We start from the raw sequence: 55480 nt of genomic DNA, 5'->3' as shown, positions 1-55480 counted from the left end.
TGCTTTGGCGCTTTTGAGGACAATCTAGCGCGGATCTCATCGTGGAGCTGGGCCTAATATATTGGGTAACCAACAAAGACTCCGAATACATTAGCGCAAACCAACTACGTTATCGATATTATTACTTGCAATATTGAGGCGGACCATACATTCCGCCCCCAAAGTGATATACGGCTAACAATTACTTCTTGGTTGTCTAAGGCAATTTATCCGACAAAAATACCAGTAAATATCAATGATTGCTTTATGGCTTATTATCTCTACAAGCCGACAGCGATACATTATTTAAATTGCTAACTTTCTTTGTCGATAACTTTTCTAATTTCCCATCTCTTATGTTCGCTATCCGCAAAGGTAGCTGACATCAATAATATTTTTCCAAGCTTTATTAGATTCTTCCATCTAATATTAAATAAGTTACCGTGTCACCTAGGTGACACTTTTTACTCGCCACTATTATAAAGTCCAATTATGATTTTTTTGATTGGACACTATTATGTCAGCACCTATTCTTAACCGCCGCGATATTGAGTTTTTCCTTTACGAGATGTTTGACGTGGAATCGTTAACTAATCGAGAGAAATACCAAGACCATGACCGAACTACATTTAACGGTGCAATCGACACTGCACAAGCGATAGCCGAAAAGTATTTTATGCCTATTCGTCAGAAAGTTGATGCTAATGAGCCTACTTTTGATGGTGAAAAAATTCATTTAATACCGGAGATTAAAGTCGGTTTAGATGCCGTATTAGAAGCAGGTCTAAGTGCCCCAACCTCACTTTACGAAGATGGTGGCATGCAGCTTCCTATGGTTGCTGCTAGTGGCGCGTTTGCTTACCTTTCTGCAGTAGCGAGCACAAGCTTGGGCTACTTATCATTAACACATGCCAACTGTAACTTAATAGAAGCCCACGGAACAAAAGACCAAATTGAACAATGGGTTAAGCCCATGCGTGAAGGCCGTTACGCTGGAACAATGGCAATGACTGAACCGGGTGCAGGCTCAGGTCTTGCTGATTTAACAACAACAGCAACTAAAGACGAACAAGGTAATTACCGATTAACGGGTAATAAAATCTTTATTTCTGGTGGCGATCACGACCTAAATGAAAATATTATTCATTTAGTACTTGCTCGTATTAAAGGCGCACCTAAAGGTATTAAAGGTATTTCACTGTTTATTGTGCCTAAGTTTTTAGTGAATGAGGACGGTAGTAAAGGTGATAACAATGAAGTTGCTTTGGCAGGTTTATTTCACAAAATGGGTGGGCGTGGTCATACCTCTACAGCGTTAAGCTTTGGTGAAAAAGATGGCTCAGTTGCTTATTTAGTCGGCGAAGAACATAAAGGGCTAATGTACATGTTTCATATGATGAATGAGGCACGTATTTTGGTTGGTACAGGCGCTGCACTTACCGCACTAACCGGTTACCAATACTCGCTTCATTACGCCAAAGAGCGTCCTCAAGGTCGTTTATTGTCATGTAAAGATCCTGAATCACCACCCGTTAATATCATTGAGCATCCAGATGTTAGAAGAATGCTATTAACGCAAAAAGCGTATTCAGAAGGTGCTTATGCATTATGCCTATATGGTCATGAATTGGCTGATGATGAAAAAACAGCGCTAACACCTGAAGAACGTGCGCATGCCACTACCGTTTTAGACTTTTTAACACCAATCATTAAAAGTTGGCCTTCAGAATGGGGTCATAAATCAAACGACTTAGCGATTCAAGTATTAGGGGGGCATGGTTATACCAGCGAACACCCTGTTGAAATGTTCTATCGTGACAACCGTTTAAACCCTATACACGAAGGCACTACCGGTATTCAATCGCTCGATTTACTGTGTCGAAAAGTTCCGATGAAAAATTTCTTAGGCTATAAAGCATTTCTTAATGTCATAGAAGAAACGATTCAAACGACTAAAGACAGTGAAACGTTAGGGGCTTTTTCTCAGTCACTAGCGGATGCGGTAGTCAATTTACGCGAAGTAACTAACCAAGTCATGGCTGCAGCGAAAAGCACTGAAAATAATAATCCTGATTTAGTGTTTTCTAACTCAGTGAGTTATTTAAATATGTTCGGTCACATAACCATTGCTTGGTTATGGTTACGTCAAGGAGACTTGGCTACTAAAGCTTTGGCGACTGAACCGCATATTGATGAACAGAAATTTTATAAGGGTAAGGTACAAGCGATGAAGTATTTCTTTAATAGCGAATTGCCACTGACTTATCACTGGGGATCGTTAGTTAAGAATATTGATAGCACCAGTTTTGATACCCAGCCTGATTGGTTATAAAACAATATCCTTTTATATCCCCATGCCAGTTAAAAAATATTTCACTGTAACCTGGGTATAAACCTTAAAAATTAATAGGTTAGTTCGTATTTCGTACTAACATTGAAAAATAGCGAGAGATACTATGTTCGAATACAAAGCCCCAATGCGAGATTATAAATTCGTAATGCAAGAATTATTAACCTGCGATAAGCATTACCAAACCTTAGGTTACGACGAAGCAAGCACTGATATGGTTGATGCTATTTTGTCCGAAGCGGCTAAGTTTACCGAACAAGTTATTGCACCCATTAACCAAATAGGCGATCAACAAGGTTGTCATTGGGAAAACGGTAAAGTAACGACTCCCGATGGATTTAAAGATGCGTATAAACAATATGTGGATGGTGGTTGGCCTACCCTATCTCAAGATGAAGACTTTGGTGGTCAGGGCTTACCCCATTCAATCAATATGGTCGTGAGTGAAATGTTGTCCGCAGCGAATCATAGTTTTTCTATGTATCCAGGACTAAGCCATGGTTGTATGTCTACTTTAGAATTCCATGGCACTGAGCAACAAAAATCTATGTTCATGCCCAAGCTTGTTGAAGGGACTTGGACAGGTACTATGTGCCTAACTGAATCACATGCAGGTACTGATTTAGGTTTGTTACGTACTAAAGCCGAACTTAACGAAGACGGTAGTTACAAAATTAATGGCAGTAAAATATTTATCTCTGCCGGTGAACATGACTTGTCAGATAATATTGTTCACTTAGTCATAGCGCGAGTAACTGACTCACCGGCTGGTACTAAAGGTATTTCTCTGTTTGTGGTACCCAAGTTTAATGTTAATGATGATGGCAGTATTGCAGACGAAAACGGCGTTAGCTGTGGTTCTATTGAACATAAAATGGGTATCAACGGTAACGCCACTTGTGTTATTAATTTTGATGATGCTAAAGGTTACCTTATTGGCGAGAAGAATAAAGGGTTGAAATGCATGTTCACCTTTATGAATGGTGCACGTTTAGGTGTTGCCAACGAAGGTGTTGCCGCAAGTGAAGCTGCCTTTCAGGGGTCATTAGCCTATGCGCAAGACCGCTTACAAATGCGTTCATTAACGGGCGTTAAAAACCCTAAAGGTGATGCTGACCCTATTATTGTCCATCCCGATGTAAGACGCATGCTACTAACGCAGAAGTCTATTGCCGAAGGTGGGCGAGCGCTTGTCTCACAACTAGCACAATTGGTTGATATTACGCATGCAGGTAATAGTGATGAAGATAAACTTGCTGCCAATAATCGTTTAGCGTTACTAACGCCTATCGCAAAAGCATTTTTAACTGAAACAGCAGTAGACTCGGCTAGTTATGGCATTCAAGTACTCGGTGGCCATGGTTTCATTAAAGAATGGGGCATGGAGCAATTATTACGTGATACTAAGATTTGTTGTCTATATGAAGGTACTACGGGTATTCAAGCTCTTGACTTAATTGGTCGTAAAGTACTTGGCACCAAAGGTGTTTTACTCAATGACTTTATCGATGAAATAAAGGTCTTTTGTAAGCGTAATGAAAACAACTCCGTGTCATTACTTGCTCATACTTTGGTTGACTATGTCGAACTCTGGTCAGAAGTGACCCATGAAATAGGCATAAAAGCGAGTGCTAACCCTGATGAGTTAGGCGCAGCGTCAGTAGATTACTTGATGCTGTCCGGTTATATCACGCTGGGTTATATGTGGGCACAAATGGCTAAAACAGCACAAGATACGATAAGTAAAAATCCAGATGAAAAAGACTTCTACTTAGCTAAAGTACAAACAGCAGAGTTTTATTTTGCCCGCGTCATGCCAAAAGCACACGGACACTTGGCTTGTTTAGCTAGCGGCGCTAAAACTATGATGAGCATGGAAAGCGAACATTTTAGTTTTTAAACGTTTATGACAGCTAATTAGCTAATGTAATATGATGGCAACGCGTTCTGATGGGGCGCGTACTATTAAAAATGTTATAAACCCAAATATATACCTAAATATAAGCCTTCTTAAAATTGCATCGATTGTTTGTGTCAGTAACACGTTTCAATCAGTAGACAAGCCTCCTATAGTGACGGGCATTATTAACACCCCCCCCCCTTAGATATACCTGCGATAAAATATCCCTCGAACCAAAATAAACAAATTACCGACGATGATTGACTTGATTCAGCTTGTTATCGCGCACTGCTGAAAATAGAACTTTCCTTGTTGCTGAGCGTCGCGAAAATAGTTTTGCTAAGGATATACCATCCCAGACTGCCACTAACAATATCTATAGTAAAATCTGGTCAAGTTAAGGACAAAAACTGGACCCAATCACACAAGATGCTTGTGCATTTCACAATGTTCATGTGGTCTTTGGAGAGTTTAACGGTGTGGTATTAGAGACAGTGAAGGCTTAGCAATTGCAGATGCACTTGCAGATAATAAAGCGGCAGTATTACAAAATCATGGTTTATTAACTGTCGGTACAACAGTTGAATCAGCTGTGTGGTGGTTTATTACTATGGAGCGGTGTTGCCAAACACAATTATTAGCACAAGCGGCAGGAACACCAAAATTGATTAACGATGCAACCGCAACGTCTATCTATCAACTCGTCGGTTCAGAAAATACTGGCTACTTTAGTTTTTTACCAATGTTTAATGTGCTGATAGAGAGCAACCATATCTGTTTGACTGATTTTTCAGAGTGAATAATTTATATATTGATGAGTAATAAATTAAAGTTCGCCAATTGAGTTCACTCAATGGCGATATTAATTTTTATATCAATCTTAGAAGCCCTACTTAGCACTTATTACCTAACTCCCTACTTATCCTAGTCAGCGGCTATTGTTTTTGGCGCTTTGCAAGAACACCTTTTTCAAAACCTAATACTTTTTCATACGTTGCAGGGAACCAACGCACTATACGGTCGAGTAACTTAGCATCATTACCAATTAATATTCTGCGTTTGTTGTTAATCAGCCCTTGTAAAATTACATCTGCGGCCTGCTCTGCTGTCGTTTTTGCTTGTTTATTAAAATCTGATAATATTTGGCTTTTAGGTACATGTTCTGTTGATATTTTAGCGTTGTTGGTAATGTTGGTTTTTATGCCTCCAGGGTGAACACAATGCACTGATACATTGGTCCCTGCCATTTCCATTTTTAAAGACTCGGTAAAGCCGCGAACCGCAAACTTTGATGAGTTATAAGCACTTTGTAATGGTAACGATAACAATCCGAACAAACTAGAAACATTCACTAAATGGGCGTTTGGTGATTTTTTTAAATAGGGTAAAAAGGCATGTGAGCCATAGACTACACCCCAAAAGTTAATATTCATTAACCAATGAAAATCCTCAAAGCTTTGATTTTCAACCGAATCAATTAAACTCACACCAGCATTATTAAATAACATATCAACGCGTGAAAATTGAGCGATTACCGTTTCAGAAAAATCAACAAATCCCTGTTTGTCAGAGACATCTAAGTCTTCGATTACGCAGGTTATGCTATAAGATTGTAACTCTGCTTGCACTGACATTAGCCCTTGAATATCTCTATCAACTAGCGCTAAATTACACCCTTGCTCAGCTAACTTTATCGCTAATGCTTTGCCAATACCTGAGGCTGCACCGGTGATTACGGCAACTTTTCCTTTAAAGTGCATGTTAAGCTTGTCTTGGTAATTACTCATATTATAACTCTACTGCTTGGGCATGTTCGACAATGTCATTAACAATGCTAGGAATTAATTCAACAGGGAAATCGTGCCCCATTCCTTTATAAACTTGTAATTTTGCATTTGAAATCGCGTTAGCTGTCGCGATCCCACCATCTAAGTGCACTAACCCATCACTGTCGCCATGGATGACCAATGTGGGTGTTAGAACACTTTTCAAACGTGCTGTTCTGTCTGGCGCAGTAAGAATCGCCAACATTTGACGAAGAGTACCTTTACCGCTAATGCCTCTATCTAAAAGCTGAACTACCCTCACGGTAAGTTCGGTATCATCTAACGGGTATTTGGGACTGCCAATAGCACGCCATTTATTCTTGTGATATTGACAGCGATCTCTATAACGTTGAGATAATGGTTTTTGAGATAAGACTTTTTTTACGCTGGCATCAATCGCGGGTAATTTGTTATAGCCAGTGGTAGACATTATCGAGGTTAAACTAAGTAATCTTTCTTGATGATTAATCGCCATTAATTGGGCGATCATGCCGCCCATTGAAGCGCCAACCAAATGAACTTTATCAATGGATAAGGCATCCAATAATGCGACAGTATCTGTCATCATATCTTCAAGTTGATAAGGAACTTTAACGCTAAAACCAAATTTTATTTTGAGCACAGTCCACAGTAAATTGGGTATAGGTAAATCATTTAGCTGCTCAGACTTACCCATATCTCGATTATCAATCAGTAAGACACGAAAGCCCTTTTCAACAAACGAATCTACCATTTCTACAGGCCAGCCAGTTAAAGGCGTGCTCAAACCATGTACTAATAGTAATACTGGGGCTTGTTTGTCACCATGCAGTTGATACGCTATATCAACGCCATTCACTTTTAATTCTTTATTGATAAAAATCAAAATACTTCCTATTTATCATATAATTTAATGGTTACGCGTTACTAACAATCTAATTGCTTCTATAAATTTACTTATACGAGAACAAGTCATCATCTAAATTTACCTTAGGCAGTACTTCTTTTTCAGACCAATAATCTTGGCTATGCTGCCAGTCGGCTTTACTACCGCGTTTTGGTAATAAATGCATTGAACGCATCATATAACCCGGGTTAAATTCTTTGGTATCAATCCAAGGAAGTAACTCCATATCTTTATCTTCTTCACGTAAAGCTATGGTGACTTGTTTTACTTTTTTATCATCCATATGCCTAAGTAAGCGACAAACAAAATCACCAATTAAATCGACACGTAAAGTCCAACTTGCACGGAAATATCCCATCACCCAAGTCATGTTCGGAATACCGGTAAACATCATTCCGCGATAGCCAACGGTCTGTGAAAAATCTACCACTTCATCATCAACAGAAAACTCAATACCACCTAATACACTTAAGTTAAATCCAGTCGCAGATACAATAATATCCGCTTCAAGTTGCTCACCTGATTTGAGTAAAATGCCTTGTTTATTAAAGCACTCAATTTCATCTGTTTTGATACTGGCTTTACCCGAGCGAATACCTGCAAAAATATCACCGTCAGGCACTACGGCAATACGTTGGCGCCATGGGTTATAACTAGGAGTAAAATGCTTAGCTACATCAAAGTCGCCACCCAAATGTTCTTGTACACCGTCAATTAACGCTTTTTTAACTTCATTAGGATAGGCTTGGGCTGTTTTTATAAAGCTTTCTTGATCTTGTAAAATTTGTTGACGAGAAATTTCATGTATCCATTTATCATCAATATTTAGCGCACGTAGTTGGTCGGTTAGTGGGTTTTCATTTTTACGTGGGAAAAAGTACGTCGGCGAACGCTGTAATATAGTTACGTGCTTGGTGTCTGCAGCAATTTTTGGTACTAGCGTTGCTGCTGTTGCCCCTGAGCCAATAACAACCACATTTTTATCTTTGTAATCTAAATCTTCAGGCCATGTTTGCGGATGAATTAATTCACCTTTAAAATCGTCCATACCGTCCCATTTCGGTGTATAACCTTTGTCATGCTTATAATAGCCCTGACACATCCATAAGAAGTTAGCGGTAAAAACGCGCGTTTCTTGTGTTCCTTTATTTAACGCCGTAATGGTCCATAACTGGGTTTTATTACACCAATTTGCCGTCAATACGTGATGGTTGTAACGAATGTGCGGTGCTAAATCATTTTCATCAATGACTTCTTCTAAATAGTTCATGATTTCTTGGCCAGTCGCAATAGGATTACCTGTCCATGCTTTAAAGCGATAACCAAAAGTAAATAAATCACTATCTGAACGTATGCCAGGGTATTTATGCATATGCCATGTACCACCAAAACTTTCCATACCATCAAGTACACAAAAAGTTTTATCTGGATTCTGGTCTTTTAAGTGATAGGCACTACCAAGACCAGAAATACCGGCGCCGATAATCATCACGTCAAAATGTTCGGAATTTGTGTTGTTAGTGATATGTTCGTTTTGTTTACTCATAATTTTTACCTATTGGGTATAGTGCGTTACTCAAAGCGACTAGGGTGACAACAAGCACCTAAGGTGTTACTTGTGCACAATATTGAAGCGCTTTTTTTAACCAGTAATGCAGGGTTATCTAAAGTTTGGTCTTATACCATTCATTAAATTGCAGGGTATTCAATGACAAACTATTCTTCATTGTTCATCTGTGTTTTCTCTTTTAATGCGGGTATGTTTTTAATAAAATATTGCTGTCCTTGAATTTCCAATATGCCCGCCCGTTCCCACTCTTTGAGCGTTTTGTTAATTCGTTGCCTCGAGCCCATGGTCAATTCAGCTAATTCTTGTTGACTCATTTTTTTATTAATTAAAATCCCCGCTTCATTTTCATCACCATAATGGTGCGCAAACCAGAGAATTCGTCCCGCTAAGCGCGCTGCTAGTGGATAAAACAACATGCCACCAAGCAATTCAGACATTTTCAACGTGCGGTTTGCCTGAAAAACAAAGAGATTTTTATAAATAATGGGATATTTATCAGCTACCGTCTGAACAACTCGCTTGGGTATTTCAATAATGCTAGAGTTTTCTAATACCTGCGCTTCAAACATTTGCGCGGGTTGATTGGTAAGTGAAAACTCACCAAACCATTCATTGGCTGAAAACTCTGTTATTGAAAATTCTTGTCCGGCAATACTGCTTATTTTTATGCGAACAAAACCAGATACTACCGCATAAACAAAATCACTTTCTTGCGCCAAGCGGTATAGATATTTTTTGTTCTCGTAATGCTTTAAACGGGCAGACTTTATGAGCATGTCACGTCCCTCTTCAGGAACCCCCTCAAACCAAGCACTCGAATTAATTAGAAAGTTTATGCTACTCATGTAAAATCCAAAGGGTTATGGTTTTAATACCAAACGGGTTGATTTCTCGCTAGCTGTGTAAAAAATCAATCCAATAAGTATTAAAATAAGCGGCAAAGCTCTCTATCAAGAGCTTTGCCTAAGGGTTAACTATTCAAAGTTATAACGAAGTTGTACCGCATAAGTAACGGGATCTGTGTACTCACCGCTTGCTCCGCGTGTATCAGGGAATGGTGCGCTTCTATGGATTAGATCACGTTCATCGCCTGCATTTTTAACAAAGGCAGAGATAACATACGTATCTTCTGGTGAAGACCAGCTTACGCGAGCATCAATGTTATCGTAGCTCTCAACTTTATCCCAATCATCTCGGTTAAATGAGCGAGTATATTGTTCGCCAATCCATGAATAACCAGCACTCAAGGTTAGAAGACCCATATCACTTAATTCAACATACTGAATTAAATTTAAGCTAAATTTACTTTCAGGAGCCATGTTCAACTGATTGCCGCTCAAGTCTTGCACTTGACATTCGGCATGTGTTTCATCAGCGTTACCAAGCACGGTACAAGCAGTAGAGTCAATTGCGGAGTAATCATCATATTCAGATTTATTGTAAGAATATGATGAATTCAGCATTAGATTATCAGTAAGTAAAACATCAAGACCTAATTCTAAACCGGTAATCGACGCAGCAGCAGCATTATCAAACGTGGTCACTGGCTTACCAGCAATAACTTCCGTTGATGTAACCTGTAAATCAGTATAATCGTAGTAATAAGCAGCGGCCGTTAAATTAATTCTGTTTTCCCACATTGAACGTTTGTAACCAATTTCATAGGCTAATAATTCTTCAGGGGCAACTACATCTGGTTCATTAGGCGTTGGTGAGCCTAAGTTAAAACCACCTGAACGATAACCAGTGGCAGCATACGCGTATAAAAAGCTATCACTATCGATAGTCCAATCCGCTTGTACACGCCAAGTAACCTTACTCCAGTCATCTTTAACAGCATGTGCTGTTTCAGCTAAGCCTAAATAAGCAAAAACGTTATCAGTACCTTCTTTTTCGTCTTCTGAATAACGCACACCTGTGGTAAGGGTTAACGCATCTGTTAGGTTATACTCAAGTTGACCATAAACAGCGGTTGAAGTAGTTTCTAGCGTATTTTGGGTTTTAAATAAATAACCACCACTTCCATCTGCCGTTGCCATGTAAGGTAGAGGAGCTCCACCAGTAAACGTTGGTACATAAGCAAACAGTTGATAAGCGCTCAACTCAGCACCTGGATAAGGCAATCCTACTGTCATGCCTGTATTTAATGGTGAACCTACCGCGCTATACGCTGCTGCTATTGCATCACCCTGCATTAAACCAAAACCACGTTCAACGTAGTCGTTGTATTGACTTTCTTTATTGTTAAAATAATACAAACCGGCAATAAAATTTAAATCTCCGCTGTAATTAGAGACTAACTGTAACTCGTGGGATGAAGATTTAGCTGACTGAACAGTACTGGTAGTCATATCAGAAGCTAACGTTATGGGATCTGTATAAGCTGGAGTGCCTGGCACGCCTGGATAAAAAGTAAAGCCATTCATTTGCGCTAATATCATCGAAAGATCAATTGCGCCATAAGCTTTATTAGTTACATCGCCATCTTGTAATAGATCATAATCATATTCAAATTGACCATAAGTATATTTAAGGTCTAAATCACCAAATGACATATCATTTACAAAGGTAAAGCGTTCCGAGTTCGACGTTATGTGGCCCTGAGTATCAACGTTAGTTTTGCTGATATCTGCAACTGCCGGGTTAGTAAGGCCATAGCCTGCTAAATGATTTACTGCCGTTGCGCCCGGAAACATACCCGGGTAATTGCCTGGAGAAGTTGCTGTTGGAGAACTACCATTAACAAAGGCAGTATCATAATCATCTTTTAAATAAGCGGTACTTGGTATTTCATCACGTTTGTGATTCATATAACCAACTGAACTTGACCAGTTATCTGTCCAATCACCTTTTAGGGTACCAGAGTAGTATGTGCGATCCGTAGTATCTAAGTCTTCAAGACCTACCGCTAAGTTTTCTTGCATGCCATCGCGTAGTTTTTTTGAAACAGTAGCGATACCTGAGAAGGTTTCACCTAATGGTCCAGTTACTTGGCCTTGTAGTACTTGATAACCATCATTACCAAACTCTGCATTAAGGTAACCACCTAAGTATTGTTCAGGGGCTTTACTGATAATGTTTATAGCACCACCAACAGAATTACGACCATAAAGTGTCCCTTGAGGGCCACGTAATACTTCAACGCGGTCTACATCACAAAAGTTACAGTAATCAAAAATACCGTTTTCAGTACTGTAAACACCGTCAGCATAGATACCAACACCCGGATCAGAACCTAGGGCATTACTAGCACGACCAACACCACGAATAGCGACTTTATTACCGGTAATAACTAATGAAGGAGAGTATTGAACTAAATCTTGCGCATTAGTGATATTTTTCTCTAACATATCATCGGCACTAAAAGCATTTACCGCTTGTCCAGTTTCCATTAGAGTTGTTATGCGCTTTGTTGATGTCACCTCAATGACCTCAATACCTGTCGCTTTTTCTTCGACAGCTTCTTCAGCATGTACGCTCGCTGAAAGGCCCATTGCGATAAAAGCATAAGTTAGTGGTGCTAACTTAAAAGATCGTGTTGAACTTTTAGTACTACTCATTGTAATTCCCCAGTTGTTTAGTAAATTATATTATTATTGTTTTTATTAGTGGTTGATTAGTGGTAACAAACCCATTACCTGTTAGTTTTAATTACTTCTTTGTAACGCTAGTTGCTCGCTAATTTCTTCATGTCTACTTTTGTTAAGGTCATATTTAGTTGCGAGAAATGCCGCTAAAAAATAGATCAACATTGGTAGAGGTCCGGCTATTAAACCCAAATTAAAAATGGTTTGTTCACTCACTTGTGATACATCAACTTGTTTTGGAAAGGCAATAAGCTGTAAACCGATACCGGCAAATAAAGTACCAAAACCAAAGGTTGCTTTTTGAGCAAATGAATTGGCCGCAAAAAATAAACCTTCTTGACGCTTTTTCGTGGTTGTTTCATGTAAATCGGCGATATCAGCCAACATAGAACCGATAATGATGCCTGCTGCGATAAAGAAGCTATAACCAACAACATAAGTAGAAAATAAAACAGGCATTAATGATTCAGCGCCATTTTCAGGTAATACACCCATTAAGCGCAAAAGTATTGGACTGAAACTAAAGACGGTTGCTAGTAATAAACAGGCAACGAGACTGGGCATTTTATCAATACGTTTTGAAAGCACCGGTGCAATAATTGACGCAGGAATAAGCCCAACAACAATCGTTAAGGTTAATAGCGCAATTTGACTGGGTGATAATTCAAAGAAGTAACTGCCGATATAAAGCATGAACGTAGCGCCAGCGCCACCAGCGACCATGGTTAGAATTTGAACAACAAATATCAAACGAAATTGACGTAATTTCAGGGCTTGTGAAAACGCTTTAAAACTTCGAGAGAAATCAACTTTTTTCTGGTTCTTCTCAGCTTTCGATAAATGAGGAATAGTATGCTTGGTACCTAATACACTAATAACCATGGCGACAAAAGCAATCACGGCTGCCAACATACCTAAAGAGCTATAACCCGCACTGTTTAACATACCATTAGGGAATTGCTCTGATGCGACAAAAAAAGAATTTAATGCAACAACAGATAAGGTGATACCGCCCACATAGCCTAAAAATGTACGATAACTCACAATTTTAGTACGTTCTTCATAGTCAGTACTTAATTCAGCGCCTAAAGCATTATGTGGCACATTAAACATGGTAAGCATCAATCGAACCACAACTGACCAACATACCAGCCAAAGGAACAGTCCTTGCTGCTCTAACCCTGTTGGTGGTGTAAACAACATATAGATAGATAATGGGAATGGAATAATTGCGGCAATCATAAAGGGATGTCTACGTCCCCACTTTGAATGCCAATTATCAGAAATATCACCCATTAACGGATCTGAAACTGCGTCAAACAACAAGGCAATTAATGCAGCAAAGCCAGCCATAATAGCAGGTAAACCCAATACCTGACTAAAATAGAAAACAAGGAAGGATTGAAAAGCAGTATCTTTAACCCCTTGGGACATCTGCCCTACACCGTAGCTAACTTTAGTTAGAAAACTTAATTTAATCATCTTAATATGCTCGTTAACCATCAATAATGAATAATGGTATTTGTTGATTTAGATCATAACCTGTAATTCGAACTTACAGTATGTAAAGATTGCACGCAAGAATTATTTGATAAAGAATAGCGATTATTTAGACAGTTTAATTGACTAAAAACGGCCAACACCAATAAACACTTGCCCTACATTTGACCCAGTGGTATTTTATTTAAACTTTTAGTCTTTACGCGTTTTAGGTTGTTGTTATGAAAAAAGTTGAAAATTATCACCTTAATTCACTATCCAATAAGAAAATTTCAGATGAAAAATTCAATAGTGAGCGTTTTATAGCGATTGATTACAGTAGATACGCTCAGAAGAACAGCAGGTGGTCAATACAAAGCCTAGCACCTGAGCTTGGGGCCAATTCAAAAATTGATAATAACTTCGGCTCCATAGCGCCTCAATTACCGAATAACAATGATTTGTTAATGTCACAGGCACTTATTGAGAATCAAAGTGAGGATTGTTTAAATCTCAACATATATAGCAACAAGTTATCTGAGGACTCACCATTTGAGGGTAACAAACCCTGCCCTGTGATGGTTTGGATTCATGGGGGTGGTTTTACCGTGGGTGCAGGTTCTTTACCTATTTATGAGGGCAGTAATTTAGCTACGGCGACAAACTGTATTGTAGTGACTTTAAATTATCGTTTAGGCGCTTTAGGTTTCCTTCGTTTAAAAGATATTACCAAGGGCGAAGTTAACTCAACCGGTAATGAAGGCCTTGAAGACCAACTACTTGCACTTCAATGGTTACATAAAAACATACATCACTACGGCGGGGACAAAAATAACATTACATTATTCGGCGAATCCGCTGGTGCTATGAGTATTGCTTGCTTATTGGCTATGCCTAAAGCAAAAGGTTTGTTTCATAAAGCGATAATGCAAAGTGGTGCGGGACATACCTTTAATACGGTTGAACAAGCAAATGAAGTTGCAGAAGAGTTTTTGGTCAGTGCAAATACCTTAGATTTGGTGGCATCACAGCTAGAGCCAGAACAACTCGCTCAACAACTAAAACAATTGACCACTACACAAGTATTAACTATTCAAGCGCACTTAGTTGCACGACCTGAGATCTACAGTAAATTTGGCATATTGCCATTCAAGCCTGTTGTCGGTGATCTTGATCTTCCTTTAGCGCCTTATGAAACAATAAAACAGGGTTGTGCCAAGCATATCCCTATTTTGTCAGGATCTAATACCGATGAATGGACGCTTTTTGCCGCGATGCTTAATCAAAACATTAGCAATGAAGCTGTTTTGAATCATTGGTTAACGTCATTGATGGGCAGTGAACATGTTGTAAGCACTAAGACGCTAATGAGTAAACAATGTCAACAACGTAATATTCCGCCATCGCTACAAAACGTATTGAGTGAGACATTGACTGAATTTTGGTTTGCTCAGCCAAGTTATCGTTTACTCCATGCTCAATTAACTGCTGGTGGTGAAGCTTTTAGTTATAAATTAGGTAGAAAAACAGTGCTACCAACCCTGCGCTGTACTCATATTACTGACTTGGGCTTAGTGTTTAATAATGTCTCAAGCACCTTCCATGGTGAAGAACCGCGTGTAGCAGAATTGGTTGAAGAAATTCAAACACACTGGGGACATTTCGCCCATTTTGGTACACCAAGTCGCAAGGCTAACGAATGGCCTATGTTGACTGACTACCTAACCGAGGTTATGTTTTTTGATCACCACGAAACTTATGTTAAAAGTATAGCTGAAGAAGAAATTGCATTTTGGTCTATTATTACTGACAAACAATTGGCTTCATTTTGAGTATTAATATCACTAACAATAGCCCTAACGAAGACATTAAGGAGCTAGGTAAAGGCTCAATAAAAGACAAGCAGCCTTTTACTCCACCTAGTATATGGAAATTAGCCTGGCCGACGACCATTGCTAACTTGTTGTTGGCCTCTGTTGGTTTTATTCAAATAATACTCGCGGTGCAATTTGGCACTGAGGCAACGGCCGCAGTTACCGTAAGCCAACGCATATTTTTCTTACTACAAGCATCACTCTTTGGTTTGTCTGCAGGTGTTTCAGCAATTATTGCCCGAAGTGTTGGTGCTAATGAACAACTACGCACTAGCCAAGCGTTTCAAAGTGCATTGTTATTAAGTCTTATCCTGTCAATCAGTCTCGCTTTTGTTTGCTACTTATTTGCTGAGCAATTGACCCATTTGTTTGGCATGAATGTCGAGACCCAAGCACTGTCTATTGCGTTGATAAAATGGGTCTGTATTTTTAGCCCTATTTATTCACTCAATATTATTATGGCAACCTCGTTAAGAGCGACGGGCGATGCTTTTCATCCTCTGATGCTGGCCATAGTGAGTAGTGTCGGCAATGCCATTGGTTGTTATTTGTTGAGTAATGGTAGCTTTGGTTTACCCAATTTAGGCGTTGAAGGTTTAATTATCGGTGGGGTGATCGGCTCAGCGTTCACTCTCGTTTTATACGGTATGTTATGGCGTAAAAACCATTTAGCCATTTATTACCCAGAGCAGAGCAACTACAGGACAAAAACCCGCTTACTACTAAAAATTGGCATACCTAGCGCATTAGAGCAACTTTTATTACAAATCGGTTTTGTTATTTTCACCATTGCCATCGCCACTTATGGCAGTGATGTATTAGCCGCTTATGGTCTAGGCCTTAATGTACTGACGTTAATATTAATCACCTCGCTCGCTTTTTCAATGTCTGGTGCCATTATCGTTGGACAACACCTTGGCCGTGGTGAGCCAGAAATAGCCTATCAGCAAGGCTGGCGAGCTTGGCGACTTTGCCTTAGCTTCATGTCGCTCTTTGGCATTATCTTTATTTTCTGCAATCAAGAGATTGCTATGTTATTAACCCAAGACGAAAACGTACAAAGTTATACCGCAATGTTCCTGCTAATTATTGGCTTTTCTATGCCCTTAATAGCAACTGATTTTACCATTGGTGGTGCTATTCGCGGGGCAGGTGAAACCACTTACCCATTGATTGTTTCTGTTATAACCTTATTGCTTGTTCGCGTTGCCCTACCCTTTGTCTTTATCCGCCAAGGCTACCCTATCGAAGCACTGTTTATTTTAACGGGAGTAGACTTCTTGATTAAGGCCATTTTTATGACCTATTATTTTCGTCGTAAAAAGTGGCAAGAGAAGTTTTTTTAAGCAAAATAAGCCTAAACCAAAGAGGAGCCATAATTGATTTTATGTAAACGATCAATGATTTTGACCTTGTGGTATGTTTATTTACTTAAAAATATCTTATAGTATGTTTTATCGACTTAATGAGTAAGACTTACTATGACTTTTCCAAATTTACTAACCCCTTTAGATCTTGGCTTTACCGTTATCAAGAACCGCAGCTTGATGGGTTCTATGCATACCAACCTTGAAGAAACTGAGAATGGCTTTGAACGAATGGCCATCTTCTATAAAGAGCGAGTAGAGGGAGGTGTTGGTCTTATAGTCACCGGAGGAATCGGCCCAAACCCGGAGGGTGCTGTTGCACAAGGTGCTGCATTAATGACAACAGACGCTGATGTCAAACAACATCGTATTATTACCGATGCAGTGCATGAGGCTGGTGGTAAAATTTGCATGCAAATACTTCATGCGGGTCGATATGCTTATAACCCAGCTTTAGTTGCTCCCAGTGCAGTACAAGCACCCATTAACCCTTTCGCTCCCAGAGCCTTAACTAGTGATGAAATTGATCACCAAATTAGTGATTTTGTTCGTTGTGCCACGCTCGCTCAACAAGCGGGCTATGACGGCGTTGAAATTATGGGATCTGAAGGTTATTTCATTAACCAGTTTATCGCTAAGCGTACCAATCACCGTGATGATAAATGGGGCGGAAGTTACCAAAACCGTATTCGCCTGGCTTTAGAGATCATTACCAAAGTTCGCGCTGCCGTGGGTGAAAAATTCATCCTTATTTATCGTTTATCTATGATCGACTTAGTAGAAGGCGGTAGTTCACAAGCTGAAGTTATTTTACTGGCTAAAGCGGTAGAAAAAGCAGGGGCAACGCTTATTAATTCAGGCGTTGGCTGGCATGAAGCGAGGGTTCCTACTATTTCTACCTCAGTACCTCGCTCTTTATTTTCACAACTGGCTAAAGAAGTAAAAGCACACGTTAATATTCCGGTTATCACCAGTAATCGCATAAATACCCCCGAAGTCGCCGAGCAACTACTCGTGGATAATTGTGCTGATATGGTATCAATGGCGCGTCCTTTCCTAGCCGACCCAGATTTTATGAATAAGGCCGCAGCGAATCAAAGTGAGCTTATCAATACGTGTATTGCCTGTAACCAAGCATGTCTTGACCATACCTTTGAACATAAAATTTCATCGTGCTTGGTTAACCCACGAGCTGCCAATGAAACCTTGTTAAATTTCCTTGCTGTTGAAAAACCTAAAAACATCGCCGTTGTTGGTGCAGGTCCTGCCGGTTTAGCTTTTGCTACTTACGCGGCAACCAAGGGGCACAAAGTTACCTTAATTGATAAGGCCGTTGAGATTGGTGGCCAATTTAACTTAGCCAAGCAAATACCGGGCAAAGAAGAGTTTTTTGAAACCCTTCGCTATTTTGCTAAACAACTCGCTCGCTTAAACGTAACCATTAAGCTTAACTGTTTAGCGACTGTGCAAACCTTAGCTGATTTTGATGAAGTAATTATTGCCACAGGGATAACACCTAGAACTCCTGAAATTATAGGCATAGATCACCCAAAAGTGATTAGTTATGTTGATGTTTTAAATAAGTCAAAAATTATAGGTAAGTCTGTCGCACTCATTGGGGCTGGTGGTATTGGTTTTGATGTCGCTGAATATTTAAGCCATCAAGGTGAATCGCCTGCCTTAAACAAAGCGCTATTTGCTGAAGGATGGGGCATTGATTTAACCAACAGCGCTAATGGTGGTTTATCCACAGCGAAAGTAACACCTAGCCCAAGAGATATTTATTTACTACAACGTAAAGCAACAAAAGTAGGTTCAATCTTAGGAAAAACAACTGGTTGGATACATCGTACCAGCTTAAAGCACAAAAAAGTAATAATGCTAGCTAACGTTGAATATAGCAAAATTGATGATGATGGATTACACATCAACGTTGATGGAAAACAGCAAGTGCTTAACGTTGATCACATAGTACTTTGTGCAGGTCAGCAGCCTAATAAAAGTTTATATCAGGAACTGGTCAATAGTGATTTTACTAAGCCCGTTCATATTATTGGTGGCGCTGATGTTGCCTCCGAGTTAGATGCCAAACGCGCTATTAATCAAGCGGCTTGGTTGGCCGCAGATATTTAAGCGACAATCAATATGGTCGACATAGTGATGATTGGCAGCAGCATTTTTGAATTTTGGCAACAACCGAATTGGGCGCCGCTTAACGTATGTAATCATGCTGTTCGCGGTACCCAAAGCCAATATTGGTGTGATAGAGACTTAAGTACTTTACCTAAAGCAAAAAGCTACCTGCTTTATTGTGGTAGTAATGATTTGATCTATGGCGTTGCCCCAAAGAAAACCGTCGAAAATATTAAAACCGTATTAACAACATTAATGCGTTTACAGCCAACGGCCAACATTGGATATTTTTCAATAATGGCATGCCCTCAAAAAGAAACTGCTGGGCAACTAGAGATTATTGATGATATTAACCAGCAGATTAAGACCTTTATTGACCGTGATAAACGTCTCATCCGCAAAACTGCAACAAGCAAAACTACCGATAATCAGAAACAAATCGTCAATCTACATTACTTTAACTTCAACCACTATATTGCCAATGATGAACAATGGTTTGTCGATGATGGACTGCATTTAACAGAAGAAGCGTATCAAATGCTGGATGAGCAACTTAATGCTGTTCTATCGCGCTGGGCAACGCTCTGCTAAATAACAAAAAAATAGTAATAGTTAACAGGCATAAAATACTAAAAACGAACTAATAAGGTAAAACATAATGAAAAATCTATTTTCACTCTCAGGAAAAGTTGCCCTTGTTACTGGCGGTTCTCGTGGTTTAGGGGCAATGATAGCCCGTGGGTTTGTCGAAAATGGCGTTAAAACTTACATTACAGCGCGTAACGAAGATGAACTAAACGCAACAGTAAAAGAACTGAACATGTTAGGTGAATGCATTGCTATTGCTGCTGATTTATCGACACTTAGTGGTATTGAAGCATTGGTTAACACCATTAGCTTACATGAAAGTAAACTTGATATTTTGGTCAACAATGCCGGCGCGGCATGGGGTGCACCCTTTGCAGAGTTTCCAGAAGAAGGTTGGGATAAGGTGATGAACTTAAATGCTAAATCTCCCTTTTTTGTCACACAAAAATTATTAACATTGTTATCATCCTCAGCGACAAGTGACAGTCCAGCGCGAGTTATTAACATCGCTTCAATCAATGGTATCAACAACCCAAAAGCAAACAACTATTCATACGCGGCGAGTAAAGCAGCGGTAATCCAAATGACTCGCCACCTTGCCGCTGATTTAGTTAAAGACAACATAAATATTAATGCGATAGCGCCTGGGTTCTTTTTAAGTAAACTAACAAAGTATATTGTTAACGAACAAGAAGAACGATTTGCTAAAAAAATGGTGCCTAAAGAGCGCTTAGGTAAAGCAGAAGATATTGCCGGCACTGCCATTTATTTGTCCTCACAAGCATCAAGTTGGATGACGGGACATACCTTAGTACTCGATGGTGGTGTTATCGCCAGTAGTGGTTATGGCGAGCTTTAACAAGTATTACCACCCTTAATGAGTAGTACGGCCATTGGTTGGCCGTACTACTCATTTCAGATCTAAATTACTTTACCGAATAGCGGCACTAATAACTGCAACGTTACTTTTGCAGATACATAGTAAACCATTCAATTGCTTCTGCTCTGCCCTTATTCAAGTTATCGCCTTTATACATGTCGTAGTGTTCACCGGGGAAAGTAAGGTAACGGCTTGCTAAGCGGTCTTTAATTGAATCGTAAACTAGTTTACCGTTTTCTTTATTCTCAAATAGTTTCTCATCTTTAACATCCATAATTAACGTGGCTGCTTTTAAGTCAGAGAGATGCAACATGGGATCAAAACGTTTCATTGCCACCCAGTCAGGAAAACCTCTTAACATTGGATTTACTTTACTTTTAGGACCTGGATATGGCGGGATAATGCCACGTGCAGCCATAGCTTCTACTTGACGCATTTGTTGATCAGGTATCATTCTTAAATTGTATTTGTAGTTCAATGGTGCCAATTGACTGACTAGTGCTTTAACGCGATCATCATTGGCAGCAGCAACAAGCGCAAGACCACCGCCCATACTGGTGCCCCAAATACCTAAATTATTCGACATTACTTGTGGTTCACTACCTAGAAAGTATAGCGCCGCACGAACATCCTCGACCATAGATAGTGGGTTAATAATTTGGCGGATATGAGTAACCTTTACATTAATTTCTTCGGCCTTGTCTCCGGTAGACAGTTTTTCTGCTAAGACTACTGGGCCATCGCTTTGTCCCCAGCTTTTAAAATCAAAGCTCAGTACAATAAACCCTTGTTTGGCAAAATGTGGCGCATAATTTTTCTCAATGTTTTTTTTGTTACCACCCCAACCAGGCACCATTAAAATACCCGGCAATTTATCACTGGCCTTAAGTCCTTTAGGCTTATAAATATCACCTTCGAGCCGGACACCTTGACTCCAAATGGTCACTACTTCGTGATCAACTTCTGAGACACTCGCAGAGAAATCGCCTAGAGCATCGGTAGCTGAAGCGTTTGCATTACCAGGCAATAAGCTTGATAAGTAGAGTGTCGACATAATAATGAATGTTGAATAAGATTTTATGATCACAGAGCGTTCCTTTTTAGTAGAGTAGCCTCACATTGACATAAGTTAACCGACACAAAGGTCACCTTGGCGACAGTAAATTGATAAGTTAAACACTAAGCAGACTTTAACCTTTAATCTATGGATGGCTTTTCGAGCAAGTTCTATATCAATAAGGCGGCCCAAAAAACAGCCATAAAAAAACGTAGCTAAATGAGCTACGTTTTTTGCCTTTCCCTTAAATAAGTCATTAAAATCTGAATTTTTTAATCACTTACTTTAAGTGGTTTACTTAACAAAAATCTCTTGAATCAATGGTTTTAAAGTACTTCAAACAATCCTGCTGCGCCCATACCGCCGCCAACACACATAGTGATAACCACATATTTAACGCCACGACGTTGACCTTCGATTAGTGCGTGACCAACCATACGAGCACCACTCATGCCATATGGGTGACCAATTGAAATTGCTCCGCCATTGACATTAAGTTTGTCCATTGGAATACCTAAAGTATCGGCACAATAAAGAACCTGAACTGCAAATGCTTCATTTAGCTCAAACAAGCCAATATCATCAACAGTAAGACCGTGTTGTGCTAGTAATTTTGGTACTGCAAATACTGGTCCTATGCCCATTTCATCAGGTTCGCAACCCGCAACTGAAATGCCCATGTAACGGCCCAGTGGTTTAAGACCTTTCGCTTGGGCTACTTTAGCTTCCATTAATACACAAGCAGATGCACCATCAGATAACTGACTAGCATTACCCGCAGTAATAACACCATCGTCCATTACAGTTCTAAGGTTAGTTAAACTATCTAACGTAGTCGCTCTAAGACCTTCGTCTGCTGAAACAGTCACTTCTTGATAAGAAACTTCTTTAGTTTCTCTATCGACTACCGCTTTAGTCGTTGTCATTGGTACGATTTCATCATCGTAACGACCAGCAGCAACAGCCTCGGCGGTACGATTTTGACTTAATAAACCGTATTCATCTTGACGTTCACGACTTATACCGTAACGCTCAGAGACGATTTCAGCCGTTTGCAGCATATTCATATAAATATCTTTATGCATTGCTGCTAGATTCTTATCAACAGCCATGTGCGTATTTACATGTTCATTTTGAACCAATGAAATAGACTCTAAACCAGCGCCAATAGTAACATCCATACCGTCGTGTATAATTTGCTTCGCTGCTGTAGCTATTGCCATTAAACCAGATGAACATTGACGGTCAAGTGACATACCACTAACCGTGGTAGGTAAACCACCCGCAAGTGCAGCTAAACGGCCAATATTTAAGCCGGTTGTGCCTTGTTGCATCGCACAACCCATAATAACGTCTTCAACTTCACTGCCATCTATACCGGCACGCTCTACTGCATGTTTAATTGCATGACCACCTAATGTAGGGGCTGTAGTCATATTAAATGCACCGCGATAACCTTTACCAATTGGCGTACGCGCCGTTGATACAATAACTGCTTCTCTCATGATATTTCCCTCTGTAATAAGCTATTTAGCTGCTAAGTCAATGCTAAGAAAAGCGGCTGCTTTTGCTACATATTTGTTGGTTTGCATCCAACCCGCTTTTAGTTCTTTGCTGCTAGATTCGTCTTCTAACTCATCCCATTTCGCTAGGATATTTTCAGGTGTTTGCTCTTCCGGGGATAAATAAATACCATCAGTTTCTTTGATAACCGCACGTGCATAACCACCAGCACCACAGCCTAAAATAGCTCTGTTTGGTGAGTTTTCAGCAACTAATGCTAATAAACCCGTCGTTACAGATTCAACAGTCATCATTTCTAATACGCGTTTGTCTTCAATTAAATCTTCAGTCATTGCCGTACGTGCTGTTGGTGATAAGCAATTAACTTTAATTCCGTATTTTTCGCCTTCAATACATAAGGTGTTCATCAAACCCGCTACGCCCATTTTGGCTGCGCCGTAGTTCGCTTGACCAAAGTTACCGTATAAGCCAGATGAAGAAGTTGTCATTACAATACGACCGTATTGTTGAGCTTTCATGATATTCCATACCGCTTTTGAACAGTTAGCTGCGCCCATCAAATGTACGTCAACGACTAGTTTGAAATCTTCAATGGGCATATTGCCAAAAGACTTATCTCGTAAAATACCGGCATTGTTAACTAAAATATCAACACGGCCCCATTTTTCCATGACTTGTTCAACCATGTTTTGTACTTGTGCCATATCAGCAACGTTTGCGCCATTAGCGATAGCTTCGCCACCAGCAGCTTCTATTTCAGCAACAACAGCTAATGATACGGCTGATAATGAACCGTCTTTACCACCAAGATCATTGACGACAACTTTAGCGCCACGTGCTGCTAATGCTAACGCATGAGAACGACCTAAACCGACACCTGCACCCGTAACGATTGCTACTTGATTGTTATATTTTACTGACATAAGAACCTCTTTAAGATTTTAATTATTTCGTTTTTAATATTTCTAGCACTAGGCTACGTTGTATTGAGTAATAATATTGTCACCTAGGTGACTATTTACTAATCATGGTCATCGTTAACCACTGTGCCGTTAAGGCTGGTTTAGTTTCACCTTCAATTTCAACTTCAACCAGCCAATTAAATAAAAATTGTCCAGGACGTTTTTCACTATATTCAGTCAAGGTCATCTTTCCTCTAACCTTGGTGTCTACTTTTACTGGCTGTAAAAAACGAATTTTCTCAAAACCGTAGTTCAAACCCATGGTCATGTTTTCAAGCTGTAAACCTGCTTCATAGGATATTGCCGATAATAACGACAAGGATAAAAATCCATGAGCAATGGTGCCGCCAAAAGGCGTTTCTTTTGCTTTTACCGGATCAACATGAATAAACTGATGATCATGCGTTGCATCGCCAAACGTATCTATTTGCGCTTGCGTGATAGTGAACCACGATGAGGTTCCTACTGTTTTCCCGACGTAATCAGGTAAGTTTTTTGCATTGATGGTGCTAGCCATGAGATTGCCTTTTATAATTTCTAATAGATGAAACAGTGTTAATCGCGAATAAGTTAACGTTAAGAATTAGCTAATATAGGTTTCTTTTAACGTGCGCTTATCAATTTTCCCTGAGCCTAAACGCGGTAAATTTTCGTTAATTATCCAGATTTTTCTTGGCACTTTAAATTTAGCTAAATGCTCAGCAACAAATTCTTGTAGTATCGCTTCGGTTATTTCTGCAGAAGTATTGCCGACATAAACAACCGCACCAACAACCTCCCCTAATCGTTCATCAGGTAATGCAAACACAGACACTTCTCCAACCAAGGCATGTTTATAAAGTGATGATTCCACTTCAAGGCATGAAATATTTTCACCACCACGGATAATGATGTCTTTAGCACGGTCGACAATATAAATGAAGCCGTCTTCATCTAAAAACCCTATATCACCTGTTCTAAAATACCCATTAATAAATGCGGCTTCTGTCGCTTGTGGGTTGCGCCAATAACCCAAGATATTAGCCATCGTTTTAATGACAATTTCACCCGGCTCTCCCACGGCAAGTACTTGGTCATTTTCATCGAGTATTTCTACTTGTACGATAGGCGGAGTCGGTAAACCGGCACTGTTTGGCTTTTGAACATAATCAACGGGCCCGTTAACAGCACCTAATGCGTTAGTTTCTGTTAAACCATAACCACAACTTGGGTTACCTGATTTAAAGGCGTCATAAATTTTACGCACATGTTCAGGGGGCCTAGCTGCCCCGCCGGCACATATGTCGTTTAACGAGCTTAAATCGTATTTTGATTTATTAGGGTGATTCATCAACTCCATCGACATGGTCGGCACACCATTGAAATAAGTGACATTTTCTTTTTCTATTAGGCGTAATGCTTCTTCAGCATCCCAATAAGGCATCATCACGGTTTTACGACCCATGATCATTGAAAGTAGAAATAGTGTATGACAACCGGTAACGTGAAAAAGCGGTACTGTCATTAATGCAGCAGGCGCATTCGATGAAGGTTCGATATTTTGTTTAGTGTTTGCTGCACCTGCAGAAACACCTAACATAACCCAAGTGTTTATCGCCGTTAAAATACTTTCATGGCTAGAGACAGCTCCTTTAGGCGCACCCGTTGAACCTGAAGTATAAAAAATGGTGGCAATGGCGTCACTGCTAACGGCCAAAGTAGGCATCGCTTGACCTTGATATTTTGCAACCAAACCATCAAATGTTTCAACATTTCTTTTTATCGTTTCTGTTTGCGCTAACGACGGACGAGCAATAATGACAGGTGTATCATTTTTTTCTAAACATGTTGCGAGTAAATCGTATCGTTTGTCATCTACAATGGCTAACTTAGCATCGCAATGCGCTATTACCTGAGTAAACTCTTCTTGTTGCCACCAAGCATTTAATGGCACCGCAATAGCGCCAATACTGGTAATAGCCATAAAAGCGATTATCCATTCAGGGTAATTACGCATTGAAATGGTAATTCTGTCCCCCTCAGATATTTGATACTGCTCAACCAAGGCACAGGCAAACTCACTGGCTTCTTGATAAAGGCTTCGAAAACTGTGACGCTCATCTTTAAAAATTATAAAGTCAGCGTCGCCATAAGTATATGTTGCAGTTTTGAACATTGCATTTAAATTTTCTGGCAAGGTCGCAAACGCTTGATAATTAATATCCTCTCTTACTTTATTGATAACTTCAAAGGGTTGGCCTTTTTCAGTGAGTACAAACAACTCTTTCAATACTGAAGTTGTAGACGCTGCGTCAATTTTTATGTCTTGATTTTGCAATACCATATTTTGCATTACTGATTCTCTTTTTAATTGGGAGCTGTTAGCACAAATCTAATATGTAGACTATATTAACTCTCTTATAGCCAATTCGAACTTACAGTATGTTTAGGGTGCTTTCAAGTACAAAGGAGACACTAGTTTTTATGTCCTTGCATTTATTTTAGTAATTACTCTCAAAAAAACATCATCAAATAATACTAATCAAACCAATAAATATAATATTAAGCACTGATATCAAGGGCTCATTGAACATTTAAATTATATGGCATACAATAAAATTGAACGCATGGTATAATTACTGTCCCGTTAAAAATTAATAAAATAATTTCTATAAAAATAAAGTAACCGTTGAGAACTCATGCCAAACGCTAACAAAAACAAAATAAGCTCCCCCTTTAGTAAAACGAATCAGCATGATCAAAAATACAAAACAATACTCTCTGCTGCTTCTGAATTATTTAACGTGCAAGGGACACGAGGTACTACTTTATCTCAAATAGCTGACAAGCTTAATTTGACCAAAACGAGTCTTTATTATTATGTAAAAACGAAAGAAGAGCTCACGCATCAGTGTTATTTAAATACCTGCATTGAGATGCAAGCTATCGTCGATAAATCACTTTCTTGTGACGGCTCAGCGATAGATAAACTTGACGCACTCTTTCGACTTAACTTTGAGTGTTGGAACGATATCATCAAAGGAAATAGAGGCCACTTAGCGGGTTTGACTGAAATAGCCTCATTATCCACACCACACCAAGAAGAAATATCGGCACATTACCGACACTTTGTTATTCAGGTAAAAGACTTAATCAACGCCGGTATAGAAGATGGCAGCATGCAAGCAATACACCCAGGTAAAGCAGCGAATGCTATTTGGGGTAATATTTTCTGGCTACCTGTTTGGCTTTTTTCAGTAGAAGAAAGTGAACGTGAAAGTGCCTATCAACAATGGTTAACGATAATTAAATTTGGCCTAAACAATACGCCTGAAAAATTTGAATTTAAAGCGATATCCTTTGACGATGAGCACATGGCGCCTACCGGTTTTGATAGAAGTGAACAAAACCGTAAAAAACAGGAAGCTTTTTTACGTGTCGGCTCTAGTTTCTTTAATCATAAAGGCTTTAAGGGCACATCGCTTGATGAACTCGCTAAATCGCTTGGCGTTACCAAGGGTGCTTTTTATTATCATATAAAAAATAAAGAAGACTTATTGATTAAGTGTATTGAACGTACCTTTAACGTTGAGCAATCGGTGTTGAGCGATACTATGTCGATGGATATTAATGCCATTGATAAGCTTGCTTTTGCTGCCCGTAAAATGTTTTCAATTCAATTAGGTGAGCAAGGTCCACTCATTCGATATGCAACAATGTGGTCGCTCCCCGCTGACAAAAGAAAAGAAATGGAAGTTATTGCCAGCCAAGTAAGAGATTTGTTTGGTGATATGATCCGTGCAGGCATCGCCGACAAAACGATTAAAGAAGTAAACTTATTAGTCGCAGAGAACATTATTGCTGGTGCGATAGAGTCAATTCCTGATATGGCCATAGCGCCAAACGAAATAGATTTAGTAAAAGGCTCTATCGATTTCTTTGATATTTTCTTTAATGGTATAGCTACAATACAACGTGGATAACACTTAACCTGTACATAGCTATTAGCCAAAAAATAAAATGAACAAGTATTATTTTTTTAATGCTTGTTCAAGTACTTCTCTTAGCATACCTTCAATTTTGACTGGTTTTTCAGTTTTTCTATCCACAAAAACATGGGTCATGGTTCCATAAGCTGAAACTGACTCCTGACCTTCTTTAAAAATTGCTACCCCATACTCTACCGATGAATTTCCTATACGGTTGACCCGAAATGCACCCACTATTTTATCCGGATAAGCAACACTGGAAAAATAACTACACTGTGAATTTACGATAAAAGCAATAACAGGGCTCGTTTGAAAATCGATCCCAACACGTTCTATCAAATAGGTATTCGCTATGGTGTCGAAGTAAGAGTAGTAAGTGACATTATTAACGTGACCGAAAATATCATTATCCATCCACCGTGTGGTGATTTCTTTAATAAAATGAAAATCGTCTTTGACTAATTTAACGTGAGACATTTTTACTCTCCGTATGCAGCTTGGTAAATGGCTAACACATCTTCATAACTAACATCTTTAGGGTTATTGACGAGTAAACGCGTTTGCAACATGGCATCTTTCGCTAACATGGGTAGTTTAGCTTGCTCAATATCCATTGCTTTTAATGAGTTAGGTAACCCTAAGCGATGGATCAATTGCTCGATGTACACTATTAAATCATCAGTGGTAGCCTGTTCATTTTGTTGGGTATTAATCGTGGTACTGATATAGGGTGCTAATTCACTGTACTGTGAAGCAGCATGGGTTTTGTTAAAGCGCATTACATGAGGTAAAACCAACGAGTTACTTAAACCATGTGGAATATGAAAATGACCGCCTAATGGGTAAGCTAGCGCGTGTACTGCAGCCACTGGCGCATTGGCAAACGCTTGCCCAGCTAAACACGCACCGAGTAACATATTCTGACGAGATTCAATGTTTTTTCCATCCGTGCAGACGTCTTCAATATTGCCTGACAGTAACCGTAGTGCTTCTTTCGCCAGCATATCTGAATAAGGGTTTTTTCTTATTTTTGAGGTATATGCCTCTATAGCATGTACCATAGAATCAATACCCGTTGCCGCGCTCACCTCCTTAGGTAAGCCGAGTGTTAACTCTGCATCAAGTAAAGCAATGTCGGGTAATAATTGTGATGAAACAATACCCGCTTTAGTCGTTTCGCCTGTGGTAATTATTGCAATTGGCGTTACTTCAGATCCCGTACCTGCGGTTGTAGGTATTAATATAAGCGGTAACCTCCCACCAATTATTTGGTCAACTCCGTAAATGTTCGCCAATGATTGTGGTGTCTTCATTAACACAGCAACCACTTTTGCTGTATCCATTGAGCTGCCACCACCAAAGCCGATAACACCATCTATGTCATTAACTTGGGCTAATCTTAATGCATCATTTATAATCTTTTCTTGTGGGTCAGCAACCACTTTATCGTAAATGGTTATCGGTAGTTTTCCATCAAAATAGCTAAGTAATAGTTTAAGTAAGCCGCACGAAACAATACCCTGATCGGTCACTATTAAAGGATTATGTATACCAAGCTTTTGACATAGGTCGACGATATTACGCAAGCTACCCGGCTCACTGATAATGCTTTTTGTGGTATTAAATTGAAAGTTACTAAACATTAAATTCCCCCCATGCACAGATATTTGATTTCCATATAATCATCAAGGCCATACTTAGAGCCTTCGCGACCACTACCCGACTGTTTTACACCACCAAAAGGTGCAGCCGCGTTGGAAATGATGCCATCGTTGATGCCTATCATGCCAAATTCAAGCGCCTCAGAAACCCGCCACACTCGGCCAATATCACGTGCATAGAAGTATGCCGCTAAGCCGTATTCTGTGTCGTTAGCAATATCTATCGCTTCTTGCTCTGTGCTAAAACTGATAATCGGGGCTACGGGGCCAAAAACTTCATTGGCAGCAATAGGCATATCATTCGTTACATTAGCTAACACCGTCGCTTGATAGAAATTACTACCTAGGTCAGAATCACCGCCTGTTAACAGTTTTGCTCCAGCGGCAACCGATGCATCAACAAGCTGTTTTACGTCAGTAACTGCATTGCTTGAAATCATAGGACCGACATTAACACTTGCATCTAAGCCGTTGCCTAACTGCAATGCGTTAACGGCTTTAACAAACTTATCAGTAAACGCAGTTAAAACACTCTCTTGAACCAATATACGGTTGGTACAAACGCATGTTTGCCCCGCATTACGGTATTTAGACACAATAGCCCCTGCTACCGCAGCATCAATATCGGCATCTTCAAAAATAATAAAAGGCGCATTTCCTCCAAGCTCCATTGATACTTTTTTTACTGTTGAAGCACACTGCTTGATTAAGGTTTTACCGACATCGGTAGAGCCAGTAAAAGTAAATTTGGCGACATCTTTATGGGTTGTTAATACCTCACCTATACCTCTAGAATTAGTACCAACAACGACATTAAACACGCCAGGCGGTATACCGGCTTGTTCTGATAGCTCTGCCATAGCTAATGCTGACAATGGTGTTAATGTAGCTGGCCTAACAACAAAGGTGCAACCGGCTGCTAGTGCTGCGGCTGCTTTGCGGGCAATCATGGCATTAGGGAAATTCCAAGGCGTTATCGCGGCAACTACGCCCACAGGTTGTTTAATCACAACAATACGTTTATCGCTGCTCGGTCCTTGTATTGTATCGCCATAAACACGTTTACCTTCCTCGGCAAACCATTCCATAAATGAGGCACCATAAGCAATTTCACCTTTCGCTTCCGCTAAAGGTTTACCCTGCTCTAACGTTAAAATTTCAGCAAGTTCGTCTTGGTTTAACATCATTAGTTCAAACCACTTGCGCAGTAATGCACAACGGCTATTCGCCGACATTGACGACCACTTTTTCAACGCTGTTTTGGCTGCCAATACTGCTTGTTCTGTTTCAGCAACATCCGCATTGGCTACTTTAGCCACTAATTGATTATGATACGGGTTAGTTACTTCAAAATGGACTTTAGATGAAGACCATTGACCATTAATATAGGACGCATTTTTTAATAATTTTGATTGATACATAATTTCTCTAATGAGTTGTGTGTAATTGGAGCTTTGTTTGTCGGAGTTTTATAATTAAAGCTTTTCACTATCGGCGTTTAAACTTAACGCGTTCGTTTCTGCGTTGCAGTCTCTCGATGACTTTAATCCTTTAGCTCTGACCGAGGCTATTTCTAATTTTGCTGCTGCCATGGCTGAGGTAAATTCGGTGTTGGCGTGTAATCTAGCAAAGGCTGCCGCCCCCATAGTACGACCTGCTTCGACATCACTTTGCCAATGCACATTACAAAATAAACGACTTTCACCAACAGCCCAACCGCGCGCCAGAGCCTTATCACTATACTCAGGCGTTATTTCTGAAAATATTTGCCCCCAAAGCCAACCAATTGCCGCATGGCCTGAAGGATAAGAGCCACTAGTGCGTAAATGTGCTTCTTTAGCCGGAACACAGGTCGGTGCCTCATTAATCATAAAAGGACGTTTCTTTTGATAATACTTCTTCGCTGCATAGGTTGAAAGCCCTGCATCTGTTGCTGACCGTCTTAATAAACGATAAAGTTGCGGTGTTTCTTCTTTACTAATTTTTGCATCAATGGCACAAGAAAACATGCTTGCCGCGACAGGAAATTCAAGATTGTCGTCTGAGGTAGCTAATTCCCATCTAAAACCTTCTTGGTTCGCGATAACCTCTGTATTTAAGCGTTTATCTTCCGCATTACCAGCGATTGGCGCTGTAGGTAATAAAGCGATTCCATCAGGAATAACGTCATGTGGTAAATAACCGATTAAAATACCGGGTATTAATTCAGCTACCGGTTCAAGAGGTTGAGATTGGTTAGAAGTACAGCCCCCAAAAAGTAAAAAACTAGATAACACGATGCATACTTTGTTTATTTTTATTTTCACGCGCAATTCCTAAACTTATCCAAAATCAGTATTCGAACTTACAGTATGTTTTAATTTCGTACAAGTATTATAAAATTAAACATGTTTTTACGGAGATGAATAAATCTAATCTCTCTAGTATTAATATGTGGTATCAAAATGTCTGCTGTAGAGTCAGAAATCTGACCATCGTTGCATCTTTTTTTTATGCCACCAACAACAAATTTAGCTCTAAATATAACTTAATTAACTTCAGCTTATCTATTTTAGTGAACATAATTACTGAGGCGCTATGTGCTCCTTTGCGAGTTAGACTAAGAAACGAGTCCTATGACTGCTTTGAGTTTGAAGCGGACGTTAGTGTTAGCGAGCTGCTACTTTCTGCTTAGCGCACTATCTAGGCATGATCACTGTTGCCACTTTGGAGACATTAGCTAACAAGCGCCAAACAAGGCTTCGGATTAGATTTTGTATTGATAATGCTTCAAAAAGAGGATTGTATTAGAGCAATTTGAAATACACAGCGAGCCTTTAGCCTCTAAAAGTGTACAATGATGCCGACAAAAGCACCTTTAAATTCAAGATCTGTATATAAGTTGTTTAAATCTTCAAATTCCATTTTAACGGCCCGATACCCTAAGTTCAGATTAAAATCCACACTAAAGCTATCAACTAGGTCGTAATTTAAGCCAACTTGATAGTCGTAAAGTGAGTGGTCATCTATCAATAAAAAATCACCTTGGGCAAATACACTTAGACCCGTTAATCGTAAGCTAATGTTAGTGGCAACATACAACATAGGCATAATGTCGTCGGTCTTTATTTTACCTGTAGTAGTAACAGAGCTTGTTGTTGATGTTAATGTGTTGCAAAACTCATCCCCGGGAGTGTATATTCCAGGCACAGCAGCGCATGGTTTATGAACATCCAGAGTGGTCTCAATAATTGTTGTCCCTGTAACAATAATATCAAAATCCCTAGCGGTTAATCCCAAATCAAATGAAAATAAACCGCTATCAAATAATTGATAATATAAGGTGTAATCGACATAACTGACGTTAAAACTAGCATCAAAATCGTCACCAGCTGAAAAGGTTTCACCACCGAAGCTAAATTCTTGCGTTAAAGTAGTGTTACCTGTGGTATCGAGAGAGGTACTTGAAATACGTGCATTAGGGAGCAAAGGAAAAGGATGTTCAACCGCAACAAAGTAGTTAATTTGCTGTTCTTTTTTTAAATTAAAGTCAATTAGCGCATTTTTTTCACCCAAAATACCATTTGCTTCACTTTGCCAAATTTGACCGCCCAGATATAAACCAACTGTATCTGCTTGTACGTTAGCAGTAAAAAGTACAGCAAAAGTTGCTGCAAAAGCCATTTTTTTCATCTAGTTACTATCCTTGTTTACGAATGGTCATGTTCCATGTTTAATATACTCGCCATCACCTTTATAACCACAAGAGATCATAAAAATTGATATTAATATACTAATCTATTTGTAACTTATATTTCGATTCAAGTTAAGAAAAACCAACAGTGCTATATAAATAATTCATTTTAATATCAATCTATTAGTAATAATACGTAAAAACCTTATACTTAGTAAAATTAGTAACAACTACAAGAAAAGCCTTAGATTCCCGCTTATCTCTTTTACCAGTGAGCTTGGTACTTCTTGCTCTGTGGCGTATTTATCCCAGTGTGATACGGCTTCGATTGTTTGATTTAGTACATCATCTATTTTTCGTTTGCTAAAGATTGGACTCAGTTTTTCAAAACTGTAGAAATCATCTCGGGTGAAATTATCTTGTTTCCCGTTGAGTGTCATCCAATGTTTACTTACCCAATGACTATCGGGTTTGTAGCTATAGGCTAAATCATAAGCGGGAGCTAATTGCCATTTATGCTCTTTATCTAACAAAAATCCAAAGTTTTTGGCGTGATCATCGTGATTTCGAGATATTACGTTAAATACCATGCGCTTAAATAGCTGCATTGCATCATCTGGACTCAGTTTTAATTTTCTTGCTGTGTTAAACAATTCAGCATAAGAGTATGAACCTATTTGTTTGTAACTTACATGCTCAAGTCCGTTGAGTGTTTGTACGTGTATTTTGTCATTGCCGTTTCGATCAAATCTTTCGGTGATAAAATGTCTGCGTTTGCCTTCATTAAGTAAATGGCAAGGCATCATATCGATACCACATTCTTTTGCTAATAGGTGGTAGGTATATTCCATCGCCCCATACCCCATAGGATCACCAAAAGTCTCTTGATTTTTATTATGTTCACTCACACCGTCAAATTTCATCAAATAATGAGTAAAACCTTCAGGCGCATCAGTTTGACCTGAACGAACTTGAGTTAAGTCATTATTGAAAGCAAGCACCGCTTTTGGCCTTGCACCACCCGCGCTCATGCCAACTGACATGAGCGACATCATTGCTTCTTTGTCTTCTTGACCATTATTTTCGAGATTCACATTAAATTGTTGCCGTTTATCTAATACGTCTTGTGCGATAGAAACGAGCGATTCAATGTGTATTGGCTGTGATGCATTAAGATTTTTTCTTTTTGTCGCAGGTGAATAAGTTAAAGCTCCCATACCGCGCATCCCTGTGTACTGTAAACGTTGTAACGGCGTGATATTACTGGTTGATTTACCTTGGCTAGCTATCCAAGCATTCATTACAGCATTACCAAAATCATCAGGCAGTGAGTCGGCGATAAGCCCTGGTAGTCCCTTAAAAGTATTCTGGTCTAGCTGGGGAAATGAATAAATCTTTTTAGCCAGTGGCATTTTTATTGGTGATAATTAGATACCTGTTTTGATAAAGCTGGGGAAGTATTCAAACGACCCCATTTGGGTATCGGTGTTGTAGCTAACGGCACCTACGTCAAACGCTTTGTACTTAACTTTTATAACTTCCATTACCATGAGAGAGCATCCTTACTTTGGTTGCTATTTTTGGTATCTATTTTACTGGCACTTTTACGTGCGCTAGTTGCTCTTTTGCGTTCTTTACCCTGAAGCTCCATTAATTGAACCGGAGATAATTCTTGTTTTGGGATAAACGAATGAAGTTGCTCTGTTAGATCAAGCGCGATGAGAATAGCTATCATTGATTCAAGCGTTGATTTACCTTTTTCGCCATTCGTTATAGCTTTGAGGGATAAACCTGCTTTATTGGCTAATGCTTTCTGGGTGAGGTTTGCATTGAGTCGGGCGGTTTTAATTCTATCGCCTAGTTCACTCGCAATGGCATGCGCTGTCAATTGATCAATATTCATAATACGCCCTTAAAGATGTTTTATACGGGATATACTCAAGTATAACCCCTAAAAGGAGTATTACACGACAACCACAAGTAATCAACAATAACGCAATATAACCCTTTATGGGATGATTAACTGCTAAAAATGGCAACAAAAACCCCTAAAGGGATTGTTATCTATCCTGAGTCAATACAGAAAAAGGCACTAATATGCCCTACTCACCCCCTGACTGTTCAGGCTGACATTCAATCGAAGGCAATTAACATCATTGAATAACGACTTTATCACCGTCGGCAAGCCTTTCTGCTCCCCTTATCGCAACATTATCACCGTCTTTAAGTAAGCCAGTTATCGCAACACGTTCTTTATTGCCTTTGCCAACAACAACGGCTAAACGAGATACGGTGTTGTCTCTATTCACTTTAATTACGTAACTGCCACTTTTACGTAAAATAAGTGCATCCCTTGGCACGGTTAGGCTTGCTGTTGCTTTTTGAGTCGGAACACTAATACCAACAAGCTGACCTGCAGCCCAGTGCTTATTAAGTGCTTTAGGTATATTAATCCTAACTTCAAATGTTTGTGATCTTGGATCAGCTCTTGGGATTTTAGCGGTAACTGCAGCTAACGTTTTTTGTTCGTTTGCTGACAGGGATAATTTGTCACCTTTATTGATAAAAGCGAGGTACTTAATAGGGATGTATAATCGCGCTTCTAAATGTTCGGTATCAAGTAATCTAAGTAAAATATCACCACGGTTTACTTCACTACCCACTCTTATCAAGCGCTCAGTGATAATGCCGGCAAATGGCGCGGTAATGATGGCACGTGACAATTGCTCATTTATTTGTGCTAGTTTTAGTTGGGCAATTTCTAAATCTGCCGCGGCTAAATCATGCTCAGAACGCATTTGATCTAACGTAAACTGTGAGACTGCTTGTGTTTTACTCAGCTCTTGTAAACGTGACAATTCATTTTTGATATACGCTACATTAATTTTTGCACGACTGATCTGTGCTTTTTGCTCTGCTTGACGCAGCTGAATAGGTATTAAGTCCATTCCCGCAAGTTTATATCCCTGAGCTACAGAATCCCCAGGTTCTACCAAGTAATCTACTCTTGCGTTTAAAGAAGCTGTTATTGGGATGTGTGATCTACTATATAAAGTCGCGTTTAGTTCCGTTTTTGCTGCCATCGGCATATTAATCACAGGTGCCACTTTCACTGGTTTTTCTACTACTTTTTCAACGGCATCGGCAGCAAAACTTACTTGCATAAAGTTCATAGCAATAAGGCTAGCTATTGCTACTTTTTTTATCATTTTGTGTGCAACTTTTGTTGGCACAGTGTTTATTTTCGCTAGGTTTACTTGATTTGCTTTTAACATGAAATCCTCTTAACGATTATCAATATCAATCTCACCTAATGAATGAAACTGGTATAACTCGTAATTATTTTTATGCTGCTGACATGGACACTATATTTGTTGCAGGTGAAGCATGTTTACCTTGTGTCATTCTAAGTAAGCTTGGGAACAACACTAAGGTGAATATAGCGCTCACCGCCATACCTCCTACGATTACAGCAGCTAACCCACGATATATTTCACTACCAACACCTGGCATTAACATCAAAGGCAACATGCCAAATAAACTGGTTAATGTGCTCATATATACAGGTCGAGCACGAATACGAATAGCTTGAGCAACCGCATCACAGCGAGACAAACCTTCTAATCCACCTTGATTGGTTTGATCGACAAGTAAAATAGCGTTATTGACTACCAAGCCAAGTAAGATAATAAACCCGATCATCGTTAATAAATCTAAAGATTGATAGGTGAAAATATTTAAGATACTTAGTCCGATAACGCCACCTGCGGTAGCTAATGGCATCACTAATAAAACCATTAAGCTGTCTTTTGCTGACTTGAAAAGTGCTGTCATCAGTAAAAATAATATAAGCAAGGCTAAGATAAAGTTATTGATCATATCGCTGATTGCAGAAGCCATCTGATTAGCATTACCACTGAGAGAAATAGCCGAATTTTCTGGCAGATCTAACTGCATTTTAGGTATAACTTTTTCATTAATAAGCGCCGTTGCTTCTTCGAGTGACATGGTCGCTGGTGGTGATACTTGAATGCTGACGGTTCGCTTACCATTGATTCTTTTTAACTCAGTAGGACCTGCTGATCTTGTAATTTTAGTTAACTCACCTAATGTTTGAATGCCAGCTAAAGGCGTATGCATCGGCATCATGGCAAGTTCGTCAGGCGTTTCCCATTGCTCACCACGCAATATAATATTAGATCTATGGTTACCATCGAAATACTCGCCAATAAATAAACCACTGGTGTAAGCGCTAATAGCCCTAGCGACGTCACTACGATTTAAACCCGCTTGGGTAATACGTTGATCATTGGGTAGTAAATTTAGTTCTGGCTCAGCTAAGTTAAGGCTTGGAATAGGAAATGCGGTGGTGTTTGGCATATCCGCTTTAATCGCAGCAATACCGGTCTTTGCTACCTCCATTAATCCTTCGATATCGGTACCATGAATATCTATATCAATTGTACGGCCATTACCATTGCCAGAGATATTAATCATAGAGCCACGAAACATAAATACGTCGGTATCTGGCAAACCTGAAAATACATCCGCTTTAACCACTTTCATTAGCTCTTCAACCCGGCTCGGGTCATCGGAATAGATAAAGCCCCCCGTTGCGTTAGAGCCAAACGAGTAAAAATTATAACTTTTTATTTTGGGTGTTTTATCTCCTGTTAAGTACGGAGCTAAACGCTTTTTAACAAGACTCGCCATTTCATGTTCAATAAAGTCAACATTGCCTCCTGGCGGCATATCTAGGCTGAAAAAGAAACCATCTGTTGGTGCTCTAGGCATGAAATCTGTTTTGGGTAATAAGGTAAAAGTAACGATCAATGAGCCAGCAAGTAAAAGGCTGATCCAAGTTACTCGTTTAAATTTACTGTTAGTTAACTTCATAACTAATACAGTAAGTCGCTCCCAATAAGGAGCGAAAGGGTCAATATCAGACTCGTCTTTTAACAAGTATTTGCTGGCAATAGGTAATACGGTAATCGCGGCAAGTAGTGAAGCAATAACAGCAATAGAAAGCGTTAGGGCTAAGTCTGAAAAAAGTTGCCCTTCAATGCCTTTCATAAATAATATCGGCAAAAATATGGCTACACTAGTTGCCGTTGAGGCAAATAAAGCGCCCGTAACTTCGGTTGTACCTTTGAGCACCGCTTTATGATTATCCATACCTTTACTTTTGAGTCGGACAATATTTTCTTGAACAATAATCGCGGCATCAAGCACCAAACCAACAGAAAAAGCTAAACCTGCAAGGGAAATAACATTAAGTGTTCGATCAAAAAGACTTAAGGCAACAAAAGCGACTAATAAAGAAACAGGAATAGTAATCGCAATGATCAAAATATTTCGCATGCCTCTAAGGAATAACCATAAGATAATAACTGATAATAATACGCCTAAACCTAGGTTATTTTGTACCAGAGATAACGCATTACGAATATGCACGGAAGAGTCAAAACTTAAATCTATTGTTAATCCTTCTGCTTTTAACGGTCCGTCATTCAGTTCTTTAATGGCGATATTAATTTTATCAAGTAAGGCAACTATATTTTCACCATTTTGACGCTTCAACGTAAGGTAATACGACGGTTGTCCGTTACGTAAGTTGAACCCTTGTCTGTCTGCTAAAGTATTCTCTACTGTAGCTATATCTTGTAAATAAATGGGTCTTTCACCACTATATCCAATGATCATTTCGGTGAGATTATCTAGGCTATACTGACCAGAAAAGCGAACCACGTATTGACGACGGCCCACATTAACAGTACCTGCAGACGTATCATTTGAGCTGGTAATTACTGAGCTTATTTCAGCAATAGATAAACCTAACGAGGCTGTTTTAACGGGGTCGAAGGTGACTCTGATTTCTCTTTGCCTGTGGCTAGCGAGGTTAACTTCACCTATGCCTTGAATTCGTGCAAACCTTGGCTCAACTACATCTTCAATGAGTTTTTGATATTGACCAAAATCTTCTACCGGATTGTCTGGCAAGGTTTTAATCATCATGGTTGCAGTATTACCGCCACCACTGGCTGAAACGACAGGTTCAATTGCGTCAATGGGTAAAGGCGGAACTTGGTTAAGGTTATTGATGACATCAAGCATGGCTTTTTGCATGTCAGCGCCAACATCAAACGTTAGAAAAATTCGCCCGAAACCTTTGTTTATAGAGGTATTAACCCGAATGACACCTTGCGTATTCTTCACCACATTTTCGATAGGCTCAATAATTACAGATTCTAACTCAGACGGAGCTGCACTTCGCCAACCTGTGAATATAGTTATTTGGGGTTGTTCTATATCAGGGGTTAATTGAATAGGTAATTTAGCAACACTTAATAGGCCAAAGACCATAATTAAAACGACAATAACAATAATTGCTGCGGGGTTTTTCAGAGCAGCTCGTGTGTAGTTCATCTAACCAATCCGTAATAGAAGCAGCGAACATTGTATTATAGTGTTTGTTAAAAATATCAGTATTTAGGTAAATTGATGTAAATAAATGTGTCTATAAGTAATTCCTTTAAGTGTTTATTAATCAATAAGAACCTCCCTACTCTTCATCACCTTAATTACTGAACGCTTTAGTTGTGATTGCACAAAAAAACCTTTTCATTATTGAGTGCCGTAACTTCTTGGGTTAGTGGGTCTAGCCAATTGTTTTTAGTCTCACTTGAACTGCTTGTATGGTTAAGTTACTTCGCTATACAATACGGATGTTTTTAATCATCCATTAAGTATATCTCTTGAAAATTGACTGGAATACCAGCGTGAAACCCAGCTTAAAAAGCAACCTTAAATTAAGTAATCGATTACAGAAAATTGAACAAATGGTGACAGCACAATACGATCATATTTGGGATTGCTGTTGTGATCATGGCTTGCTTGGTTGTGCTTTATTGTCGCGACCAGAAGCCACTACGGTTCATTTTATTGATATTGTTCCCCAGCTAATGACTGAACTAGAAAGCAAGCTTCACCGTTTTTATTCAGGTTCAACTTGGAAAACTCACTGCCTTGATGTAGCAAAACTGCCTTTAGCGCAATATAAGGGCAAACACCTCATTATTATTGCGGGCATTGGCGGTGATTTGATGATTGAGTTTATTGAGGCAATATATAAGAAACACAAAGATTTAAATATTGATTTTTTACTCTGTCCCGTTCATCACCAATATCCATTACGTCAGAAGTTAATAGCGCTAGATTTTAGTTTGAAACACGAAGTGTTAATTGAAGAGAATCGACGTTTCTATGAAATAGTCTTGGTTTCAACGACAAGTACAGAAAAGAAGAATATTAATCCAGTTGGCGATGAAATTTGGCAGTCACAATCAGGTCTACAATCTGACATTGCTGATAAATACTTGAAGAAAACCCTTAATCATTACCAACGTATTCAACAAGGTTTTCATCAAGGTAAGACAAACGACGTTCAACACATCATTGATGCTTATCACGCCGTAAAGCTATAATTTAGCGGGGAACTAATACTCTTCGTCAGCTGAATAACTCACCACTTTATTAGCGATTGAATAGGAAAATCCTTTTGATATTAAATGGCGTAACGCTTTTTGCTTTAATTTAATATCTTCAATGGGATCTTCCCCAAACTTTCTGATTTTTAGAGTGAGTGCTTTATCAAAGTAATCCTCGTCAGATGTTTCTATCGCACTAACGCAATCATTGATAATTTGGGATGAAAAGCCTTTGGCATAGAGCTTCTCTTTTATTTTGTTCGGACCTATGTTTTTCTCTGCAAAACTTATCGTTAAGCGCTCTGCATATCGACGATCATCAACAATTCCTCGCTCTATTAGATAATCGAGTGCCGGTTCATTGAATTGTTTATCGTCTTTAAAGAGTAAGTTTGCTTTTTGTAGCAATGTTTTCGCTGAGTAATCACCATATCTTTCGATCATCCACTGCATATATGATTTTACGCGGTCATAAGAAATGACTTGTGGCTTGGCATCTTGTTTTCTTTTATACATGGTAATGTGGAATCCTGTCGCTCAGTATCCGTTAATTCGCTGCTATGCTTCTGCGGGCTTTTGATAGCCAGAAGTTCGACTCAGAAATATTTCTACGCCAATAAAAGCAAAAGGAACAATTGAGGCAACAAATAAAGACAACCAAGTGAGTAATGACCATTGCTGCTTATTAGAAACGATTAGCGATAAAAATAGGTAAAGCATGAATAATACACCGTGTGTCATACCCAGTTGAAAAACAAAATCTCGACTGACCAAACCAAATGAAATACTTAAAATTGCTAAAAAAGATAAGCCTTCTAAAATGCTGATGACACGAAAATACTTGAGCATTAATATTACCTGTAAAACGAAAAGCGGTATTATCCTGTGCTAGCCCTATGGGGTCAAACTTATAATGATAGTTAAGCTAAAAATGAGCGACTTTTATTAAAAGCTGGCAATCGATAAAGATGAAATAAAGAATACTTACTTTGATTTCATCCTTATCTTTTTAAGCGGTTTAGCTAATACGAAGAGATTCACTATATAGCTGATTACACGGACATTACCCCTGCTTATGCACAATATAAAAGTAACGCGTAACAAACTATATTTACTGCAGGTCAATGTAATTAACGATTAGGTGATTCGAGTACATTTTAGTCGTACTCTATTTTTATTGGCTATAATCTGTATTTATTAACACAGCCACCTGAAAACTATAATTTTTGAGTGATACAAAACCATGATTTTCACTACCCTTAGTGCCTTAAATTAAAATACTGAGCATCAGTATGAGATATCGTTTCGCATCTTCATTGCAGACGTTACTTACTTTTCATAGCACGTTTAAAAACGAGTTCATCAACTGATTTTTTAACAAAATCGTATTGATGGTAATCGTCATCAACAATTTCGTTGTCTATTTTAACAATATCTAAATCAATAGTACGCGGACCATTTTTATTGCTGGTTCGTATTCGCCCCAATTGAACCTCTATGCTTTTCAAGTGTGCTTTTAAGTCGGTTGCATTAAGCGCAGAATTAAATGAAAAGGCCGTATTAGTAAAATCTGCCTGCTCAGTAAATCCCACAGGTTCAGTGCTCAGTAATTTGGCCATACTTGCCTGAGAGTCTATTTTTTTAATCAGCTCAAACGCTTGGTGTATATTTGTTTGTGCATCAATGTTTGAGCAAACAGCGACAATATAAAACGGCATTAAGCTGAACGTTCCGCAGTAATAGAAACATTTTTTGCGTAGCGTAAAGCGCCGGGCTTGGCAACTTGCAACTTAGCGTGCAATACACCATCAAACGAGATAATTAAGTCTAATAGGACGCCTAGTAACCGTTCAATGGTTTTATAACTGGAATTAAGCACTACCTCTAAAATTTCTTTATTGATGGTACGATAATTAACACAATCTTCGATGTCATCAGATAACATCGCTTTGGATATGTCTGCGTCAATCCAATAATCAATAATGAGTTTCTGCTTGTTCTTGCGTTCTTCTTCCGTGATGCCGAGAATGGCGTAGATCTCTAGTTTTTCAACATATATGCTGGACATTGTAAGTGACTCCCTCCGTCTATCTGTAGTGTTTGGCCTGTAATAGAATTGTTTTTTGATAAAAACTCAATCGCTGAATATAAATCAGCTAACGGTACTCTACGCTGTAAAAGATTAATATCCTTGCTATCTATTTGAGTAGCTACTTTAGCACTTCCTATGTTACTTTCCGGGGTACTAGTTGAATCCATCGCTTCTAAAACAAATCCCGGTGCTATCGCATTAACTCGCACATTGGGTGCGCATTCTATAGCTGCCAATTCAGTTAATGTTTCTTGAGCTTTTTTTGAAATGAAATACGCTGATTTATTGGTATAAAGGTGCGATAAATTGGCATCTGAAATATTAATAATTTGGCACGGCTTGTTTTGTTTTACTAACGCCTGTATTAACAACCAGGGGCTCGTAAGATGTATATTAAGATTGCTTTGAATTTGCGCTAAAGACGATTCAAGTAATGAACCTTGTCCAAACACTGAGGCACTGTTTATCAGTAATTCAATATGAGCAACTTCAGTGAGCAATTCTTCAAACCGTTGCTCAATTGTCGCTGGATCATCTAAATTTGCCTGCCATAAAACAACCTTGATATTGTGTGCTTCTAATTGCGTTTTTAATGCAATTGCAGCAATTTCAGAGTGATTGTAATGCAGCACAATATTCTTACCGCTTTTGGCAAATTCTTGATTGAGGAACGCGCCGATGCGCTTTGCTCCTCCTGTCACTAATACCCAAGCAGTACTGTTCATCAATCTCTAATCAACTGCAAAAACTCAGCGCGGGTGTCTTTGCATTTCATGAACGAACCGAGCATACATGAAGTTTTCATTTCAGAGTTTTGTTTTTCAACACCACGCATACGCATACATAAATGTGATGCAGACATGACAACACCAACCCCTTTTGCACCGGTAACATCCATAATTGCATTAGCAATTTCTTGCGTTAAATTCTCTTGAATTTGCAAACGACGTGCGAACATATCTACTATACGAGCTAGTTTAGATAATCCTAATACCTTGCCATTTGGGATATAACCAATGTGGCAACGACCAGTAAAAGGTAACATGTGGTGTTCGCACAATGAATAGAGTTCAATGTTGTTAACCACTACCATTGAATTGCAATCCGAGCTGAATAAGGCTCCGTTGATAACAGAATCTAAATCTTGCTCATAACCTTGAGTAAGAAACTTCATTGCTTTGGCTGCGCGTTTTGGTGTATCGACCAAACCTTCACGGCTTGAATCTTCACCTATTTGTTCAATAATCGATTTAAAATTTTGTTCCACTGGGTTACCTGCTTATTATATTAATTTGTTATGATTTGAGACGGTTTGAGATGATTACATGCTGATCTATTAAGATTACATTGCCGCCAGCACCTTTAATAGAGACTCTTGAAGGACCGCTTTCACCGCTAATAGATTTTTGTATTATATCGACACCTTGAGCCTCAAACGTAATTGACTAGGTATTATCGCTAAACTTATCGAAAATGCACCTAATTTCATCTTATACTCCTTAGATTCATCAAAATGTTAATAGCAGCGTTTGTTAAATTTTAATAAAATAAGGTATCGCCACTAAGATAATGCCAACAATAAGCAACATAGTTACACTGGACATAAAATATGGAAAAACAAAAAGCGATAAACCGATACAGAAAGGAACAATAGCTCTTTGCTTTTTACCGTACATGAAATAGCCAATACCTATACCACCAAAAAGAACACTCCAAACCATTATTGATGCACTATCCATTTAAAATCCTCTGATTAGGGCCTGTTGATCTTTCGAGATTGTTTTTGCAGCGATTTTTTAGGTATTTATACAAGGTAGAGCCTTTGTCATGTGGTTATTTCACATAAAAATGGCGATAACGCCGTAAAAATGATCAAAAAACGCTGTCCGAAGGATTCGGTTAGCTAAAATATAAAACGAAGTAGAACAAAACCAAGGGTTACGTGTTCAAGCCTTCGTTCTTGTTTTGTTTTTTATGCCACACTAGACATAATAGTAAATCAAGTAGCCCACTAAGATAGGTTGCGAGTAATGGGATTATTGTAAGCTGATATGCATGTTCATAATCTTCTGGGTAATATGAATCACCCGCTAAAAACCAAGCTGAAATAGCACCTACAATTAACCAAATGACTGATGCCATTCGCTTATGGCTAGGTGCTGTGACATAGCCAACGATAACCACACAAAAAGCAGCAACAGAGCCAATAGCCGGTTTTTTCCATATGCCAACTAAATCGGCGAGTAGTCCTGCAGCAACTGCGGAGAATACAAATGAAATAATGACTATCACAAATGATAACGTAAAACCTCTAACTTGATTCATACTCAGCCCCATTGAAAACACAATCGTCTATTATGTAGACGTACTAAAAAGCTTATCTATCGGAATATTAGATAACTTACACTAAATAATCGATTAAATGGTGTATTTTCATTAAATTGAGTTGAGAAAAGATTTAAAACCTATAAGTCGTTGAAGCAATAAAGCTTTCTTTTAAGGTATAAAGCAATACTGCTGCACCATTGCATTTAGGCAGACAAACTAACCCAGATGACCGTAATATTCCTTACAGTTAAGACTTAGCTTATATAAGAGACAAAAAAAATTATTCTTCCTATACTAAAAAATATATTTCTTATTTTTTGGAAAGACCATGGCTATAGCAAATATATTAAAGACCTACCTGCAACAACAAGAAATAGAATACCGGCTAATTATTCATCCTCACAGTAGCAGTAGCATGGAGACAGCAGAGATGGCTCATGTACCTGGAGATGCTCTGGCTAAAGGTGTTCTACTGAAGGATGAAGAGAGTTTTCTGCTAGTTGTGTTGCCATCCGACTATTATATAGAGTTGGATATACTGTGTGAGCTATTGAAACAAAAAGTCGAATTAGCTTCGGAGTCAGAGGTAGAGCTATTGTTTCCAGACTGTGAAGTGGGGGCGGTACCGCCTATTGGATTTGCCTACGCAGTCCAAACTATCTGGGACCACACTAGCAGTCTTGGTCGGCAGGATAAAATTTATTTTGAGTCTGGAGATCACCAACACTTGGTATGCATTACTGGAAAGCAGTTCCATGAACTTATGACTTCTGCGGAACGTAGAGAGTTTAGCTACCATATTTGAACTAATTCCTTTCTGTCGATAGATAAGAGCAACGGGAATACGTGTTACACAGCACTCTATCAATATTGTGAGCATAATCACTAGCACTGTATTTTAGGGATATCTCGCCATTGGCTGGTGTACTGAGGGCTTAAAAACTCTCGTCGCATTTTCCACTTTTCATGATGTCCTTCAGCGGCCAATTTTAATGTGCTATCTCCGTATCTGTAATTCACATTATCTAAACATTTCATTACGTTACTATTAGTGTGATCGGGCATAAATAAGTCTGGCTGTATAAACGTTTTGCTATTTAATTCGATTGCACCTACACCACAGCGGTAAAACTTTATCCCTACTTTGTATATAGAATCGATGACTTGGTTTATCGCGCGCGCCATTTCACAGGTATTCTCGGTCGCTATGATAAATGGAAAAACAATGGCTTGTTTGTAATATAATTCATCATGTGGCGAGTTAGAGGCAAATATCATTAATTTTTTAATGAGTGAGTTTTGTCTCCTCACTTTCCTTCCAACAATGGCTGCGTGTGTTACCAACGCTGAGCGTAATTCATTCTTTGTGGTTATGCGCTGTCCAAAACTTCGTGTTGAAAAAATCTCTTTTTTGGGTGATTTCACCTCGTCCCAAGACAAACAACTGATACCGTTAAGTTCATTCACGGTTCTTTCAGTCACTACGCTAAATTGTTTTCGTATGTTCTTAGCATTTTGTTTTGCTAATTGAGCGGCATTATTAATGCCCTCAAGCCTTAAGCGTTTCGCTATTTTACGCCCAATACCCCATACCTCATCTACCTCCATGCGGTTCAGTATTTCATCTCTGCTTATTGCGCTATTAATAACGGCTACACCATTAAAGCCAGAGAGTTTTTTAGCTGCATGGTTTGCCGCTTTTGACAGTGTTGCTGTTTCACCAAAACCAACACCGACTGGAAGTCTAGTTTCTTTCCAAATGGCTTTTCTTATTTGATGTCCGTATTCATGCCAATCCTTTATACAGCTTTCATAATGGTCAAAATATAAAAATGACTCATCAATGCTGTATATATACTGGTTATCACAAAAGCGGCTGATGACATTCATCATTCGTTCGCTCAAATCCGCATACAGCTCATAATTTGAAGAACGAACAACCACGCCATGCTTTTCAAGCAATGACTTAACTTGAAAGTAAGGTATAAATTTTGGAATACCAAGGCGTCTTGCAATCGGACAAACAGCGCAGATACAACCATCATTATTGGTTAAAACAACAACGGGTTTATTACGTATGCTTGGGTCAAAAACTTTTTCAGCACTTGCGTAAAATGATACCGCATCAACTAAAGCATACATGCCGCTAACTCTGGAGATTTATGATGTAAGCGAATAGAGCGAGTAACAACGCCCTCTAATGAAAATTCATCTTCAGGGGTAATTGAGACAGGCGCAAAATCAGCTGAGGCCGATAATAGCCTAGCTTGTACCTTGTCAATTAATTTGCAGACGAAACAACCATTATAATTAGCCACAATAACATCACCATTTCTAGCGGTTAATGACCTGTCGACAATGAGAATATCGCCATCAAATATCCCTACCCCTTTCATTGATTGACCAGAAGCCTGCCCGATGAAGGTGGCATTGGGATGTTTTATGATTAATTGATCAAGCGATAAACCTAATTCTTTATATTCTGCCGCTGGAGATTCAAAGCCTGAAATACCAGCTTCGGCATATATTGGGATAACTTTCATATAAAAACCGCACTATACTGTAATTATGTACAGTATATTGCGGTTTACTTAATTTATGAAGCACTGAAGTCATAATTTGATTTTCGATGGCTATTTGAAATGATTCGTCTGGGTGTTATCTGATCACTACCCAAGTGAGTAATAGGTTGTTCTTCTTATCCATACTGATGAACTTATATAATCATCGTACTTGAGAAGTTAGAGCAGCTTTTAAACAGCACTAACAAGAATGTTATCGAAGGCTTGGCTTTAATTTTTAGTGTTAGTTATGGCTTTTACTGATTATCTTTAGTTGAGTTAACTGAGGTAAAGAGCATCAAGTCATAACAGCACTCTAAGTATAGTTTCATCTAATGTTACATCTTGATTTTAAGTACAACAAAGGTAACGCGTAACCAATAGATAAAAATAAAAACCTTATATAACAGGTGCTTTTGTGATAACCATTGGTTTTTATACTATTTTAAGTAAATGACTTAAATTCATTTATTAGGCGTTTTTTGAACGAATATTATTGATGGTTTTAGGATAAACGTTGTGATTTTTAGTGATATGACGGCAGGATATTACTTACCTTAGCCACTTAAAATATCCCCAATTATCATAGATAATTCTGACTGGCAGCGGAACTTTTTCTTTCTATCAACCAAACAAGTGCATCATCACGTTCAGTGAATACTTCAATATTTAAACCGGAAGAACTTGGAATAGTCGCTGAAAAATCAGCACTCATCTTAGCTAATTTATTTGGTGCAAATACTGCTATTTTATCTATGGCGGGCAAAGTACCAAAATGGATTAACGCATCAAGCTGCGTAGAATAGGAATTGCTTTTATTAACAAGTAATGAAAATGATTCGCTAAATAGCGAGAGTAATAACTGATGGAGTTCTTTTACCATGCTGAGGGTAATGTCTGCACCGCTATCAACCGTAATTTCGGCAATGTCATGACTAAGTACACAAACTTTTGCAAATGATATTTGGTGTGTTTCCATATATTAACTTAATCCCTATTATTAATGTTGTTATTCCCTAACAAATATTAGTATAGCTAAACATATGGATTGTTGTCATGTGTTTTATAATATTGATAAATTTAACTTTTTACAGTGACATCTAACAGTCCTCAACACCCACTTATGCTAAATGTTTACCAATGAATTGGGTCAACTTTGTAATAATTAGTCAGTTGACGATAAAGTGCAGGATGCTCTATAGATAGTTGCTTAGACTTCTCAAAAAACACTTCACTCACTACAGCAAAAAACTCTGCGGGCTCAGTGGCACCATAGTAATCAAATATTGATGGCGTACCTGCAGCGGCTTGCCTTTGTAGTATTTTAAACTGCTGTGAAAAGATTGTAGACCAACATTGATAACTTTGGTCTTTACCTAAAATGGGGGCGCCATTAGCTTTACCATTTTCTTGATCTAGTTGATGAGCAAACTCATGGATTACCACGTTGTGGCCATCATTGGGTAATTCTGCACCCTGCAGACTGTCTTGCCAAGATAAGACTATTTTCCCAAAGTCCCATGACTCACCTGCTAAAGCGACTTTTTTTGTGTATTGAACACCATCAGCATTGCGCTGGTTTTGCTCTTTAAGAAAAGCGCTTGGATAGATTAAAATCGTTTTTAATTTAGGGTAATAATCCGTTTTTCTATTTAGTAGTAACAAACAAGCTTGAGCAGCAATAGTGATTTGTATTTCTTCAGTTATTTTAATGCCATTGCAACCGATGAAGTCTTTTTCTGCAATAAATACTTGAATATGTTGTTTAAGCTGTAGCTGTAAATCTGTTGGCATTTGCTTAAAATAAGGCATTCGTTGCTGGATTATTTTGCGCCATTGTTTTTTGAAAGGCAGGCTTCTTATTTTATCGCGCTTATGTTCACGCCAATACGGCTTTGCCATTAAGTAGCCAATAATCGCCATACCAATAAATAGGGGCAAAAGAATAATCAAAATAAAACCTTAATGATACCAATGTATTAAAATAGTGAACCTTACTCATATCTTGGTATGAATTAAGACTATTTCAAGCGCTTTCCGCTTTCTATCGTAATAATAATAAATAACGGTCAGTACCACTTAATTATAGTTAAGTGGTACTGACCGTGGATATAACGCTAGATGAAGTTTATTACTTGGTGATAACAACAACCGCACTTGGCTTGGTTTTAATCGTTTTACTTACATTAGATAAACCCAAGTAAGCTGATTGTCGGCTATCAAGGGAAAAAAACTGTGGTATTGGATTATCTGTAAAAGCGCTATGCCATTCAATGACAGCAAAGTCGTCAATATCTAACTGGGTTGTGGTGCCATCCACCAATTCGGCCTCGACCAATACACGATAACTTTTATAACCAACTCTTGGGGAATTATAATCAACTTCTACGTTTTGCCATGTATCTGAACCAGATAATTCAACAGTTTTAATTAAGTTTTTAGGGCTATTTTCAAAGGCATCAAATAATTTTTGTCTCTTTTTTCTTCCCTGCCAATAATAGTGTAATTTAACGGCTTTTTTACTCTGATAACTGGCTTTAATGGTAACTTGTCTACTGGCAGAATAAACACGCCAAAAACTTTTTACGCCAAAGGACGTTGGCTGTTGGTTATTAAGTGCTAAAGCAATACTTGTATTACCACTAACACCATAATTATTTAAACTCATTAAACTTCTATCAAAAAACAAACCACGTTCTGGGCTATTAAACGTTGAAAAACTTTCAAAGTTACTGCCGTTAACTAAATTTTTACCCAGACGATACTTTACCTTTTCGTCTTCTATCCATACCTCACTAAGTTGTTGATGCCATGGTAGGTGATACAAACTCGCTATCTTGCTGCCTTCTGAAAAAGTTAACTCATGTTTAACGGATGTGTTGATATCGGCTTTGACTTTAACCTGTGTATTGCTAACTGATTTAACGGTCACTGTTGGTCTTTTAGCGGTAATTACACCGTGACCACCTGATTGGGTAATAAGGGTATTTCTAACCTTAGAAAGTTCAGTTAAACGCTTCATCACAGTATAACGATTAGACCCTGTAGCAGGCGTTGGTTTATAACCTTTAACGTATAAAGGCACTATCTCCGCGCGATGAAATTCCCCTTCATCTAACCAAACATACAAAATAAAACTATGTTGTGTGGCGCTAAAATTTTGATCGAAGATAAAATTGCCCATTGAGTAAGCAATTAACTTGTTGTTATACAGCTCTAGACCTTGAGTTACATGTGGATGATGGGCAATAGCCAGTGCCGCGCCATTATCTAAGGCTGATTTTAATCGTTGTTCGGTAACACCCGTTGGGCTGTTAGCGTACTCTTGACTACCATGATATTGCACTATAGTGACTCTATCTTGATTCACTTCTTGTTGAACAGAGTTAATGATATTAGTCATTGAACCATAAGCAGCGCCGCCGTGTTTGTGGTTAGCTGTTTGCGTAGGCTCTGAACGCCCTTCCCAGCCGACATAACCTAGCATAGAGAATTCAGTATTGTTGATGGTATCGCGATGAGCTTTTAACGCTTGTTTTGCATTCATACCTGCACCGGAAAATCCCAGAGGACTTTGCTGTAAAAATGCTAAAGTCGACTCCATTCCTGGCTCTAAATAATCATAAGTATGATTATTACCCAAACTGACGTAATCCACACCCGCCCACACTAAAGCGTCGAGTATTTCAGGTCTAGAATAAAAGGTAACAGATTTAGGCGCGCGATCTCCAGGTGTTTTATCGGCAATTTGTGTTTCTAAATTAACCGCTGCGTAATCAGCGATACTCATATAAGGTTTTATGTTTTCGACAATCGCCTTACTATCACTGAGCCTAGTTTCTGGATGAATCAAAATAGAATCTCCAAAGTAAGGTTTATAATAACGGCGATCCATCATGACATCACCACCAAAGGCTAACATTACGCGTTTGGCTTTTTTGGTAACTAAAGTGAGATCTGCAATAGCAGTATTAGCTTTTTCTTTATTCTGAGAAAAAAGTTCATAATGACTAAACGTTTGAATACTTTTAAAGTAGCCTTTTTTAACAAAGCTGAGCTGATAAATATCTTTAGCGACACTAGGTATAACGAAGCGTCCCTGTTTATCGCTGGTAACTGATTTATTGTTTAAGGTGATATTTACCATACTAAGAGGGAGTTGAAATTCATCAAGCAAACGGCCTTTAATGTTGACCATTTGACTTGCATTAACATTAAGCTGAAAACCAAAAGCAGTTATTAAAATTATTATAGTTATAAACTGTCGCATATTTGTTCCAAGTTTGTTGCCTCTAAAGGGCTATTAATAATACCAAGTCCATTAAGTTTATTCCCACTCAGAGCTTACCAGCGGTTTGAGAACAAATAGAATTTTTTTGCATATAGTTACTCTATATGAAAGAAATTATGTGCAGTTATCGGATCGCTGGAAAGCTCCTAAAGGCGAGTTTAAAAGGCTTATATGCTGCGTTATTAATTTTGAGAAGGGAATAACCATTCTCTACAATCAATGCCTTGCCTCTAAGCCTTTTAACTCTCGCTGAGTGAAAAGAAAGTTATTGGAATTGGTATAAGTTATCAATCAAGTATATACAAACAAAAACAATAAATTCATTCCTATCTATAGATGATGTATAACCTAAGGGTATGGCTTGAGACTCTCTTAATAAGATAGCCTGAAAGCGTTGCTTTAGCTGCAGGATAATCAAGTCATAACCTCTCTTTATGGCTAAGCAAAACTTAAGTCTTTTCCTTTTTCAAAATATAATTACATGATGGTAATCCAAGGTGATTAATAACGGTTTTTAAAAGGTGATGATAATGGCTAATACTGACAATACCCAAGCGCAAATGACAACAGACAATATTAACTCGGCAGATAGTTGCGTAACTAGTTCAACGTCTAGTGCTGCAGATGAAAGTTACACCACTGAGAATAAAATGATGCAAACAGATGCGCCGCTAATAAGATACTTCGATTTAGCCGATGAAGCGAACTATAGCTATGTATTAGGTTATAACTAAGATAATAGCTTTTCGGATAAATAGTGCTTTGTGAAAACAATTACCTTAGTTGTTAATACCAGGTGTTTTTTATGTTAGTAATGCTTAAGACTCATTTAAATAAAGAGTTTTTGTTTGATAGCTCTTTCAATAAGAATTTGTCGTTATCGTCTTAACAATAACAAAGGTATATTTTTGTCACTTGCTGATTATGAGCTGCTCGACCTAAAACCAGCACGAAAAAAAACAACGCTTATTTGTGATTTGTTATGCCCAGCTATTTTAGTTGGCAGGAACAATAGGCGGTTACCATAACTCAATCTTGTTCCGAACTAACCGAGCAGATGGTTGAATCGGCCCATTCCTGAAATGGCTGCCTAGGTGACATTTGTATCAAAGATGAATCAGGGGTACATCTTTTGCCTTAAAAAATAGGCCTCCAATACCAGTCGTTTCATGTAAACCTCCTACCTGTGATGATGATTAACCTGCAATCTTGATATTAATTCTTTAGGCCATTAATTTTCTACTATAGGCCAATGATGGCTTCAATTTCTATTTTAAAATCTTTAGAAAAAAGAGCATCAACTTTAATTAAAGAACTCGCGGGAATGTCATGTCCATATAAATCAAATAGAGTTGATCTTAACAAATCCATATCACTAAAATCACTGACAAATATTGTTACTTTGATCAGATTTTTCATCGTAACATTGTGCGCCTGACAGATATGATTTAGCTGAGAAAAAATAGTCCGTGTTTGTACTTCTATTCCTGCCATTTGCGCTGAACTACCAAATGCCGTGAGTCCAGATGTGTACAAGGTATTGCTGTGAATAACACTTTGGGTATATGGGCCAAGTACTTCACCCAACTTATTGTAGTTTTTTCGTTGTATGCTCATGATTATTTTAATTTTAGCTCTGCTTTCGATTTAGCTCTATTACTCAAGACAGTCGCAAGTTTGTGGATTTCTGGTGCACTGAATAATGAAATCAATGCGGCTGCGGGCCAAGCTAAAATAAAGCTATGGAGCCATTGCTGATAAAATTCAGTAGACCAGCCTAGATTTATCCAAGTGACCCAAGCTGTCATTAGAAATGACAGCTGTAATGACATTATTAGTGAGAATAAAATACGATGAATCATGAAAACTTCTCTAGTTTTTCTATGTAACGAACTTCTGTCAATGCTTGGGCTAAATAAGCTTTCGTATGGGGTTGGTTGAAATGTTCTTTTAAGGCGTCTTCGTTGATCCATTCTTCCCAAAGGATAAATAAATCAGGGTCTTCGTTATGCTGTAATACCTCAAAGAAAATACAGCCTTTCTCTTTGACTGTTTGTTGTTGCAATGTTTGCAGTTCTTCTTTGGCTTTTTCTGCTGAGATATCGGCTGAAACCTTTAGACCAGCGCTGATCCATAGTTTCTTCTGAGGTAAGGCTTTAGGTGTTGTCATGGTTATCTCTGTTGTGTCTTTGTTATATATTTGAGGGAATCTAAAGATATACACTTACGAATATGAAATATATACTGTATTTATCAATCATTAATTCCAAATATGAAATCATGTTCGATGATATAGTTCTATTTGTACACATAGTACAGAAACAAGGATTAGCGTCAGCTGCTAAGAAGCTAGACTTACCTGCGGCTACGGTAACACGGCGTTTACAGCGTTTAGAAACGTCTATTGGCCACCAGTTGATTCACCGTTCTGCGCGCCAATTTGGACTAACTCAGGAGGGAGAGTCTTTCTATCAGTCTTATGCAGGTTTAGTCGAGCAGTTTGAACAAACTCGGCAACAGCTTAGTGGTGAATTAAATATATTAGCGGGTTCTTTAAAAGTATTAGCGCCGACTAATATCTCTACAGGTTTGCTGCAGCCGATGTGGTCAGGTTTTATTAAAACTTATCCTGATATTAAGCTTGAATTGATGCTAAGTAATAGTGTGGACAGCATGCTGTCATCTGGGGCTGATATCGCACTGCGGATTGGTCCGCAAGAATCCTCAATGCTTTATCAAAAACGTTTAGGCTCGTTGCAAACTGTCTTAGTTGCAACTTCAGAATATTTAGCCATTCAAGGAGAGCCAAAAAGCCTTGAGGAACTTGAACTGCATCGTTTAATAGGAACAAATACGTTACTAAGTTGGAGCATGTCGAATGTAATGGCTAGTAAAAAACAGGAACTTCGCCCTCGATTTTCGACCTTAGTAAACGATGTAAACATGGTAACTCAGCTGGTATGTGACGATCTGGGTATTTCACTTTTACCAATGAGCGAGGTCAGTCATTTAATAAAGTCGAGAGTATTAGTACGAGTATTACAAGCTTGGCAGGGGCCAAATCGAGATCTTTATACTGTATGGCCCAGTGGTAAACTGTTAAGTGCTAGAGCTAAATGCTTAAAAGTTTACATGCAGGAGTATTTTGAAAATACTATGATACTAGATTAAACATTTCACTTGAAGGAATGAGCGTAGAAGTTATGTCTATAGTTCAGTACTAATGAGTTGATAAAAACGAGATAGGTTGGTTGAAAACATCGCTATAGGCATTGTTAAGTATGACTATAGCGTTATTTTGGCTTACTTTGATATTTACTTAAGGTTATATATGGTTTTTCTATTTTCCATTGGCAATGCCGAATTACTGCCGCGTTACCAACAAGCTATCATTATATAAAAAATGACGGTCTATTTAAAATAAAAACCATCAATAAGAGAAGCATCAACTATTACT

At 38.7% G+C, this 55480-nt stretch carries 50 protein-coding genes; 13 read left to right on the top strand and 37 right to left on the bottom strand.

The genetic code is table 11. The features are described from left to right. Positions 1-496 precede the first annotated feature (496 nt). From ESZ36_RS21070 to ESZ36_RS23105, 3 genes are all read left to right on the top strand, one after another. The gene (locus tag ESZ36_RS21070) at positions 497-2311 is read left to right on the top strand and encodes an acyl-CoA dehydrogenase (RefSeq protein WP_146791529.1); all 1815 of its coding nucleotides are present in this window, start codon (positions 497-499) and stop codon (positions 2309-2311) included. A 124-nt stretch (positions 2312-2435) separates the two neighbouring features. Further along, a complete protein-coding gene (locus ESZ36_RS21065) occupies positions 2436-4229 on the top strand; it encodes an acyl-CoA dehydrogenase C-terminal domain-containing protein (RefSeq protein WP_146791527.1) in 1794 nt (597 codons plus the stop codon). Between the two features lie 484 nt (positions 4230-4713). After that, entirely contained in the window at positions 4714-5028 is a 315-nt protein-coding gene (locus ESZ36_RS23105) for a class II aldolase/adducin family protein (RefSeq protein WP_146791525.1), read from the top strand. Between the two features lie 136 nt (positions 5029-5164). On the opposite strand, the gene ESZ36_RS21055 is transcribed toward ESZ36_RS23105, so the two are convergent. The 6 genes from ESZ36_RS21055 to ESZ36_RS21030 all read right to left on the bottom strand — a co-directional run bounded on the left by ESZ36_RS21055 (position 5165) and on the right by ESZ36_RS21030 (position 13580). Then, positions 5165-6016: an SDR family NAD(P)-dependent oxidoreductase gene (locus ESZ36_RS21055; RefSeq protein ID WP_146791523.1), complete on the bottom strand. Its 852-nt coding sequence runs from the start codon at positions 6014-6016 to the stop codon at positions 5165-5167. A gap of 1 nt (position 6017) precedes the next feature. Then, complete coding sequence (locus ESZ36_RS21050; protein ID WP_211357834.1) at positions 6018-6920, bottom strand: alpha/beta fold hydrolase; 903 nt, start codon at positions 6918-6920, stop codon at positions 6018-6020. Positions 6921-6987: 67 nt separating this feature from the next. Beyond that, positions 6988-8487, bottom strand: coding sequence for a flavin-containing monooxygenase (locus tag ESZ36_RS21045; RefSeq protein WP_146791520.1), 1500 nt, complete (start codon positions 8485-8487; stop codon positions 6988-6990). 170 nt (positions 8488-8657) lie between these two features. Then, on the bottom strand, positions 8658-9356 hold the full coding sequence (locus ESZ36_RS21040) for a Crp/Fnr family transcriptional regulator (RefSeq protein WP_211357833.1): 699 nt from the start codon (positions 9354-9356) through the stop codon (positions 8658-8660). 129 nt (positions 9357-9485) lie between these two features. Continuing rightward, entirely contained in the window at positions 9486-12071 is a 2586-nt protein-coding gene (locus ESZ36_RS21035) for a TonB-dependent receptor (RefSeq protein ID WP_146791518.1), read from the bottom strand. Positions 12072-12158: 87 nt separating this feature from the next. Further along, positions 12159-13580: an MFS transporter gene (locus tag ESZ36_RS21030; protein ID WP_146791516.1), complete on the bottom strand. Its 1422-nt coding sequence runs from the start codon at positions 13578-13580 to the stop codon at positions 12159-12161. 239 nt (positions 13581-13819) lie between these two features. Between ESZ36_RS21030 and ESZ36_RS21025 the strand changes: the two genes are divergently transcribed. The 5 genes from ESZ36_RS21025 (at position 13820) to ESZ36_RS21005 (ending at position 20398) form a co-directional block, all read left to right on the top strand. Continuing rightward, positions 13820-15409: a carboxylesterase/lipase family protein gene (locus tag ESZ36_RS21025; protein WP_146791514.1), complete on the top strand. Its 1590-nt coding sequence runs from the start codon at positions 13820-13822 to the stop codon at positions 15407-15409. Next, entirely contained in the window at positions 15406-16797 is a 1392-nt protein-coding gene (locus ESZ36_RS21020) for an MATE family efflux transporter (RefSeq protein ID WP_170235910.1), read from the top strand. Before ESZ36_RS21025 ends, ESZ36_RS21020 begins: the two co-directional genes overlap by 4 nt. 135 nt (positions 16798-16932) lie before the next feature. Then, positions 16933-18951, top strand: a complete 2019-nt coding sequence (locus ESZ36_RS21015; protein ID WP_146791510.1) for an oxidoreductase — start codon at positions 16933-16935, stop codon at positions 18949-18951. 12 nt (positions 18952-18963) lie between these two features. Beyond that, positions 18964-19542, top strand: a complete 579-nt coding sequence (locus ESZ36_RS21010) for an SGNH/GDSL hydrolase family protein (RefSeq protein WP_246129194.1) — start codon at positions 18964-18966, stop codon at positions 19540-19542. Positions 19543-19609: 67 nt separating this feature from the next. Further along, positions 19610-20398, top strand: coding sequence for an SDR family NAD(P)-dependent oxidoreductase (locus tag ESZ36_RS21005; RefSeq protein WP_146791508.1), 789 nt, complete (start codon positions 19610-19612; stop codon positions 20396-20398). Positions 20399-20501: 103 nt separating this feature from the next. On the opposite strand, the gene ESZ36_RS21000 is transcribed toward ESZ36_RS21005, so the two are convergent. The 5 genes from ESZ36_RS21000 to ESZ36_RS20980 all read right to left on the bottom strand — a co-directional run bounded on the left by ESZ36_RS21000 (position 20502) and on the right by ESZ36_RS20980 (position 26294). Next, complete coding sequence (locus ESZ36_RS21000) at positions 20502-21506, bottom strand: alpha/beta hydrolase (protein WP_246129193.1); 1005 nt, start codon at positions 21504-21506, stop codon at positions 20502-20504. 296 nt (positions 21507-21802) lie between these two features. Beyond that, positions 21803-22981 (bottom strand): acetyl-CoA C-acyltransferase, encoded by a 1179-nt coding sequence (locus tag ESZ36_RS20995; RefSeq protein ID WP_146791506.1) that lies wholly within the window; start codon positions 22979-22981, stop codon positions 21803-21805. Between the two features lie 21 nt (positions 22982-23002). Further along, the gene (locus ESZ36_RS20990; protein ID WP_146791504.1) at positions 23003-23923 is read right to left on the bottom strand and encodes an SDR family NAD(P)-dependent oxidoreductase; all 921 of its coding nucleotides are present in this window, start codon (positions 23921-23923) and stop codon (positions 23003-23005) included. A gap of 91 nt (positions 23924-24014) precedes the next feature. Then, positions 24015-24479 (bottom strand): MaoC family dehydratase, encoded by a 465-nt coding sequence (locus tag ESZ36_RS20985; protein WP_146791502.1) that lies wholly within the window; start codon positions 24477-24479, stop codon positions 24015-24017. A gap of 66 nt (positions 24480-24545) precedes the next feature. Next, the gene (locus ESZ36_RS20980; protein WP_146791500.1) at positions 24546-26294 is read right to left on the bottom strand and encodes a class I adenylate-forming enzyme family protein; all 1749 of its coding nucleotides are present in this window, start codon (positions 26292-26294) and stop codon (positions 24546-24548) included. Between the two features lie 346 nt (positions 26295-26640). On the opposite strand from ESZ36_RS20980, the gene ESZ36_RS20975 reads away from it, so the two are divergent. Beyond that, positions 26641-27924 (top strand): TetR/AcrR family transcriptional regulator, encoded by a 1284-nt coding sequence (locus ESZ36_RS20975; protein WP_146791498.1) that lies wholly within the window; start codon positions 26641-26643, stop codon positions 27922-27924. 48 nt (positions 27925-27972) lie between these two features. Here ESZ36_RS20975 and ESZ36_RS20970 read toward each other — a convergent pair whose 3' ends face one another. The 10 genes from ESZ36_RS20970 to ESZ36_RS20930 all read right to left on the bottom strand — a co-directional run bounded on the left by ESZ36_RS20970 (position 27973) and on the right by ESZ36_RS20930 (position 39690). Beyond that, positions 27973-28407, bottom strand: a complete 435-nt coding sequence (locus ESZ36_RS20970; RefSeq protein WP_146791496.1) for an acyl-CoA thioesterase — start codon at positions 28405-28407, stop codon at positions 27973-27975. A 2-nt stretch (positions 28408-28409) separates the two neighbouring features. Further along, positions 28410-29573 (bottom strand): iron-containing alcohol dehydrogenase, encoded by a 1164-nt coding sequence (locus ESZ36_RS20965; protein ID WP_146791494.1) that lies wholly within the window; start codon positions 29571-29573, stop codon positions 28410-28412. Then, positions 29573-31012, bottom strand: a complete 1440-nt coding sequence (locus ESZ36_RS20960; RefSeq protein ID WP_146791493.1) for an NAD-dependent succinate-semialdehyde dehydrogenase — start codon at positions 31010-31012, stop codon at positions 29573-29575. The genes ESZ36_RS20965 and ESZ36_RS20960 overlap by 1 nt, the downstream gene beginning before the upstream one ends. A 54-nt stretch (positions 31013-31066) precedes the next feature. Continuing rightward, positions 31067-31897, bottom strand: a complete 831-nt coding sequence (locus ESZ36_RS20955) for an acid phosphatase (RefSeq protein ID WP_246129192.1) — start codon at positions 31895-31897, stop codon at positions 31067-31069. A gap of 517 nt (positions 31898-32414) precedes the next feature. After that, entirely contained in the window at positions 32415-33263 is an 849-nt protein-coding gene (locus tag ESZ36_RS20950; RefSeq protein WP_146791491.1) for a TIGR04219 family outer membrane beta-barrel protein, read from the bottom strand. Between the two features lie 231 nt (positions 33264-33494). Further along, entirely contained in the window at positions 33495-34682 is a 1188-nt protein-coding gene (locus tag ESZ36_RS20945) for a type II toxin-antitoxin system HipA family toxin (protein WP_342779756.1), read from the bottom strand. 9 nt (positions 34683-34691) lie between these two features. After that, positions 34692-34814, bottom strand: a complete 123-nt coding sequence (locus tag ESZ36_RS23100; protein ID WP_281285061.1) for a hypothetical protein — start codon at positions 34812-34814, stop codon at positions 34692-34694. Beyond that, a complete protein-coding gene (locus ESZ36_RS20940) occupies positions 34808-35167 on the bottom strand; it encodes a helix-turn-helix domain-containing protein (protein ID WP_146791489.1) in 360 nt (119 codons plus the stop codon). The genes ESZ36_RS23100 and ESZ36_RS20940 overlap by 7 nt, the downstream gene beginning before the upstream one ends. Before the next feature lie 250 nt (positions 35168-35417). Next, positions 35418-36539, bottom strand: a complete 1122-nt coding sequence (locus ESZ36_RS20935; protein ID WP_146791487.1) for an efflux RND transporter periplasmic adaptor subunit — start codon at positions 36537-36539, stop codon at positions 35418-35420. Positions 36540-36609: 70 nt separating this feature from the next. Next, the gene (locus tag ESZ36_RS20930) at positions 36610-39690 is read right to left on the bottom strand and encodes an efflux RND transporter permease subunit (RefSeq protein ID WP_146791485.1); all 3081 of its coding nucleotides are present in this window, start codon (positions 39688-39690) and stop codon (positions 36610-36612) included. A gap of 353 nt (positions 39691-40043) precedes the next feature. On the opposite strand from ESZ36_RS20930, the gene ESZ36_RS20925 reads away from it, so the two are divergent. Continuing rightward, the gene (locus tag ESZ36_RS20925) at positions 40044-40748 is read left to right on the top strand and encodes a tRNA (adenine(22)-N(1))-methyltransferase (RefSeq protein WP_246129190.1); all 705 of its coding nucleotides are present in this window, start codon (positions 40044-40046) and stop codon (positions 40746-40748) included. 12 nt (positions 40749-40760) lie between these two features. On the opposite strand, the gene ESZ36_RS20920 is transcribed toward ESZ36_RS20925, so the two are convergent. From ESZ36_RS20920 to ESZ36_RS20885, 8 genes are all read right to left on the bottom strand, one after another. Beyond that, entirely contained in the window at positions 40761-41267 is a 507-nt protein-coding gene (locus ESZ36_RS20920; protein ID WP_146791482.1) for a regulatory protein RecX, read from the bottom strand. A gap of 42 nt (positions 41268-41309) precedes the next feature. Further along, positions 41310-41600 carry a DUF3817 domain-containing protein gene (locus ESZ36_RS20915; RefSeq protein WP_146791480.1) on the bottom strand — a complete coding sequence of 97 codons (291 nt, stop codon included), beginning with the start codon at positions 41598-41600 and terminating at the stop codon, positions 41310-41312. Between the two features lie 476 nt (positions 41601-42076). Further along, complete coding sequence (gene folK, locus ESZ36_RS20910) at positions 42077-42469, bottom strand: 2-amino-4-hydroxy-6-hydroxymethyldihydropteridine diphosphokinase (protein ID WP_146791478.1); 393 nt, start codon at positions 42467-42469, stop codon at positions 42077-42079. Continuing rightward, complete coding sequence (locus ESZ36_RS20905; protein WP_146791476.1) at positions 42469-42819, bottom strand: dihydroneopterin aldolase; 351 nt, start codon at positions 42817-42819, stop codon at positions 42469-42471. Before ESZ36_RS20905 ends, folK begins: the two co-directional genes overlap by 1 nt. Beyond that, positions 42792-43568: an SDR family NAD(P)-dependent oxidoreductase gene (locus ESZ36_RS20900; protein WP_146791474.1), complete on the bottom strand. Its 777-nt coding sequence runs from the start codon at positions 43566-43568 to the stop codon at positions 42792-42794. Before ESZ36_RS20900 ends, ESZ36_RS20905 begins: the two co-directional genes overlap by 28 nt. Then, positions 43568-44110: a GTP cyclohydrolase I FolE gene (gene folE, locus ESZ36_RS20895; RefSeq protein ID WP_146791472.1), complete on the bottom strand. Its 543-nt coding sequence runs from the start codon at positions 44108-44110 to the stop codon at positions 43568-43570. The genes ESZ36_RS20900 and folE overlap by 1 nt, the downstream gene beginning before the upstream one ends. 265 nt (positions 44111-44375) lie before the next feature. Continuing rightward, the gene (locus ESZ36_RS20890) at positions 44376-44582 is read right to left on the bottom strand and encodes a hypothetical protein (RefSeq protein ID WP_146791470.1); all 207 of its coding nucleotides are present in this window, start codon (positions 44580-44582) and stop codon (positions 44376-44378) included. Between the two features lie 199 nt (positions 44583-44781). Continuing rightward, complete coding sequence (locus ESZ36_RS20885) at positions 44782-45168, bottom strand: hypothetical protein (protein ID WP_170235909.1); 387 nt, start codon at positions 45166-45168, stop codon at positions 44782-44784. Between the two features lie 331 nt (positions 45169-45499). On the opposite strand from ESZ36_RS20885, the gene ESZ36_RS20880 reads away from it, so the two are divergent. Beyond that, positions 45500-45976, top strand: a complete 477-nt coding sequence (locus ESZ36_RS20880) for an aminoacyl-tRNA deacylase (RefSeq protein WP_146791466.1) — start codon at positions 45500-45502, stop codon at positions 45974-45976. A gap of 80 nt (positions 45977-46056) precedes the next feature. On the opposite strand, the gene ESZ36_RS20875 is transcribed toward ESZ36_RS20880, so the two are convergent. The 5 genes from ESZ36_RS20875 to ESZ36_RS20855 form a co-directional block, all read right to left on the bottom strand. After that, positions 46057-47313, bottom strand: coding sequence for a Y-family DNA polymerase (locus ESZ36_RS20875; RefSeq protein ID WP_146791465.1), 1257 nt, complete (start codon positions 47311-47313; stop codon positions 46057-46059). Continuing rightward, positions 47301-47714 carry a LexA family protein gene (locus tag ESZ36_RS20870; RefSeq protein ID WP_011043491.1) on the bottom strand — a complete coding sequence of 138 codons (414 nt, stop codon included), beginning with the start codon at positions 47712-47714 and terminating at the stop codon, positions 47301-47303. Before ESZ36_RS20870 ends, ESZ36_RS20875 begins: the two co-directional genes overlap by 13 nt. Positions 47715-48315: 601 nt before the next feature. Beyond that, positions 48316-48711: an STAS/SEC14 domain-containing protein gene (locus tag ESZ36_RS20865; RefSeq protein ID WP_146791463.1), complete on the bottom strand. Its 396-nt coding sequence runs from the start codon at positions 48709-48711 to the stop codon at positions 48316-48318. A gap of 155 nt (positions 48712-48866) precedes the next feature. Beyond that, the gene (locus ESZ36_RS20860; protein ID WP_170235911.1) at positions 48867-49688 is read right to left on the bottom strand and encodes a M90 family metallopeptidase; all 822 of its coding nucleotides are present in this window, start codon (positions 49686-49688) and stop codon (positions 48867-48869) included. Positions 49689-49863: 175 nt separating this feature from the next. Continuing rightward, positions 49864-52002 carry a CapA family protein gene (locus tag ESZ36_RS20855; RefSeq protein WP_146791459.1) on the bottom strand — a complete coding sequence of 713 codons (2139 nt, stop codon included), beginning with the start codon at positions 52000-52002 and terminating at the stop codon, positions 49864-49866. Between the two features lie 551 nt (positions 52003-52553). On the opposite strand from ESZ36_RS20855, the gene ESZ36_RS20850 reads away from it, so the two are divergent. Continuing rightward, the gene (locus ESZ36_RS20850; protein ID WP_146791457.1) at positions 52554-52757 is read left to right on the top strand and encodes a hypothetical protein; all 204 of its coding nucleotides are present in this window, start codon (positions 52554-52556) and stop codon (positions 52755-52757) included. A 508-nt stretch (positions 52758-53265) separates the two neighbouring features. Here ESZ36_RS20850 and ESZ36_RS20845 read toward each other — a convergent pair. The 3 genes from ESZ36_RS20845 to ESZ36_RS20835 are packed head-to-tail and all read right to left on the bottom strand — an operon-like array spanning position 53266 to position 54193. Continuing rightward, positions 53266-53640, bottom strand: coding sequence for a RidA family protein (locus ESZ36_RS20845; RefSeq protein ID WP_211357832.1), 375 nt, complete (start codon positions 53638-53640; stop codon positions 53266-53268). 2 nt (positions 53641-53642) lie between these two features. Beyond that, the gene (locus ESZ36_RS20840) at positions 53643-53885 is read right to left on the bottom strand and encodes a DUF2798 domain-containing protein (RefSeq protein ID WP_146791453.1); all 243 of its coding nucleotides are present in this window, start codon (positions 53883-53885) and stop codon (positions 53643-53645) included. Then, positions 53882-54193 (bottom strand): putative quinol monooxygenase, encoded by a 312-nt coding sequence (locus ESZ36_RS20835; protein ID WP_146791451.1) that lies wholly within the window; start codon positions 54191-54193, stop codon positions 53882-53884. Before ESZ36_RS20835 ends, ESZ36_RS20840 begins: the two co-directional genes overlap by 4 nt. Positions 54194-54303: 110 nt before the next feature. Between ESZ36_RS20835 and ESZ36_RS20830 the strand changes: the two genes are divergently transcribed. Further along, positions 54304-55194 carry a LysR family transcriptional regulator gene (locus ESZ36_RS20830; protein ID WP_146791449.1) on the top strand — a complete coding sequence of 297 codons (891 nt, stop codon included), beginning with the start codon at positions 54304-54306 and terminating at the stop codon, positions 55192-55194. Positions 55195-55480: the final 286 nt, after the last annotated feature.

Origin of the sequence: Colwellia demingiae, assembly GCF_007954275.1 — a bacterium.
GTDB lineage: Bacteria > Pseudomonadota > Gammaproteobacteria > Enterobacterales > Alteromonadaceae > Colwellia > Colwellia demingiae.
The sequence above is the reverse complement of the archived record's forward strand: the minus strand, read 5'-3'. Positions and strand labels throughout refer to the sequence as shown.

Bases quoted from the DNA above. Each gene is read 5' to 3' on its own strand.
- ESZ36_RS21070 (WP_146791529.1), top strand. From the start codon at position 497: ATGTCAGCACCTATTCTTAACCGCCGCGATATTGAGTTTTTCCTTTAC.
- ESZ36_RS21065 (WP_146791527.1), top strand. From the start codon at position 2,436: ATGTTCGAATACAAAGCCCCAATGCGAGATTATAAATTCGTAATGCAA.
- ESZ36_RS21055 (WP_146791523.1), bottom strand. From the start codon at position 6,016: ATGAGTAATTACCAAGACAAGCTTAACATGCACTTTAAAGGAAAAGTT.
- ESZ36_RS21045 (WP_146791520.1), bottom strand. From the start codon at position 8,487: ATGAGTAAACAAAACGAACATATCACTAACAACACAAATTCCGAACAT.
- ESZ36_RS21040 (WP_211357833.1), bottom strand. From the start codon at position 9,356: ATGAGTAGCATAAACTTTCTAATTAATTCGAGTGCTTGGTTTGAGGGG.
- ESZ36_RS21035 (WP_146791518.1), bottom strand. From the start codon at position 12,071: ATGAGTAGTACTAAAAGTTCAACACGATCTTTTAAGTTAGCACCACTA.
- ESZ36_RS21030 (WP_146791516.1), bottom strand. From the start codon at position 13,580: ATGATTAAATTAAGTTTTCTAACTAAAGTTAGCTACGGTGTAGGGCAG.
- ESZ36_RS21025 (WP_146791514.1), top strand. From the start codon at position 13,820: ATGAAAAAAGTTGAAAATTATCACCTTAATTCACTATCCAATAAGAAA.
- ESZ36_RS21015 (WP_146791510.1), top strand. From the start codon at position 16,933: ATGACTTTTCCAAATTTACTAACCCCTTTAGATCTTGGCTTTACCGTT.
- ESZ36_RS21010 (WP_246129194.1), top strand. From the start codon at position 18,964: ATGGTCGACATAGTGATGATTGGCAGCAGCATTTTTGAATTTTGGCAA.
- ESZ36_RS21005 (WP_146791508.1), top strand. From the start codon at position 19,610: ATGAAAAATCTATTTTCACTCTCAGGAAAAGTTGCCCTTGTTACTGGC.
- ESZ36_RS20995 (WP_146791506.1), bottom strand. From the start codon at position 22,981: ATGAGAGAAGCAGTTATTGTATCAACGGCGCGTACGCCAATTGGTAAA.
- ESZ36_RS20990 (WP_146791504.1), bottom strand. From the start codon at position 23,923: ATGTCAGTAAAATATAACAATCAAGTAGCAATCGTTACGGGTGCAGGT.
- ESZ36_RS20985 (WP_146791502.1), bottom strand. From the start codon at position 24,479: ATGGCTAGCACCATCAATGCAAAAAACTTACCTGATTACGTCGGGAAA.
- ESZ36_RS20980 (WP_146791500.1), bottom strand. From the start codon at position 26,294: ATGCAAAATATGGTATTGCAAAATCAAGACATAAAAATTGACGCAGCG.
- ESZ36_RS20975 (WP_146791498.1), top strand. From the start codon at position 26,641: ATGCCAAACGCTAACAAAAACAAAATAAGCTCCCCCTTTAGTAAAACG.
- ESZ36_RS20970 (WP_146791496.1), bottom strand. From the start codon at position 28,407: ATGTCTCACGTTAAATTAGTCAAAGACGATTTTCATTTTATTAAAGAA.
- ESZ36_RS20965 (WP_146791494.1), bottom strand. From the start codon at position 29,573: ATGTTTAGTAACTTTCAATTTAATACCACAAAAAGCATTATCAGTGAG.
- ESZ36_RS20960 (WP_146791493.1), bottom strand. From the start codon at position 31,012: ATGTATCAATCAAAATTATTAAAAAATGCGTCCTATATTAATGGTCAA.
- ESZ36_RS20950 (WP_146791491.1), bottom strand. From the start codon at position 33,263: ATGAAAAAAATGGCTTTTGCAGCAACTTTTGCTGTACTTTTTACTGCT.
- ESZ36_RS23100 (WP_281285061.1), bottom strand. From the start codon at position 34,814: ATGGTAATGGAAGTTATAAAAGTTAAGTACAAAGCGTTTGACGTAGGT.
- ESZ36_RS20940 (WP_146791489.1), bottom strand. From the start codon at position 35,167: ATGAATATTGATCAATTGACAGCGCATGCCATTGCGAGTGAACTAGGC.
- ESZ36_RS20935 (WP_146791487.1), bottom strand. From the start codon at position 36,539: ATGTTAAAAGCAAATCAAGTAAACCTAGCGAAAATAAACACTGTGCCA.
- ESZ36_RS20930 (WP_146791485.1), bottom strand. From the start codon at position 39,690: ATGAACTACACACGAGCTGCTCTGAAAAACCCCGCAGCAATTATTGTT.
- ESZ36_RS20920 (WP_146791482.1), bottom strand. From the start codon at position 41,267: ATGTATAAAAGAAAACAAGATGCCAAGCCACAAGTCATTTCTTATGAC.
- ESZ36_RS20915 (WP_146791480.1), bottom strand. From the start codon at position 41,600: ATGCTCAAGTATTTTCGTGTCATCAGCATTTTAGAAGGCTTATCTTTT.
- folK (WP_146791478.1), bottom strand. From the start codon at position 42,469: ATGCCGTTTTATATTGTCGCTGTTTGCTCAAACATTGATGCACAAACA.
- ESZ36_RS20905 (WP_146791476.1), bottom strand. From the start codon at position 42,819: ATGTCCAGCATATATGTTGAAAAACTAGAGATCTACGCCATTCTCGGC.
- ESZ36_RS20900 (WP_146791474.1), bottom strand. From the start codon at position 43,568: ATGAACAGTACTGCTTGGGTATTAGTGACAGGAGGAGCAAAGCGCATC.
- ESZ36_RS20890 (WP_146791470.1), bottom strand. From the start codon at position 44,582: ATGGATAGTGCATCAATAATGGTTTGGAGTGTTCTTTTTGGTGGTATA.
- ESZ36_RS20885 (WP_170235909.1), bottom strand. From the start codon at position 45,168: ATGAATCAAGTTAGAGGTTTTACGTTATCATTTGTGATAGTCATTATT.
- ESZ36_RS20880 (WP_146791466.1), top strand. From the start codon at position 45,500: ATGGCTATAGCAAATATATTAAAGACCTACCTGCAACAACAAGAAATA.
- ESZ36_RS20875 (WP_146791465.1), bottom strand. From the start codon at position 47,313: ATGTATGCTTTAGTTGATGCGGTATCATTTTACGCAAGTGCTGAAAAA.
- ESZ36_RS20870 (WP_011043491.1), bottom strand. From the start codon at position 47,714: ATGAAAGTTATCCCAATATATGCCGAAGCTGGTATTTCAGGCTTTGAA.
- ESZ36_RS20865 (WP_146791463.1), bottom strand. From the start codon at position 48,711: ATGGAAACACACCAAATATCATTTGCAAAAGTTTGTGTACTTAGTCAT.
- ESZ36_RS20855 (WP_146791459.1), bottom strand. From the start codon at position 52,002: ATGCGACAGTTTATAACTATAATAATTTTAATAACTGCTTTTGGTTTT.
- ESZ36_RS20850 (WP_146791457.1), top strand. From the start codon at position 52,554: ATGGCTAATACTGACAATACCCAAGCGCAAATGACAACAGACAATATT.
- ESZ36_RS20845 (WP_211357832.1), bottom strand. From the start codon at position 53,640: ATGAGCATACAACGAAAAAACTACAATAAGTTGGGTGAAGTACTTGGC.
- ESZ36_RS20840 (WP_146791453.1), bottom strand. From the start codon at position 53,885: ATGATTCATCGTATTTTATTCTCACTAATAATGTCATTACAGCTGTCA.
- ESZ36_RS20835 (WP_146791451.1), bottom strand. From the start codon at position 54,193: ATGACAACACCTAAAGCCTTACCTCAGAAGAAACTATGGATCAGCGCT.
- ESZ36_RS20830 (WP_146791449.1), top strand. From the start codon at position 54,304: ATGTTCGATGATATAGTTCTATTTGTACACATAGTACAGAAACAAGGA.